The sequence below is a fragment of the Ensifer sp. 1H6 genome (assembly GCF_001976035.1).
Taxonomy (GTDB): Bacteria; Pseudomonadota; Alphaproteobacteria; order Rhizobiales; family Rhizobiaceae; genus Ensifer; species Ensifer canadensis.
Map to the genome: position 1 here is coordinate 1 of NZ_MOAI01000010.1, position 56,260 is coordinate 56,260.

Consider the following 56,260-nt stretch of genomic DNA (forward strand, 5'->3'; position numbering starts at 1 on the left):
GCAGCAGAACGCGGCAATGGTGGAAGAGCAGACGGCGGCAAGCCATGGCCTGGCTTCGGAAGCCGCTTCGCTCAATGCGCTTCTGGCCCAGTTCAACCTCGGCAATACCCAGAGCGCCTATGCGCCGACACCAACGTCGCGTCGGCGGGCGGCATAGGTCGGGTGCATCGGTCTGAACGATGAGAAAGGGCCCGGACATCCGGGCCTTTTTCTATTTCTCGAGCGTTGCGACTGCCTCGACATGGGCCGACCAGAGGAACTGGTCGATCGGCGTGACCGACGTGATGCGGTAGCCGGCAGCAACGAGGATCGCGAGATCGCGGGCAAGCGTTGTCGGATTGCAGGAGACGGCGACGATCTTCTTGACGCCGGAGCGGGCGATTTCCTGACACTGCACGTCCGCGCCCGCGCGTGGCGGGTCGAAGACGATGGCATCGTAAACCTTCAGTTCCTGCGCCATGAGCGGGCGGCGGAAGAGATCGCGCTTCTCGATCGTCACCGGCTTCAGCCCTTGCGTGTTGCGGGCGGAGAAGTCGAGCGCCTTCAGCGCCTTGTCCTCGCCTTCGACCGCGTGCACGCGGGCCTTGCGGGCGATGCGCAGGGCGAATGTGCCGCTGCCGGCAAAGAGGTCCGCAACCCGCTTTGCCTTGCCGATATGATCGAGCACCAGTGCTGCCATCGCCTCTTCAGCGGCAAGCGTTGCCTGGGTGAAGCCGCCGGGCGGCGGCGAGACGGAGACGCCGCCGAATTCGATCACCGGCTTCGTCGGCTCGACGATGATCTCACCATTGAGGCTGACGCGGGCAATGCCGCGTTCTCCGAGAACCGTCTCGACGGTGCGCCGGCGCTCGCGATCGCCAAATCCCTTGATGCCGTCGACCGAAAGGTCGAGACCGGAAAGCGTTTCGAGAACGGTGATGCGGAACGGTTCGGCGTTGACGGCCATGGCCGCGCCGATCTTGCCGATGGTGGCGAGCCGCGAGACGATGCCCGGGCTCGTGACGGGACATTCCGAAATCGCCACGATGTGGTGGCTTTCCGCCTGGTTGAAGCCGAGGAGCAGGTCTTTTTCGGTCTTGCGCGCCGTGAACACGGCGCGGCGGCGCTCGCCGGGTTGGGCTGTTATCAGCGGCGCGACATCAGGCTTCAATCCCTTCGACTTCAAGGCGTTGATCACCAGGTCGCGCTTGAAGGTCTGGTAGAGGCCGTCGGCCGCGTGCTGCAACGTGCAGCCGCCGCAGGTGCCGTTCTGACCGTCCGGGCCGAAGTGGCGACAGTGCGGTTCGACCCGGTCAGGCGATGCTTCGCGCAGCGAGATCAGCGTGCCCTGAGACTTGTTGACCGCAAGGGCCGCGCTCTCGCCCGGCAGCGTGAAGGGCGCATAGACCGGACCAGCCTCGGTTTCGGCAATGCCGTCGCCCTGCGCGCCGAGACGGGCGATGGTCAGGGTCTGCGTGCTCATGGCTTTTTCCCGGCCAGCAGGAACTCGACGTTGCCGTCGCCGCCTGATATCGGCGAGGGGATCAGCCCGAGGCTCTGCCAGCCCATGTCTTCGACCAGCCAGCGCTCGAGTTCGGCGGCAACCGCCGGCGCGCTGTCGGGATCCTTCAGCAGTCCGGCCTTGCTGATCGCATCGCGACCGGCCTCGAATTGCGGCTTGACCAGCAGGATGCAGTGCGCACCGCGAAGCGCCATCTCGAGTGCCGGCGGCAAGGCGAGCTTCAGCGAAATGAAGGAGACGTCGGAAACGATGAAGGTCACTTCACGGTTGTCGATGTCGTCCTCGGTCATCGCCCGGGCGTTGAGGCCCTCGATGCTGGTGACGCGCGGATCGCCCGAGATCCGCGGATGGATCTGGCCATGACCGACATCGATGGCAACCACGTGATCGGCACCGCGCTTCAACAGCACCTCGGTGAAACCGCCGGTGGAGGCGCCGATATCGACGCAGCTTTCACCGGTCGGATCGAGCGCGAAATGATCGAGCGCTGCGGCAAGCTTCAGCGCTGCGCGCGAAACATAGTCCTGCGCCGGGTCATCGATGGTGATGGTCACGCTCTCGGCAAAGGCCAACGACGGCTTGGTGACCGTGCGGCCGTCGACCTTGACGGTGCCGCGCTGGATCGCGTCGCGGGCACGGGCACGGCTAGCCACCAGTCCTGTGTTGAGCAGCAGCTGGTCCAGGCGGACTCTGTTCTTGTGTTCTTCATTCTGGCGTTCTTCTGACATGTGTTTCTCATGGAGGGTTGGCGGCCTATTGGCAAGCCCCCTCGCTGCACGGCTGCTCGGCAGAGCGGGTAAGACGTGGTGATAAAACCCCCAAGGAGACAGGGAAGTAATCACATCACGCGAAATAAGCGAAAGTGCTGACGACCTGTCGCGGCGCACGGAGCAGCAGGCCGCATCGCTGGAACAGACCGCGGCGGCCCTCGACGAGATCACCGCCAACGTCACGAGCTCGACGCGGCGGGCCGAAAAGGCGCGCATCGTGGCCGGAGAGGCGAATTCAAGCGCTGCCAAATCCGGCGTCGTGGTGGCGAGTGCCGTGGAAGCGATGCGCCGGATCGAAAGCTCCTCCGGCCAGATCTCCAACATCATCGGCGTTATCGACGAGATCGCCTTTCAAACCAACCTCCTGGCGCTCAATGCCGGTGTCGAAGCGGCGCGGGCGGGCGAGGCCGGCAAAGGCTTTGCGGTCGTTGCCCAGGAGGTGCGCGAGCTGGCCCAGCGCTCGGCAAAGGCCGCCAAGGAGATCAAGGAGCTTATCCGCAATTCCAGCGTCGAGGTCGAAGGCGGGGTCAAGCTGGTGCGCGATACCGGCGAGGCGCTGAAGGCGATTGGCGGCCATGTGGCCACCATCAACCAGCACATGGACGCGATCGCCATCTCGGCGCGCGAACAGTCGGTGGGGCTCAGCGAAGTCAACACCGCCGTCAACCAGATGGACCAGGTGACGCAGAAGAACGCGGCGATGGTCGAAGAGGCCAATGCCGCCAGCGCCCAGCTCGCCAGCGAGGCCGGCCGTCTGCGCGAGCTCATCGCCCGCTTCACGCTGCCGGGCCGCACGAACAGCATGACCGCCCCAAGCGATCTGCGCACCATGGCACCACTATGGCGGCGCCATCTGCACCGATACGCTCGGCGAGTGCCGCCCGCCCCGTGTCTTACGGCAATGCGGCGGTGGCGCAGGACGATTGGCAGGAATTCTGATCGTCGCCACGACACACAAGAAAGCAAAAGCCCCGGTTCATCGCCGGGGCTTTGGTGTTTCGGACTGCCTTCGATCGCGTAGCCTTAGCCGGCAGCGCCGATGCCGATATCCTGCTTCTGGCCGAGTGCCTTGAACACCGTAGAAACGATGCCGGCGCGGTCGAGGCCGGCCAAGGCATACATCGCTTCGGGCTTTGCCTGCTCCATCCAGATGTCAGGCATCACCATCGGGCGCACCTTCAGGCCACCGTCGAGCAGGCCGTCTTCTGCGAGGAACTGCAGCACGTGGCTGGCAAAACCGCCGACTGCGCCTTCCTCGATGGTCACAAGCACTTCGTGATGGCGGGCAAGCTGGCGGATGAGGTCGTGGTCGAGTGGCTTGGCAAAGCGCGCGTCGGCAACCGTCGTCGAAAGACCCGCCGCGTCGAGATCTTCGGCGGCCAACAAACAGTCGGCAAGGCGCGTGCCGAAGGAAAGCAGCGCCACCTTGGAGCCTTGCTTGACCACGCGGCCCTTGCCGATTTCAAGGATCTGGCCGCGCTCCGGCATTTCGACGCCCACGCCTTCGCCGCGCGGATAGCGGAACGAGATCGGGCCGGCATCATAGGCGACAGCGGTCCGCACCATGTGCTTCAGCTCTGCCTCGTCGGCGGCTGCCATGACGACGAAGCCGGGCAGGGTCGCGAGATAGGTCGTGTCGAAGGAGCCGGCATGGGTAGGCCCGTCGGCGCCGACGAAACCGGCGCGGTCGATCGGAAAACGCACAGGCAGGCCCTGGATCGCCACGTCGTGGACCACCTGGTCGTAGCCGCGCTGCAGGAAGGTGGAATAAAGTGCGGCAAACGGCTTGTAGCCTTCAGATGCCAGACCGGCCGCAAAGGTCACCGCGTGCTGTTCGGCGATTCCGACGTCGAAGCAGCGCTTGGGGTGGGCGAGGGCGAACTTGTCGAGCCCGGTGCCGGATGGCATGGCGGCGGTGACCGCAACGATCTTGTCGTCGAAACCGGCTTCCTGCGTCAGGGCTTCGGCGAAGACCGAGGTGTAGGCGGGCGCGTTCGGCTTTGCCTTGGCCTGCGCGCCGGTGATGACGTCGAACTTGTTGACGCCGTGATACTTGTCGGCAGCGGCTTCGGCGGGCGGATAGCCCTTGCCCTTCTGCGTCACCACATGGATCAGCACCGGCCCCTTGGCGTTGTCGCGAACGTTGCGCAGTACCGGCAGCAGGTGCTCGAACGAGTGACCGTCGATCGGGCCGATATGATAGAAGCCCATTTCCTCGAACAGCGTGCCGCCGGTGACGTAGCCGCGGGCATGCTCGACCGCGCGGGTGATCGCCCGGTCGACCGTCTTGCCGAGATAGGCCGTCAGTTTCTTGCCGACTTCGCGGATGCCCATGTAGGTGCGGCCGGAAGCGAGGCGCGCCAGATAGGCGCTCATCGCGCCGGTCGGTGGCGCGATCGACATGTCGTTGTCGTTGAGGATGACGATCAGGCGGGCATCGAGCGCGCCCGCATTGTTGAGCGCTTCATAGGCCATGCCGGCCGAAAGCGCACCGTCGCCGATGATGGCGATGACATTGCGGTTCTTGCCGTCGAGGTCGGCGGCGACAGCCATGCCGAGGCCGGCGGAAATCGACGTCGAGGAGTGCGCGGCACCGAAGGGGTCGTATTCGCTTTCGGCGCGACGGGTGAAGCCGGACAGGCCGCCTTCCTGGCGCAAGGTGCGGATGCGATCGCGACGGCCGGTCAGAATCTTGTGCGGGTAGCACTGATGGCCGACGTCGAAGATCAGCCGGTCATGCGGCGTGTTGAATATCTTGTGGATGGCGATCGTCAGCTCGACGACGCCGAGGCCCGCGCCGAGATGGCCACCGGTACGCGAGACCGCATCGATCATCTCTGCACGAACTTCGCCGGCAAGCTGCGGCAGATCCTTGTCGTCGATCTTCTTCAGATCGTCGGGAAAGGTCACCTTGTCGAGCAAGGGGGTTGCCGGCATCGGGTTCGTTGGCAGTTGTGTCACGCTGCATGCCTCATGCGCACCGCACGGATCGGGTGCGCGATAGTTGGTGGTACCGTTAAAGCGGCTCTTTAGACGCAATTGTTGCTGAATGCAAAATTAGGCTTTCCTGCGTCGTTGTCCTAGACACTACCGTATGATTCCCTGAATCGAAATCGATTTAAGGAAGCATGCGGCAACTGGAAGCGGCAAGCGGTCGCGGTTGTTCGATGCCCTCAACCGGTGGGAAGGGGCACGAATTCCTCCTCGTCGCCGGGCACGATGTCGAAGCGGCCGGTGCGCCATTCTTCCTTGGCCTTCTCGATGCGGTCCTTTGACGATGACACGAAATTCCACCAGATGTGGCGGGCCGAGCCGAGTGCTGCGCCGCCGAACAGCATGACATGACAGCCGAGCGGACCGGCGGTGACGGTGATTTCGTCGCCAGGCCGGAAGACCAGCAGCTGATTGTCGGCGAAGTGGTCGCCGGCGATGATCGCTTCGCCTGAGAGGATATAGATCGCACGCTCTTCCCAATTGGCGGCAAACGGCGCGCTTTTGCCGGGCGCGATGTTGAGGTCGACATAGATCGTGTCGGTAAAGACCGAGACCGGCGACTTCTGCCCTTCGAAGCTGCCGATCACCACCCGGGCATCTATGCCGCCGTCATTGAGCTGCGGCAGCATGTGCCGTTCGGTATGGTCGAAGATCGGGTCGATCTCTTCCTTGTGGTCGGGGAGCGCCAGCCAGGTCTGCAACCCGGAAACCGAGCGTTCATGCCCGCGCTGGTTTTCCGGTGAACGCTCGGAGTGAACGATGCCGCGGCCGGCGGTCATCAGGTTCACGTCGCCGGGGCGGATGACCATTTCGGTGCCGAGGCTGTCGCGATGCTTGATTTCGCCGTCGAACAGATAGGTCACGGTCGAAAGGCCGATATGCGGATGCGGCCGAACGTCGATCGCCTCGCCGGCACGCAACAGCGCCGGTCCCATCCGGTCGAAGAAGATGAACGGCCCGACAAGCCGCCGCTTCGCTGTCGGTAGTGCGCGGCGAACCTGCAATCCGCCGATGTCGCTGGTGCGCGGGATGATCAGGTGTTCGATGGCGTCGCAGGCGGGCTTGTCGCCGGCGAGCGGGTCGGGGCCTGGAAAGAAGGACATGGTGCACGCTCCCGTTGTTCGTATGGTCTGAGCCTAGCGCCTAACGCACGTTGCGGGTAGGCGCTAGGCGAAGACGCAGCGTTTCCGGACGTTGACCAATCCCCCGTCGTTTACTCCGCGTCGAGCGGTTCCACGCCCTGCGGCTTGCCGGCACGGTCGAGCCTGATTTTTTCGATCCGGTCTTCGGCAGCCTTCAACAGCGCCTCGCAGTGCTTCTTCAGCGCTTCGCCGCGCTCATAGATCTCGATCGACTTGTCGAGCGCGACGTCGCCGCGTTCCAGTGCCGAGACGATGCGCTCCAGCTCTTCGACGGCTTGCTCGAAGGAGAGGGCCGAAACGTCCGGTTGCGTGGTGGTGGTCATGGTTACCCTCTCATCAATCTCAAAATATGCATGCCGGCCGACTCGGCCAGTCCCTGCAGGTCATAGCCGCCCTCGAGCAGGCTGACCATGCGGTTGCCGGCGCTGCGGTCGGCGATCTCGTGCAGGCGGCCCGTCGCCCAGTCGAAGTCCTCGGCGACAAGGTTGATCTGCGCCAGCGGATCGCGGTAGTGGGCATCGAAGCCGGCCGAGATCAGGATGAAATCCGGCCGGAAGTTCGTCAGCGCCGACAGCACACGAGAGCGGAACGCCTCGCGAAAATGCTCGCTGCCGGCATTGGGCGAGAGCGGCGCGTTGACGATGTTGCCTTTCACGCCGGTTTCGTCCTTGGCCCCGGTGCCGGGATAAAGCGGCATCTGATGAGTGGAGCAGAAAAGCACCGACGGATCGTCCCAGAAGATGTCCTGAGTGCCGTTGCCGTGGTGCACGTCCCAGTCGACGATCGCCACGCGCTCTGCCCCATGCGCCACCTGTGCGTGGCGGGCGGCAATCGCGACGGTGTTGAAGAAGCAGAAGCCCATGGCCTTGTTCTTCTCGGCGTGGTGGCCGGGCGGACGCGCCGCGACGAAAGCGTTGTCGGCCTTGCCCGTGAAAACTGCATCGACCGCCTCAACCGCACCGCCGATGCCGGTCAATGCCGCCTCGAGGCTGAACGGGCTGGCATAGGTGTCAGCTTCCAGATTGGCGATGCCCTCTTCGGGGATGGCGCGCTTGACGGTGCGCAGATGCTCCTCCGGATGGGCGAGCAGCACCAGGTCTTCGCTCGCCTTCGTCGCCTTTATGCGCTTGAGGTCGGCGAAATTCGGGTGCTCGAGCGCAAGGTTCAGCGCTTTCAGCCGGTCCGGCCTTTCAGGGTGACCTTCCGGAACCTCGTGTTCCAGGAAGATCGGATTTTCATAGAGCAGCGTGGTCATGCGCCGAAACTAGTGCTCCAACCTGCCAACGTCCATGGCGCGCCCAAGCGAAAGCACTGATTTTCAACAGCGCGTATCAAGCAGCAGCTTGCCGTCGCGGCGAGGATCCGCCTGATGCGCCAAGGCCTCATCCAGGCAACTGAGCGGGTAGGTTTGCGCAATCCGGCTTGAGAAAAGCCCGGTGCGCAGACCGGCAAAACTCTGCGCAAAAGCCGCTTCGATCGCTGGCCGACCGGCGGCGTGCACCCAGGTTCTCAGCCACAGAAAGGAGAAGCGTACATCCGGCCGAGCCTGGATTGCCGGTATCGGCACGGGCACACCGCTAAGCGCGCCATACTGGATGAATGCGGCGCCGAGCTGGAGCGTCTGGCCGATGAGCTCGCCGGCAAACGGGCCGCCGACCGCGTCGACAATGGCGTCGAAGGCAAGGCCCGAAGGGATATGCCCTTTATCGGCGATGACGATTTTGCCGGGTGTGTCGGACGCAAGCCGCTCGGCGCTGCGTTGGCTGCGCACGATCCCTATCGGTTTTGCGCCTTCGCCCGACATGAGCTTCAGCAGCATGCCGCCGATGGCCGAACCCGCTGCGGTCACGCCGATTCTCTGGCCGTTCACCGATCCGAAATGGGACTTGAGCGCTTCGATGAGCCGGATCGTCGTCAGCGGGTTGACGTAGCTGGTGGCCGCCTGGCGGTCGTCGATATCGTCAGGCACGGCAAAGCACCATTCGGCCGGCCGTACCAGATATTGCTGCCAAAGGCCGCTTGCGCCGATCGGGATCACGCGATCGCCGGGCTTCAAGGTCGTAACGCCAGCGCCGATGCGGCTGACGGTGCCGACGCCCTCGAAGCCGGGCACGAAGGGCAGGGTCGTCCGGGCACTATAGGCGCCGGTGACGGGAATGAGGTCGGAGGGATTGATGGCCGACAGGGAGAGCGCGATCTCGACCCCGCCGTGCCCCGGCGGGATTCGCTCGGCATCGACGAGCGCAATCACTTGTCGCGGATCGCCGAACTGGCTAACGAGGGTGGAGCGCATTCTAAGAGGACCTCGCATGGACGGCAGGGAGCGGGAAAACGTCACGGAAATCCGCATTCCGTTTCGCGATATAGACATGCATGGCCACATGCACAATGCCGCCTACTATGCCCATGCCGAAGCGGCACTTTCCCAACTCTGGCGGCACCGGCCGTCGGTCGTCCATGAGCCTGCCTATCTCGTTCGCCGCTCGGCCTGTGTCTTCCATCGCGGCCTGCGCTATGACGAGCCGGCGCGCTTCATCGTTACTGTCGCCAAGATCGGCGGAAGCTCGGTGAGCTTTGCCGTGCGCGTCGAGGCGGCCGGCCAGCTTGCGGCAGAACTCGAGATTGTCTGGGTTGCCGTCGATCGCGAACGGCACACGCCGCTGCCGGTGCCGGCCGCAACGCGCGAATGGCTCGGCAGCTACATTCTCTGAACCATCACGAACCTATTCGGTAGGCCGCAGGCTGCGGAACAGCGCGACGCCGCCCATGCCGCCGCCGATGCCCATCATCGCCAGTGCCTGCGTTTCGCGCGGGACTGCCAGCATCTGCGTGAACAGCCGCACCACGAGGATCGCGCCGGATGCGCCATAGGGATGGCCGAGGGCGATGGCACCGCCGTCGAGATTGACCCGTTCCGGCGAAATATCGAGTTGATCTAGGCTGCCGAGCACCTGCGAGGCGAAGGCCTCGTTGAATTCGATGAAATCAATCGCATCGACATCAAGCGCCGGATTGCGCGCTTTCAGTTTTTCCATCGCCGGCACCGGGCCGAGCCCGAGCAGATCGGGATGCACACCGGCGGTCGTCGCATCGATGAATTCGAGCGCAAAGGAAAGCCCCAGGCGTCGCGCTTCGGCAAGGCTGGTCACCAGAACCATCGCTGCGCCGTCGTTGATCGGGCAGGCATTTCCGGCGGTCACCGTGCCGTCCTGGACGAAGACGGGTTTCAGCCGCTGCAGGGTTTCGAGCGATGCATTGGCGCGCGGGCATTCGTCGGCCTCGACGATCCCCGCAGTCGTTTCGATCGGTACGATCTCGCGCGTAAACCGGCCCGCGCCCTGGGCGGCGACGGCGCGTCGCTGGCTTTCGAGCGCAAACGCATCCTGTCTTTCGCGGGAAATGCTGCAGGCTGTGGCGACGTTTTCGGCGGCAACGCCCATGTCAGGGTCACCGATCTCGTCCGGTGCCATGCGCGAACGCTTGATCGGTTGAGGCTCTTCGCCAGGGGTCGTCGGCGGCCTCAGGCGAATATGGGCGCGACTGGCGCTTTCGGTGCCGCCGGCAAGGTAGAAGCGACCGGCGCCCGACTGGATGAGACGGGCGGCAAGGGTGATGGCCTCGAGCCCGGCGCCGCACTGCCGGTCAATGGTCAGGCCGGGTGTCGATACCGGAAGTCCGGCCTCAAGTGCCGCCAGCCGTCCAAGGTTGCCGGCGCAGTTGGCGGCATTGCCGAGGATGACGTCATCGAGCGCCTCCGCCGCCAGGCCGACATCGGCGAGGATGCGGGTGATCAACGGCGCAGCGAGCCGTGCCGGCTCGACCTCCGCGAGCACGCCGCGCACGCGCCCAACAGGCGTACGCAGGGCCGCCACGATCACCGGTGTGCGCGATGGGTCAGACGAAGGGCTCAAGGGCGTCATGTCCGTCCACAATCCATTGCTTGAGAGTCCCGGCGGCCACCTTACCAGATTGCGTCATCGGTAAGGTATGGCAAAGCCAGATCCGTCGTGGATGTTTATAGCGCGGCAGATGGCTGTCGAGATGACGGTCGAGCGCCGCTCGGTCGATTGTTGCACCATTCGGCTCGATGACGGCGACGAGTTCGCTGCCGAGATCGGGATGGTCCAGTCCGAGAACGAACGCCGCATGCACATCGGCATGCCCGACAAGCGTCGCCTCGACCTCCTGCGGATAGATGTTGTTGCCGCCGGAAAGCACCATGCCGCCGGAGCGCCCGACGAGATGCAGCGTGCCGTCGGCACTAAGGAATCCGAGGTCGCCGACGGTTGCGAGCCTGCCGACACGCCTGAGGCCCGCACCATCTCCGGTGCCGATATAGCCGCTCGAAATCAGGTCGCTGTTGACGAAGATCGTGCCGGCTTCGCCTGACGGTAGCGGCTTTTCGCTCTCGTCGAGCACGATTAGGCCGACACCGGGAAAGGCGCGTCCGACGGCGGTCGCCGATGCTGTGTCGCCGGGACCGGCAACGCTGATGAAGCCGAGTTCGGATGCTCCGTAATACTCGACGATGTCAGCTTGCGAAAACGGTGTCGCAGCGGCTGCGCGATCGGCGGGTGTCAGCTTGGCGCCGGCAACGGTGATCTTCTGCACCGACGCCAATGCCGCATGGGAAGGCGATGCGCAGAGCCGCCTCAGCATCGTCGGTACCAGCACGAGCCGTCTGACATCCTGCGAGGCGATGGTCTCGGACGCACGCGCCGCATCGAAATGCGCCATGCCGACGAATTCGGCGCCGGCAACAAGCGTTTCGGCGAACGCATAGAGCGTCAGCCCATGGGCGAGCGGGCCGGGGGCGAAGGTGCGCGTGTCGCTGTTAATGCCAAAAAAATCCTGGCCCATCTTCAGGCTGCGCCGCCAGGACCCGCGATCGCGCACGATCGCTTTCGGCATGCCCGTGGTACCGGAAGTGAAGACGACGAGAAACGGCTCGTCATCGGCGCCGATGGCGATCGGCGTCATGTCTTCGTCTGAACCGGCGGCGAAAAGCAGGCTTTGACCGGAAGCGGTCGCATCGAGCCGCAGCCCCTCGCCGTCGGCGCGAACCGTGATGTCGGGGCGCAATTGCTCACGCATTGCCGCCCGCGTTGTCTCCGGCAGATGTGGGTCGATCAAAACAACGCAATGCCCGCCTGATGTTGCGGCGACGAATGCGGCAGCGAAAAGGGGATGGTTGCCGATCTCCAGTGCGATCAGCTTTGTGGTGGCGGGCAGGACGTTTTTATTCCCGGTGTCTGCCGTCAATCTCCCGAACGCGGAAACGAGCTGCCGGCGCAAAGCGCAAGCTCCCGGAATGTGAAAACCCGGCCTTCCATGCGGAAGGCCGGGACTTGCGGGATTTGTTCCGCGTGGCGCGCAATGGCGGCGGCAAACGGCATCGGTTCAGGCGCGAACCGGCAGCAGCGGATAGCCGGCGAAGACGGCGCGTGCGGCAAGCGTCGCGATGGCGGCCTTCAGCAGGTCGCCGGGAAGGAATGCGAGCGAACCGGTGGCAACCGCGAGCAGCGGCGTGCCGGTGACGGCCGATACCCAGGGCATGCCGATCGCATAGAGCACGACGATGCCGCCGATTACCGAGGCGAGGAAGAAGCCGACGAACTGGTGCAGTTCAGCCTGGCCTTCCCGGACGAAGCGCTGCGCGATCAGGCCGGTGACGAAGGTGGCAACGACCCAGCCGAGAATGAAGCCGCCAGACGGGCCGGCAAAGACGGCGAGACCGCCACGACCGCCTGATAGCACCGGCAGACCAATGGCGACGAGCAGAATGAAGAGCAGGAAGGCGAAAGCGCCGCGCTTGGCGCCGAGAATGCAGCCGGCGAGCATCACGCCCATGGACTGCGCGGTGATCGGCACGGGAATGAAGCCGAGCGTGATCGGCGGAATGAGGCCGAGCACGACGACGATCGCGGCAAAGAGGGCGATAAGGACGAGATCTCTGGTGTTCATGCTGTTCCGGTTCCTTGCTTATTAGGATGCGCGAATTTATTGACGGCGAAAACCACGCGCGTCAATCGCCGCGGCGATCGTATCCGCATCTTTGAGCGTCAGGATGATCAGTGGTCCGATGATCGTCAACGGTCGCACCGGCAGCCCACGCGCCCGGTGTGCTTCGCGAATGGCCTGATAGCGCGTGAAAATGTCTGGCACAAAGCGCAGGACGAGCCCAAGCGCCAGGCTGACATCGGCAGCGCGCACCCAGCCCAGGCGTTCGAAGGGCGTCAGCAGCACCGTGATCTCGTCCATGAAGCCGCCGATCGTCGTCGTTGCGGTCACGGCAGCGGCGAAAAGCACCAGGGCCATCAGGCGCAGGGTCAAGACGGCGACTTCGTTCAAGGGGAGAAGGAAGAGGTTCACGGCCGCGAGAAAGAAGATCGTGAAGAAGACGAAGCCGACGCGTTTCAGCGCTTCGCGCCAGGAAAGGCCGACCGAGAGATAGAGCCCGCCGGAAATCACAAAGGCGATCAGCTGCACGACGAGCGAGCTGGTGAGGAAAAGCAGGATGCTGAGCGCCACCAGTGCCAAAAGCTTCGCACGCACCGGCAGCCGGTGCAGCCAGCTGTTGCCCTCGATGTGCAGGCTCGTCAGCATCCGGCGATCTCGTGGTAGTGGCGGATCGTTTCCTGCGGCGCGCCATCGGCGGCAAGCCGTCCTTCGTGGAAGAGCAGCAGGCGCTCGACATTTTCGACCAGCGGCAGGTCGTGGGTGATGACCAGCGTGTCTTCGTCAAGTGTCGCGATCGTGTCGGCGACGCGCCGCCGGTTGCGTAGGTCGAGCTGGTTGGTCGGCTCGTCGAGGATCAGGATTTTGGGATCGGTGACGACGACGCTGGCCATGGCGATCAGCTGGGTCTCGCCGCCGGAGAGTTCGTGAACCCGGCGCCGCGCCAGGTGCTCGACGCCGAAGCGCGACAGCACCGCTTGCGTCCGCTTGTCGATTTCCTCGCCTTTGAGGCCGCGGTTCTTCAGGCCGAAGCCGATGTCATCGGCAACGACGGGCATGATCAGCTGGTGCTGCGGATTCTGGAAGATGAAGCCGGCTTCGGAAAGCACGGCGCGCTCGTCCTTGACCGTATCGAGGCCATTGACGGTGACGCTGCCGGCAGAAGGTTTGACTAGACCGTTGATCAGCCGCGCGAAGGTTGTCTTACCGGAGCCATTGAGGCCGATAATGCCGACACGCCTTTCGGTGATCGTCAGCGTCAGCGGCTGCAGCGCCACCCGTTCGCCGAAGCGGACCGAGCAATCGGTAAAGCGGATGTCCATCCCGTCCCTCGCGGTTTGCGGTTGCTCTATAGGCCAAGTCGGCGGACAAGGGCAATGCGCTTTGCGCCAAGGTTCCGTTTGAAATATGGGAATAAAAGCCTACTCTTTCTCCCATGACGATTCGGCTCTCCAATAGCGATGCCCGGCGCATCTTCCTCGCAAAGCAGGGCCTTTCCGGCGCGCCGCACCGCGCGCTCGGCAAGGATGGCCTACTGAAGCTGATCCATGACATCGGCTTCGTTCAGGTTGACAGCATCGCGACGGTGGAACGCGCCCATCATCAGATCCTGTTCTCGCGCAACCAGACCTATCGCCGCGAACATTTGACATCGCTGCTTGAAGACGACCGCGAACTGTTCGAGCACTGGACCCATGACGCTTCGATCATCCCCAGCAGCTTCTACCGCTACTGGAAGCACCGCTTCAAATGGGAAGGCGAGACCATCGTCGACCGTTGGAGCAAGTGGCGCGGCGAGGGATTTGAAAAAGGCTGCGACGAAACCTACGAGCGCATCGCCAAGGGCGGTCCCGTGCTTGCCCGCGACCTCAAGGAGGCCGAACACGAGTCCGGCGGCTGGTGGAACTGGCATCCGTCGAAGACTGCGCTTGAGGTGCTGTGGCGCACCGGCAAGCTGGCGATCGCCAGGCGCGAGAATTTCCAGAAGGTCTACGACCTGACAGAGCGGGTGATCCCGCCGCACCACCAGGATGGCGAGGTGGAGCATCACGAGTTCATAGACTGGGCCTGCCGCAGCGCCCTTGAACGCTTGGGCTTTGCCACCCACGGCGAAATCGCCGCGTTCTGGGATCTGGTCTCTCCGGACGAAGCGAAGGCCTGGGTGGCGGAACATCGCGACGAACTGATCGACGTGTCGATCGAGCCGATCGACGGCGGCAAGCCACGGTCGTCCTATGCGCTTGCGGGTTTTCCTGACGAGCTTGGCGATATTCCCGACCCGCCGGGCCGCGTGCGCGTGCTGAGCCCGTTCGCTCCGTTGCTGCGCGACCGCAATCGCACCGAGCGGCTGTTCGGCTTCTTCTATCGCATCGAGATCTTCGTGCCTGAGCCGAAGCGGGAATACGGCTACTATGTCTTCCCGCTGATCGAAGGCGATCGCCTGATCGGCCGCATCGACATGAAGGCCGACCGCAAGCGCGGCAGTCTCGATGTGCGCCGGCTCTGGCTGGAGCGTGGCGTCAAGCCGTCCTCTGGGCGCATGGAGCGCATAGATGCAGAACTCGAACGCGTCGCCCGCTTCGCCGGGGTCGAGCGCATCGAACGCCTCGATGGCTGGAACGCTTCGCTCTCCTGATCGATATTTTTCTTGGCTTGAACCGCTCGCCTTCCTAAATGGAGGCCATCGAACTTATGACGCGGGAGCGCACGACTATGAACACCGATCTGATGAGCCTCTTCGATGCCGACGAGGCAGCGATCCGCAAGGTTCTGTCGGAGACGCTTGCCGGCGCCGACGATGGTGAGCTGTTTCTCGAACATGCCCAGGCCGAAGTGCTCTCCTTCGACAACGGCCGGCTGAAGGGCGGCAGCTTCAACACCGACCAGGGTTTTGGTCTGCGTGCGGTCGCCGGCGAATCGGTCGGCTATGCCCATGCCGGTGAGCTGTCGCTGGCAGCACTTCGCCGTGCCGCCGATGCAGTCGGCCAGGTGACGCGCGGTTATGCCGGCTCCTATGCCGCAGCGCCGCAACGCACCAACACGAAGCTCTATGGCGACGAAAACCCGATCGGCGAGCCGAGCTTTGAGGCGAAGGTCGCGCTTCTGCAGGAAATCGACGCCTATCTGCGTGCACGCGATCCCAAGGTCAGGCAGGTGACGGCCTCGATCGCCGCAAGCTGGCAGCTGGTCGATATCCTGCGCGCCGATGGCCACCGGGTTCAGGACATCAGGCCGATGACGCGCATCAACATCTCCGTGGTTGCCGGCGATGGCGACCGTCAGGAAAGCGGCTCCTACGGCATCGGCGGACGCCGCGGCTTCGGCGACTTCATCACCGAGGAGAACTGGAAGAAGGGTGCCGACGAGGCACTACGCCAGGCGCTCGTCAATCTCGACGCGATCGATGCGCCGGCCGGTACCCTGGACGTGGTGTTGGCCTCGGGTTGGCCGGGTGTGATGCTGCACGAAGCCGTCGGCCACGGCCTTGAAGGCGACTTCAACCGCAAGAAGACCTCCGCTTTTGCCGGCCTGCTCGGCGAGCAGGTTGCTGCCAAGGGTGTGACAGTCGTCGATGACGGTACGATCGAGGCCCGGCGTGGCTCGATCTCGATCGATGATGAGGGCACGCCATCGGGCTACAACGTGTTGATCGAGGACGGCAAGCTCGTTGGCTACATGCAGGACCGGCAGAACGCCCGGCTGATGGGCATGCAGCCGACCGGCAACGGCCGGCGCCAGGGTTATGCCCATGTGCCGATGCCGCGCATGACCAACACCTACATGCTGTCCGGCGACCGGACGCCCGAGGAAATCATCGCCTCGGTGAAGAAGGGCATCTATGCCGTCTCCTTCGGTGGTGGCCAGGTGGACATCACCTCCGGCAAGTTCGTCTTCGGCTGCACCGAGGCCTACATGATCGAGAACGGCAAGATCGGCGCGCCGGTCAAGGGCGCGATGCTGATCGGCAATGGCCCCGACGCGATGAAGCGCGTGACGATGGTTGGCAACGACACCAAGCTCGACACCGGCATCGGCAACTGCGGCAAGGCCGGGCAATGGTTGCCGGTCGGCGTCGGCCAGCCGCATCTGCGCATGGACCAGATCACCGTCGGCGGCACGCAGGCCTAAGGCCGATGGCTCCCTTAGCCTCGCGAGGGCAGCAGCACGCAGTCGTAGGAGCGCTTCTTCAGCGCGCTGCAGGCGGAAGCGGCAGCATCACGGCTGCTGAAGCCGACGAAGCGGGCGCGATAGATGGTGCCGGCGCCTTCGCCCACCGCTTCCGTATAGGGAGACGCCTCCGCCAGCATGTCGCCTCCGGCTGCTTGCGCCTGTGCCAGAAGCGCGCGGGCCGCTTCAGCCGAAGGTGCCGCCGAGATCTGGATCTGCCAGCGGCCGGCGGCTGGAACGACAGCGGCGTTTTCCTCTTCGACCATGGCCGTCGGCCGTTCGGCCGGCACGACCGTCGTGGATGACGCGGCGATCAATGCCGCAACGCTGTCGCCCTTGGCACGATGGGCTGCCGTGAAGGGCAGCGGCACGTCCGACATCGTGGCGGCAGATGCGACCTCGACCTCAGCTGCAGCAGCACTCCGCGTCTTGGCAGCGGCCACCAACTGGCGGCCATTGGAGGCTTTGCCGACATGGCGGTTGAGCAATGCCGCCATCTTGTCGTCGCGGCTGCGCGCCGTGCGCCCGCCCATCACCACGCCGATGACGCGGCGGTTGCCGTCCCTGACGGCACTGACGAGATTGAAGCCGGAGGCATTGGTGTAGCCGGTCTTGATGCCGTCCATGCCGTCATAGCGGTACATCAGGTTGTTATGGCCGCGAATCTTGCGACCGCGAAACGTGAAGCTCGGCGTGGCAAACAGCCGGTATTCCCTGGGGTAATCGCGTATCAGCGCCACCGCGAGCGTCGACATATCGCGTGCGGTGGTCACCTGCCTGCTTGCGGGCAGGCCGGATGCGTTGATGAAGACGGTGCGGCTCATGCCCAGTTGGCGCGCCTTGGCCGTCATTTTCCTGGCGAAGTTCTGCTCCGAACCGCCGAGCCTTTCGCTCATCGCGGCGGCTGCGTCGTTCGCCGAGCGGACGATCATGGCATAGACTGCTTCGCGCACGGTGATCGTGCTACCCGGCTTCAGGCCCAGTTTCATCGGCGGCTGGGCCGCCGCCGCCCTCGATACCTTGATCTTGCTGTCCCAGTTCATGTCGCCGCGCCGGAGCGCCTCGAAGGTGAGGTACAGCGTCATCATCTTGGTGAGCGATGCCGGGTGGTTCAGCGTGTCCGCATTCTCCGACGACAGGACTTTGCCCGTGCGCGCATCGAGCACCAACGAAGCGCTGCCGGCAAACGCCGTCGCAGACCCCAGAGCGAGAGCGCACATCGCCAAAAGGAGGCGGCGGATAGCTTTCATGTCAGTCCCCATCGAAATGCGCCGTCGGACAGGCGCGCTGTGCCTTTTTGTGACAAGGCCGTGTCTTTGCTGCAACTTTGAGGCAGAATGCGATTTCTTCCTGCGACTTTCGTCGGGGTGGTAAACCAGAAATTAACGCCGACGTCCTTCAGCAAGGTTTAACGCTCCCGCCATTAACCTCCATGGTGGTGCACCAGGTCTGGCGCGCCAGGGACACTGTAACGCTTGAAACCCTCCAGACGATCTTCTCCGTAAATCGACCGAGGCGCAAGGAGTTCTGCAGTGATCGATACAGGCTGATTTGAATGGACTGATATGGCGGGTGGGATCACGGCAAGCATCAGGACGAGGGCGCGGCGCGCGGCAATCGCCGGTGGGCTTGAGTTGGCGCACGGTCTAAGCCGCGCTGGCCTGATGCCTGATGCCCGTCGGCGCGGCGCTATTTTCACCCTGCATCACGTCCGCCCGCGGGTTGCCCGGGCCTTTGATCCGAACGCCCATCTCGAAATCACCCCGGAGTTTCTCGATAGGGCCATCACCCGGCTGAAGCGGGACGGCTATCGCTTCATTGCGCTCGACGATTTGCCGACGGCGCTTGCCGACGAGGGTGCAGCGCCCTTCGCCTGCTTCACCCTCGACGACGGGTATCGCAACAATCTCGACCATGCCCAGCCGGTCTTTACGCGGCACGGCGTGCCGTTCACCGTTTTCGTGACCGGCGGGTTCGTCGACCGCACCCATACGCTCTGGTGGGAAACGCTGGCCGATCTGCTCTCGGCAACCACGCAGTTCCGGTTTGATTTCGGTAGCGGCGTGGAGGTACTCAAGGCTGAAAGTAGCGCCGACAAGCACGCGATATTTGGCCGTATGGCCGCCTACATCCACAGTCGCGAGGAAATTGTTTCGGTTGCCGAGCTCGACGCGGCGGCGCTGGAACATGGGATCGATGCGTTGGCTATCACCAAAACGCTGACGCTCGACGAAGCCGGTCTCCGTCTCCTGATTGAAAACCCGCTCGCCAGCCTCGGGGCGCACACCATAAGCCACCGCGCCGTCGCGCGGCTCGGTGATGAACAGGCAAGCCAGGAGATCGAGGCATCCGCCGCCCGCGTCGAAGCCATTGTCGGCCAAAGGCCGCGCAGCTTTGCCTATCCCTATGGGGATCGCCCGGCTGTCTCGCCGCGCGATCAAAGGCTTGCAGCCGATCTCGGCTTTACGGTTGCGGTCACCACCATGCCGGGCACGGTCGCGGCGGCGACGCCGCTAGACGCCTTGCCGCGCATTTCACTTAACGGCCATTTCCAGCGTGCCCGTTACGTTTCGGCGCTCGCCTCGGGCATTCCATTTCGGCTCGGTCGAAGCTAGAATCTTTCCGCTTTAGACGAAACGGAAGCGCTCAAGCTTCTCACTTTTGCGCATTTCCGGGCGGAAAACCGCTGCACACTTTTCCTGGAAATGCTCCAGCCGCCGCCTACCGCGTCCATCATGGGTACATCCGCACCTTTTCCCAGCCACCTTCCGGTGTCTCGCGACGGAACTCCAGGCGGTCGTGCAGTCGGAATGGCCGGTCGTGCCAGAACTCGATCGAGGTCGGGCGGATGCGAAAGCCGGACCAGTATTCCGGACGGGGGATTTCGCCAAGCGCATGGCGGGCCGTGTATTCGGCAACCGCTTTTTCCAACGCGAAGCGGCTTTCGAGCGGACGGGACTGTTTCGAAGCCCAGGCGCCGATGCGGCTGCCGCGCGGTCGCGACTTGAAATATTCGTCCGCCTCGGCCTCCGAGACGATTTCGACAGGCCCGCGCAGCCGTACCTGGCGCCGGAGCGATTTCCAGTGGAAACACATGGCGGCCTTGCGGGCGCCGAGAATTTCGCGGCCCTTCTGGCTTTCGAAATTGGTGTAGAAGACGAAGCCGCGCTCGTCGAAATCCTTGAGCAGAACCATGCGCACATTCGGCAACCCGTCGGGGTCGACGGTCGCCAGCGCCACGGCATTCGGGTCGTTGATCTCGCTGCCTTCCGCGTCTTTCAGCCATGTGCCGAAAAGGGAAAAGGGCTCATTTGCTTCCGTGAAGTCACCGCTTGTTAACTCATTCACCGCCATATTGCCTTCTAACGCCGTGATGTCTGGCGCGGAAACGCTTCGGGATGAGCCCGAGCGGTGTTTCCGCATCGAAAATGTCAGAGCCTGCTTGTTGACTTCCTCGGGAAACGTGCGGCTCTTGCGAGTCTGACAGGATTGCCGTGCAAGACATAGCAAAGTGGATCGATGGCAAGAAGGGGTATTCCTTCTCGGTGATGCGTGGCGCGGCAATTTGCCTGCCCGTGCTCATTATGTCCGGTTGCATGGGAGCCGGCCTCGACATGTTCGGCAGTGGTGTCGATCGCACCGTTTCAACCGGTACCGTTCCCGTTGCCAAAACCTCCGACGGCCTTTCCGATGCGGTCCTGATTCGCAACGCCGTGACCTCAGCCGAACTCGGGCAGGGGTCGCTCAACCCTATTCCCTGGGCAAACGCCACGTCCGGCAGCGCCGGCGTCATCAGCAGCATTCAGGAAGACAACGCCAGCGGCATGCTTTGCCGTCGTTTCACCACGACCCGCCATTCCTATGAGGGCATTGCCAAGTTCGACGGCAGCACCTGCAAGCTCAGCGATGGCGAGTGGTATCTCACCAGCTTCGGTCCGCGCTCCTGAAATCCTGCGTTAACCACGTTTCGGCAAACCGCGGCAGGAACGGTTCGATCGTCGTTTTGACCTGCTCCGTCGTCGCCCCGGCTAACCGATATTTAGCAAGTTCTGCCCATCCTCGCCGCTGAACGGGACGTGCCACAGCACTTGATCCCCGGTTTGAGGCATAAGGCGGGCATCCGGGAGAGGCCGCCGATCAGAGAAGATGGTAGCAAGCCATGCGTGATCCCTATGCAATTCTCGGCGTCCGGCGCACCGCCGGTCAGGACGAAATCAAGGCGGCGTGGCGCTCGGTCGCCAAGGCCATCCATCCCGACCACAATCAGGACGACCCGACTGCCGCCGAGCGCTTTGCCGAAGCAGGCAAGGCCTACGAGCTGCTGCGCGACCCGAAGCTGAGAAGCCGCTACGACTATGCCCGGCGCGAAGCCGAGCTGCGCCGCATGGAGGCGATGAAGGCGAAGATGCGCGGCCCCGAGCCGGAGGAGCAGCCGGTCGATGCGGAAACCGCCGAAGAGGCGGTCTCGCGGATCTTCGGCACAGAGAGCCGTACCAGCGCCGCCAGGCCCGCGCCGAAGCCGGCAGCGGCCAAAGCACCCGAAAGGCCAGCCGCTGCCCCCGAGCCGAAACCCGAGCCTGTCACTGAGCCGAAGCAGGAGGCGGTCGCCAAGACGGAGCCGCCGCTGATGCAGCGTGCCGCAGCACCCGCCGCCGAGCTGGTGGCCGCCATCGTCAGACGCATTCGCGGCCGGGCGGCCAAACCCGCCGACAAGGTTCCAGATCTCGCTGTCGATCTGACCGTCACCATCCAGGACTTGATCGATCGTCAACGCCTGTCCTTGGAATTGCCCGACGGTGAAACCTTCAAGGTCCAGATACCGCCGGGTGCCGTCGACGGACAGACGATCCGCCTGGCGGAGCAGGGCTATCGCGTCACCCGCATGACACGCGGCGACGTCGTCGTCACCCTGCGCGTCGACCAGAGCGGCGATTTCCGAACCAGTGGACTCGATCTGTTCACGACACTGTCCGTCGATCTGCAGAGCGCCGTGCTGGGCTGCGAGCATGTCATCGCTACGCCGATCGGTGAGGCGACCGTTGTCGTTCCGGCCTGGTCCGGGTCGGACAAGGTCATTCGCGTCGACGGCTTCGGGCTGCCGGGTGCCTATGGCGCGCGCGGCGATCTGCTGGTCGAGTTGCGGCTCATTTTGCGCGACACGCCTGATGACAAGGTCACCGACCTCATGAAATCGCTGCGCGACGGCTTTTATTTGTGACGGTTTGCTGACACACTGAACCAATATTACGGGGACTAACAGTTCCTGATCCCGGCCGCGCTTGAACCACCGGAGCGGCTATGCCATAGGCAATTCTCGACAATTTGCCGCACGCGCGCTGACAGCGCAGATCTGGCGTTTTTGAATTTTGTGAAGTCTGGCGTCGGCCATCGTCGATGCCGGCAGATAGTATTGGGGACAATGCATGGCTCAGGCATCGGGTTTGATGAAGGGCAAGCGTGGCGTCATCATGGGCGTCGCGAACAACCGTTCGATTGCATGGGGGATCGCGAAGTCCATCCATGGCCAGGGCGGCGAAGTTGCTCTGACCTATCAGGGTGATGCACTGAAGAAGCGCGTCGAGCCGCTCTTGGCGGAAATCGACGGTTTCATGGCCGGCCACTGCGATGTCAGCGACGAAGCCACCATCGACGAGGTTTTCTCGACGCTTGAAAAGCACTGGGGCAAGATCGACTTCGTCGTTCACGCGATCGGTTTCTCCGACAAGGACGAACTGACCGGGCGCTACGTCGACACGTCGCCGGAAAACTTCGCCAAGACGATGCAGATCTCGGTCTATTCCTTCACCTCGGTCGCCCGGCGCGCTGAAAAGCTGATGACGGACGGCGGCTCGATGCTGACGCTGACGTACTACGGCGCCGAAAAGGTCATGCCGAACTACAACGTCATGGGTGTCGCCAAGGCCGCGCTCGAAGCGAGCGTCAAATACCTGGCGGTCGACCTTGGCCCGAAGAACATCCGCGTCAATGCGATCTCTGCCGGCCCGATCAAGACACTGGCCGCCTCCGGTATCGGCGACTTCCGCTACATCCTGAAGTGGAACGAGTACAACGCACCGCTGCGTCGCACCGTCACCATCGAGGAAGTCGGCGATGTCGGCCTCTACATGCTGTCCGACCTGTCGCGCTCGGTCACGGGTGAGGTTCACCACGCCGACAGCGGCTACCATGTCGTCGGCATGAAGGCGGTAGACGCTCCGGATATCTCCGTCATCAAGGATTGATCGGCGCCGCCGACCGGCCCGAACAGCCTCCTGCCCGGAGCGAAATGTTGTGCTGATCTATGTGATCCGTCACGGACAAACGGACTGGAATGCGGAAAGCCGCCTCCAGGGGCAGAAGGACATCCCTCTCAACGATACCGGCCGCCAGCAGGCGACCGGAAACGGGCTTGCGCTTGGTGCCATCCTCGGCGCCGACGCCGCGCAGTTCGACTTCGTCGCGAGCCCCCTCGGTCGCACCCGCGAAACGATGGAGCGCCTTCGCCGGGCCATGGGTCTTGATCCCACCGCTTACCGCACCGACGACCGGCTGAAGGAAGTCTCCTTCGGCGATTGGGAAGGTTTTACGCTACCGGAGCTGAAACGGTCCGTGCCGGAGCGCATCGCCGAGCGACGCAAAGTGAAATGGGATTTCATCCCGCCCGGCAATGATGCCGAAAGCTACGAGATCCTGTCCTGGCGGATTGCCGCATGGCTCAAGGACGTGAGCAAGCCGACGGTCTGCGTCAGCCATGGCGGCGTCATCCGTGCGCTGTTCAAGCTTTTTGGTGAGATGGACGAAGATGAGGCGGCTTCTGCTGCCATCCCGCAGGATCGTCTGTTGCGGATTGCCGGAAATTCCATCGGCTGGATCTGAGGCTTCCGTCCTGAACGGACCGGTAGAAATGCTCTACCTTTTTGTTTCCACGCATTTCCTGACGGAAAACCGCTTCGCACCTTTCCTGGAAAGCTCTGACGAAGCCGGGTCAGCACACCCGCCCCTCAAGGGGCGGGACTTGGGTTCTTAAATAGTCTTACTGAACGATTTCCAGATCGTTGATCACGCGCTTGCCGTCGACCTCAGTGTAGAACACGAGAACTTTGACGCCGGCGGTGAGACCTTCAAAATTGAATTCTTCAGGCGCCTGATAGCTTTTGCCGTCGTCGAGCTGAAGGCTGAGGCGATCGGTATCGACCCCGGTAATAACGGCCTCTACATCGGCACTTTCGGCAACGGCCGACAAAGGCGCAAGCAAGCCGGCGGTAGCCATGAGCGCGGCAATGACAAAACGCATCTTTCTTGCCCTTTTCAATGTATCTGCGATTATTCTTGTCATCACCCTTTGATCCCCGATTGTGGCAAAAATTGCCTTGCACCGTAGCTTTTGACAGGCTTTCCCTCCATTTCGGGGATGCCCGGCCGGTTGATGGAGACTGAACGCCAAACGTGCAGTTTTCAAGCATTCCGCCGGCTGAGCCGGCGGTGCATCAGCACTGTATCCCCATGAATTGTAGGGTTTTCCAAAGAAATGTGACGAAAGCCAATCTTAAGACTCGATCGCTACCTTCGGTTGGGGATCGAGGGGAATAGAGTGAAGATTGTTGACGTTCTGCGCCAACGCATTCGGGCGGCAGCCAGATTTGCGAAACCGTCGCTGATACCGGCCGCCATCGCGGGCATCGTCGTCTTTAGCGGCGGCCATGTCTATGAGCGCCAAAACCGCGAAAACGCCCGCAGTGATCTCAGGATCGACGTCGAGAATGAACTGAACCTCATTGCCAATCGCCTCCAGTCGGAGGTCAATACCAATATTGCGGCCCTCAACGGTTTCGCCAACAGCATTGGTGTCCATCCCGAGATGACCGCCGATGATTTCACCATCATGTCGACCAAATTGCTGCTGCAGAATCCGCAAATGGTGCGTGCGTCGGCGGCCCCGGGCGGCGTTGTTCGCATCGCCTTTCCGCGCGAAAGCCAGCAATGGTTCGTCGGCACCGACTTCAACAAATTCGGGGCGACTCGCCGCGCCGTTGAGCGCGCATCGTCCACGGTAAAACCGGTCATGATCGGGCCGATCCGTTTGCCGAGCGGGCGCAACGGCTTTGAACTCTTCCTGCCGGTCTTCGCCAAGATCCAGGGGCGCATGGAGCGATGGGGCTACGTTGAAGCAATCCTCGATGAAAGGGCTCTCTACCGATCCGCCCGCCTGCTTGAGGAAGGTGTCGAAACGCCGGAATTCACCGGCGACCACCGTCATGTCGACGTGCATCTCGCAATCCGCGACGTGTCGGAACCGGAGCGTATCCAGGATGCCTTCTTCGGTGACGACAGTGTGTTTCGAATGGCACCGGCCAAACGCCAGCTCACTCTGCCTGGTGGTGTCTGGGAGTTGGCGGCGACACCGATCGGCGGCTGGGAAAAGTTGCCCCAAAACAGCAGGGACCTGCGCTTGGCGATCGCGGCGGCGGTCGCCGTCGTTGTCATTCCTATTCTGCTGGCCGGCGGGCTGGTCAACGAGCGCCAGCGCAACATCGCCAAGCTCCGGGCGCGCGAAGGCGAGGTGATGACGCTTTCGCATCGTCTCAACCTGGCGCTCGAAGCTTCCAAGATCGGCATATGGGAGATCGACCAGGCCACGCAGGAGCGCTCCTGGGACGATCGCATGTTCCATCTGCATGGGCTTACGGTCCATGATGACGAGCCGACCTACGATGAATGGCGCTCGACCGTGCACCCGGATGATGTCGGTATCGCCGCCAACGCGCTCTTCCGCAGCCTTGATGAGGGCCTGGAGTACCGCTCGCAGTATCGGGTCGTGCTGGCCGACGACAGCATACGCCATATCCGCAATGTCGGCTCCGGCCATCAGGGGGTTGATGGCCGGTCCAAGATCACCGGCATCAGCTGGGATGTCACCGATGACGTGCTCAAGAATGAAAGGCTTGGGGCTGCCAAGGCCCAGGTTGACCAGCAGAACCTGGAGCTCGAGCAGGCCCTCATGGGGCTTTACGAGCGCGAGCAGGATCTGGAAAAGCTGTCGCGTCGGCTCGATCTGGCGCTCGACAGCTATCGCTGCGGCATGTGGGAAGCGGATCTCGACAGCAACGTCACCTATTGGGACGAGCGCATGCACCAGCTCTACGGGTTGGTCTACACCGACGGCGCAACGAACGAAGCGACATGGCTCAACGCGCTGCATCCCGACGATCGCGGATCCGCGCTATCGGCGGTCAACACGGCGATCGGCGCGCGCGAAACCTATGTACACCAGGCCCGCGTGGTGCTGACGGAGGGCGCTGTCCGCCACATTCGTTCGGTCGGCAAATTGCATGTCTCGCCGGAGGGGCGCAGGAAACTGGTCGGCATCGCGCTTGATGTGACCGACGACGTGGTGATGACCGAGCAATTGCGCGCCGCCAAGGCGATGGCCGACGCCAAGAATGCCGAGCTCGAACAGGCACGCATCCGCATCGAGCACAATTCGCTGCACGATCCGCTGACGGGCCTGGGCAATCGCCGGATGCTGGACAAGGCGCTTGAGCGTCTGACCGGCCAGAACACCGATGCGCTCCAGAGCATTGCCATCCTTCACATCGACCTCGACCGTTTCAAGCAGATCAACGACACGCTCGGCCATGCGGCCGGCGATGCGATGCTGGTTCATGCGTCGGAGATCCTGCGTTCCAACATGGCGCCGGGTGACATGGTGGCGCGCATCGGGGGCGACGAATTCGTCGTCGTCGTCACCGGCGCGCCGGGCGCTGCCGAACTTGCGGCGCTCTGCGATCGGATCATCGCGGAAATGCGCCAGCCCGTCGATTACAACGGATTTCCCTGTCGCTTCGGCGTCAGCATCGGCGTCGCCGTGGCCCGCCAGGCGCATGCCGACGCACGCAAGCTGCTGGTCAATGCCGACATGGCGCTCTACCGGGCGAAGGAAAACGGCCGCAACCGCTATCAGTTCTTTACCCAGATGCTCCAGGCTGAAGTCGTCACCGCCAAGCGCGTCGCCGATGAAATCCTCGAAGGCATCGAGCGCGACGAGTTCGTGCCCTGGTACCAGCCGCAGTTCGACGCCTCGACATTGGCACTCTCCGGTGTGGAAGCGCTCATCCGCTGGCGCCATCCGCGCCAGGGCATTCTGACGCCGGACAAGTTCCTGGCGATCGCCGATGAACTGAACGTCACCGCGGCGCTTGACCGCCTCGTCCTGGAGAAATCGCTGGCCGACCAGATGCGATGGGCGGCTGCCGGTCTGCGGGTGCCGAAGATCTCCGTCAATGTCTCGGCCAAGCGCCTGCAGGACGAGCGGCTACTCGCCTCGCTCGAAGGCTTGAGCATCGTGCCGGGGCAGATTTCCTTCGAGCTGGTGGAGTCGATCTTCCTCGATGAAAGCGACGACATCGTCACCGCCAATATCGAGGGTATCAAGAAGCTCGGTATCGACATCGAGATCGACGATTTCGGCACGGGCCATACGTCTATCGTCAGCCTGCTCAAGATCAAGCCGAAGCGGTTGAAGATCGACCGGCAGCTCGTGGTCCCGGTTCTCGGCGCCCGCACCGAACAGGCGTTGATCCGGTCGATCATCGATATCGCTCGCTCGCTCGGCATCGAGACGGTGGCAGAAGGGGTCGAGACCATGGCACATGCCGAGATGCTCGGCATTCTCGGCTGCGATCTGCTGCAGGGCTATGCCTTCTCGAAGCCGCTGAGCGCAGAGAACTTCTTGGCATTTGCGACAGATCGGGGGTTGAGACTCGCTTCCTGAGGCGCTTGCAAATTCCCGATATATGTCCCGCAAAAATATGCCGCGGTTTCGCGCGACACGCCCAGGAACAAGAGAACTGAAGCGCAACGGGTTGATCTGAAAGATCGCGACGTGCCTAAGCGGTGGTCGGAAAGACTTCCCCCTGTCCCGGCTTTGCACTAAGAGAGGGGCGCCCGTACATGAAACATGTACGTCCGTTGCTTCTCAGAGTTCGGTTGCCTTATGTCGCACAATACCTTCGGTCACCTCTTCCGCGTCACCACCTGGGGCGAAAGCCACGGCCCGGCGCTTGGCTGTGTGGTGGACGGCTGCCCCCCCGGCATTCGTTTCACGCTCGGCGAACTTCAGGCCTGGCTCGACAAGCGCAAACCCGGCCAGTCACGCTTCGTCACGCAGCGCCGTGAGGACGATCTCGTCAAGGTTCTCTCCGGTGTGATGCTGGATGAGGACGGTGAGACGATGATTTCCACCGGCACACCGATCTCGATGCTGATCGAAAACACCGACCAGCGTTCGAAGGATTATTCGGAGATCTCCAAGCGTTATCGCCCGGGGCATGCCGACTACACCTACGACGTCAAATACGGTATTCGCGATTACCGCGGTGGCGGCCGTTCGTCGGCGCGCGAAACGGCGGCGCGCGTTGCTGCCGGCGGCATCGCCCGCAAGGTGGTGCCGGGGCTGGTCGTGCGCGCTGCACTCGTCCAGATCGGCAAGCACAAGATCGACCGCGCCAACTGGGATTGGGCCGAGGTCAACAACAATCCGTTCTTTGCACCGGACCCGGCGATCGTGCCCGTCTGGGAGGCATATCTGGATGGCATCCGCAAGTCCGGCTCGTCCATCGGCGCCGTCGTCGAAGTGGTGGCCGAGGGCGTGCCGGCCGGCATCGGTGCGCCGATCTACGCCAAGCTCGACCAGGACATCGCTGCAAACCTGATGTCGATCAACGCCGTCAAGGGTGTCGAGATCGGCAACGGCTTTGGCGCCGCCGAAATTACCGGCGAGGAAAATGCCGACGAGATGCGCATCGGCGAAGACGGCAAGCCGGTCTTCCTGTCCAACAATGCCGGCGGCATCCTTGGCGGCATTTCGACCGGCCAGCCGGTCATCGCCCGCTTTGCGATCAAGCCGACTTCTTCTATCCTCACCGAGCGTCGTTCGATCGACAGTGACGGTAACGAGGTGGATGTGCGCACCAAGGGACGTCATGACCCCTGTGTCGGCATCCGCGCCGTGCCGATCGGCGAGGCAATGGTTGCCTGCACGATTGCGGATCACTACCTGCGTGACCGCGGCCAGACCGGCCGGCTTACTGCATAACTCCTTAAATCGGGATCGATTTAAGGGCAAAATTATGCAGCAACTCAAAGTGTTACGGCGACCCTTGCGCTCCTAGACAGGCGCGCCGCTGTAAGTAATTCGGGAAGAACAAGATGTCCTATGACCAGAAGCGTGTCGTTGATGCCATCCGTGCCTTCGAAGCCGGCGAGATTGTCGTCGTCACCGACGATGGCGGCCGTGAGAACGAAGGCGACCTGATCGTCGCCGCGGTCCATTGCACGCCGGAGAAAATGGCCTTCATCGTGCGCCACACCTCGGGCATCGTCTGCACGCCGATGCCGCGCGAAGAGGCAAAGCGCCTCAATCTCAATGCCATGGTGGCAGAGAACGACTCGGCGCACACCACCGCCTTTACCGTCTCGGTCGACTTCAAACACGGCACGACAACCGGCATCTCCGCTGACGATCGCACGCTGACGGTGCGCAACCTTGCCAACCCCAATGTCGGCCCGACCGATTTTGTGCGGCCGGGCCACATCTTCCCGCTGGTTGCCCGCGAAGGCGGCGTTCTGATGCGCTCGGGCCACACGGAGGCGGCCGTCGATCTCTGCAAGCTCGCAAGCCTGCCGCCGATCGGCGTCATCTGCGAACTGGTCAATGACGACGGTACCGTCACGCGCGGCCCGCAGGTCAGCGCGTTTGCCGAAAAGCACGGTTTGAAGCAGGTTTCCGTCGCCGACCTGATCGCCTACCGTCAGCGCAAGGAAACGCTGATCGAGCAGGGCGGTTCGTTCGACATCGAGACACCCTACGGCATGGCCAAGGGACATTCCTACTCGCTCCCCTGGGATCCGATGCAACACCTCGCCGTCGTCTTCGGCGACATCCGCGACGGCGTCGACATTCCGGTTCGCCTGCACCTTGAAAATGTCGGTGCCGACGTTTTCGGCAAGGACTGCCAGATCGACCGGATCATGAAGCGCATGGCCGAAGAGGGCAGGGGCGTCATCGTCTATCTGCGCGAAGGCTCGGTCGGCGTCGGCGTGTCGCAGACCGCCCGCAAGGGCAAGCATGAACGCGAAGCCCATGACGAGGCGCAGGCTCGTGAAAGCGAGTGGCTGGAGATCGGCCTCGGCGCACAGATTCTGAAGGATCTCGGCATCAGCTCCATCCGGCTCATCGCCTCACGCGAGCGCCACTATGTCGGCCTCGAAGGCTTCGGCATCAAGATCGCCGCGACAGACATCATCTGACGCTGAGCGATTGCACGTCTGCACACCTCGCAAGCCCGGACGAACATCCGGGCTTTTGCTTTTTTTGCGCGGTTCTTGGTGTTCGAAACGAAAAAGCCGCGCACGAGGCGCGGCTTTGAAAATCGGTCTGTGGCGAGTGCCATCACGGCAGGGCGTCGTAGCCTTCGCCGAAGCCTTTGAGGTCGACCGGAATGCCAATGCCTTCTTCCGGCGACTGGAAGACGATGAAGGTTGCCGTCGCGCCGGAACGGAAGGTCTTCAACAGTTCGTCTTCGAGCACGACCTCGGCATAGCAGCCGTCGGAGAAGCAGCGCACGAAATAGGCGCGGCCGATATCCTTGCCGTCGACGTTGAGGCCAAGGCCGTTCGGCAACAGCACGCCGAGCGGCGCCAGAACGCGCAGGATCTTCGCCTTGCGGTCGGCGGTCTTCAGCACGACGACCGAGAGGCCGACTTCCGGCCGGTCCTCGGCGATGACGTTCTGCATCAGGGCGCATTGGTCGGTTGACGCACCTGCCGGCTGATCGCAGACGATCGACCATGCGCCATGGTTGGACTTGACCGTTCCGGGCGCGCCAGCGGGTTGTTGGGCAGCACTCGCCGTAGGAAGGGCGAGGACGGCAAATCCGAGAGCGGCAAGAGCCGACAGTCGGGAGAAAAGGGGCAGGCCCATGTAAACCTCAAAACGTCGAATCATCAGGGCTATTCTTGAAGCGCGCGGGAGAAAATGAAAAGCCCTGTGGGGTACATTCCAGCGCCATATGGCGGAAATTGGGCTCGCGGAGCGCCATTGTCGCGCTGATGTGGCGTGATAGCGCCGTCAGTGGCGCAGACCGGGACATATAAGTCGATTCGCTGGGGGTTCCGAGGGGTGCCTGTGAGAAAAGTCGCATTTGTGCAAAAATGCCGCATGGGGTTGATTGCACAGATGTTGCGGCGTTGGGCAAACTGTGGTTTGAAGCGCTGCAGTATCGCAGGGATTCTGCGTTCCGGTTTGATCCTGATCAAGCGCATTGGGGAGACATATTGTGAAAAATAAGGCTTATGCAGTTATGGCAGCGCTTGCCTGTCTGCTTTTTGCTTCGAGCGCCTTCGCTGACAAGCCTGTCGATTGGCAGACGAACTTTCAGACGGCTGCGACGGGCATTATGGAAGAGATCACGTGGTTTGAGCACTATACCCTGTGGTTCATCATTCCGATCACTCTTTTTGTCCTCCTGCTGCTGATTGTCGTGGTGGTCAAATTCCGTGAGAGCGTCAACCCGGTTCCCTCCAAGACCAGCCACAACACCGCTATCGAAGTTGTCTGGACCGTTGGTCCGGTCATCATCCTGCTATTCCTGGCGATCCCGTCCTTCCAGCTTCTGACCGCGCAGCTGACGCCGCCGCAGAATCCGGACCTGACGGTCAAGGCGACGGGCAACCAGTGGTACTGGTCCTATGAATATGAAGTCGGCGAAAGCCCGCTCTCCTTCGACAGTCTGCTGATGAAGGAAGAAGATCGTGCGGGTCTCGGCAAGGAAGACAAGGCCGAATACCCGCGTCTGCTCGCCGTCGACAACGAAGTCGTCGTTCCGGTCGGCAAGACCGTTCGTGTGCTCGTCACGGCTGCCGACGTCATCCACGCTTTCGCAATGCCTGCCTTCGGCGTTAAGATCGATGCCGTTCCCGGCCGCCTGAACGAAACCTGGTTCAAGGCTGACCGCGAAGGCCTCTATTACGGCCAGTGTTCCGAGCTCTGCGGCAAGGACCACGCCTATATGCCGATCGCCATCCGCGTTGTTTCGCAGGAAAAATACGACGCCTGGCTCGCTGCCGCCGCAACCAATATCGGCGATGCGAACAAGGCGCTCATGGCGTCCATCGACGGCGCGGCCAAGGCCGTTGACGTCGCTGCCAACGCCGCACAGTAATCGGAAGGGGAGCTCGACCCATGGCTGGAACAGCCGCTCATCACGACCAACGCCATGATCACTCCGATCATGGTCACGCAGACCACGCGCACAAGCCGTTGACCTTCTTTCAGCGCTGGTTTCTGTCAACCAACCACAAGGACATCGGCACGCTCTACCTGATCTTCGCGATCATCGCGGGCATCATCGGCGGCACGCTGTCGGTGTTCATGCGCGCCGAGCTGCAGGAACCGGGCATCCAGATCTTCCACGGTCTGGCGCAGATGGTTTACGGCTTCGAGGGCGATGCTGCCATCGACGGCGGCAAGCACATGTTCAACGTGTTCACGACCGCGCACGCGCTCATCATGATCTTCTTCATGGTCATGCCGGCGCTGATCGGGGGCTTCGCCAACTGGATGGTTCCGATCATGATCGGCGCGCCGGACATGGCGTTCCCGCGCATGAACAACATCTCCTTCTGGCTGATCATTCCGGCCTTTCTGCTGGTTCTGCTTTCGATGTTCGTCGAAGGTCCGGCAGGCGCCTATGGTGCGGGGGGCGGATGGACGATCTATCCACCATTCTCGACATCAGGCATGCCCGGGCCGGCGATGGATCTTGTGATCCTTGGCCTGCACATCGCCGGTGCCTCGTCGATCCTCGGCGCGATCAACTTCATCACCACGATCCTGAACATGCGCGCTCCGGGCATGACGCTGCACAAGATGCCGCTGTTTGCCTGGTCGGTTCTGATCACCGCCTTCCTGCTTCTGCTCTCGCTGCCGGTTCTGGCAGGTGGCATCACCATGCTGCTGACCGACCGCAACTTCGGCACGGCCTTCTTCGCGCCTGAAGGCGGCGGCGACCCGATCCTGTTCCAGCACCTGTTCTGGTTCTTCGGTCACCCGGAAGTGTACATCCTGATCCTGCCGGGCTTCGGCATCGTCAGCCACATCGTTTCCACCTTCTCGCGTAAGCCGATCTTCGGCTACCTCGGCATGGCCTACGCCATGGTCGCGATCGGCGCCGTCGGCTTCATCGTGTGGGCGCACCACATGTACACCGTCGGCATGTCGCTCGACACGCAGCGTTACTTCGTCTTCGCGACGATGGTTATCGCTGTTCCGACCGGCGTGAAGATCTTCTCGTGGATCGCGACGATGTGGGGTGGTTCGATCCGCTTCACGACCCCGATGGTCTGGGCGATCGGCTTCATCTTCCTGTTCACCGTCGGTGGTGTCACGGGCGTTCAGCTCGCCAACGCCGGTCTCGACCGTTCGCTGCACGACACCTACTACGTGGTTGCTCACTTCCACTACGTTCTGTCGCTCGGCGCCGTGTTCGCGATCTTCGCTGCCTGGTACTACTGGTTCCCGAAGATGACCGGCTACATGTACTCCGAGTTCCTCGGCAAGCTGCACTTCTGGGTCATGTTCATCGGTGTGAACTTGATCTTCTTCCCGCAGCACTTCCTGGGTCTCGCCGGCATGCCGCGCCGCTACATCGACTATCCGGATGCCTATGCCGGCTGGAACATGGTGTCGTCCTACGGCTCGTACATCGCAGCCGTCGGCGTGCTGATCTTCCTCTTCTGTGTCGCTGAAGCCTTCGCAAAGAAGCGCGTCGCTGGCGACAATCCGTGGGGCGAGGGTGCGAACACGCTGGAATGGCAGCTGTCTTCGCCGCCGCCGTTCCACCAGTGGGAACAACTCCCGCGCATCAAGTGATGGGAAAGAAACAGAAGCCGCCGATCCCGGCGGCTTCACCTCGCCGGAGAACCGGCAAAAGACGGCCCGTATGGGCAAAAGACGATCAAGGACGAGACATGACGGTCATCGACAATCACGAAGCAGTTGGCAGGGGTGGTGCACCGCGCCTGTCCGAGGCCTCTGCACGCGATTATTTCGAGCTTCTGAAACCCCGCGTCATGTCGCTCGTTGTGTTCACTGCGCTTGCAGGCCTCGTGCTTGCACCCGGACATATCAATCCCTTCATTGGTTTCATCGCCATCCTGTGCATCGCTGTTGGCGCCGGCGCCTCAGGCGCGCTCAATATGTGGTATGACGCCGACATCGACGCGGTCATGACCCGCACGGCCAAGCGCCCGATCCCTGCAGGCAAGATCCTGCCCGAGGAAGCCCTCGCCTTCGGCCTGACGCTCTCCGCCTTTTCCGTGATCATCCTCGGGCTCGCCGTCAATTGGCTCGCAGCCGGGTTGCTCGCCTTCACCATCTTCTTCTACGCCGTCATCTATACGATGTGGCTCAAGCGCTCGACGCCGCAGAACATCGTCATCGGCGGTGCTGCCGGTGCCTTCCCGCCGATGATCGGCTGGGCGTGCGTGACCGGCGGCGTATCGGTGGAAAGCATCGTCCTGTTCCTCATCACCTTCCTGTGGACGCCAGCGCATTTCTGGGCGCTGGCGCTGTTCAAGATGGGCGACTACGGCGCCGTCGGCGTGCCGATGCTGCCCAACGTCTGCGGCCAGGCAACCACCAAGAAGCAGATCGTCATCTATGCAGTCCTGACGGCCCTGATCGGCATCTGTCCCACCTTGCTCGGTTTTGCGAGCATCGGGTATGGCGCGGTTGCAGCGGCACTAGGCCTGGGCTTCGTTTGGTATTCGATCGGCGTGCTGCGCATGCCTGAGGCGGATGAGCGCATGCTGCCCGCCAAGAAGCTTTTCGCCTTCTCGATCATGTATCTGTTCGTGATCTTCTCCGCCCTGATGGCGGATCACCTGATCGTCAATATCTGGCTGAATGCCGGGAGTGTTGCCTGATGGAAACCGTCAAGCTGAACGAAGCCCAGAAGAAGTCCCGCCGCGGCCGCAACATTGCGCTCGGTATCGTGCTGGCTGGCCTGGTCGTCCTCTTTTACGTCGTCACGCTGATCAAGTTCGGCAACGGCATGGTCAACTGAGGGAAGCGCGATATGACGACCTCTCAGGACCCTCAGCAGAAGCAGCGCTCCAACGGCGCTATCGTCGGTACTTGCATTGCCTTCGTCGTCGGCATGACCGGCATGGCCTATGCGGCCGTGCCGCTCTATGACATGTTCTGCCGCGTCACCGGCTATAACGGCACGACGCAGCGCGTCGAGCAGGCATCGGATGTCATTCTCGACGAAAAGGTCAAGGTGACCTTCGACGCCAATACCTCCGGCGGCCTGCCGTGGGAGTTCAGGCCGGTTCAACGCGACATCGATGTGCGGATCGGCGAGACGGTACAGGTGATGTACCGCGCCAAGAACCTTTCGTCGAAGCCGACGACCGGGCAGGCGACGTTCAACGTCACGCCGATGCAGGCCGGTGCCTATTTCAACAAGGTTCAATGCTTCTGCTTTACCGAGACAACACTGCAGCCGGGAGAGGAGATGGAGATGCCGGTGGTATTCTTCGTCGATCCGGACATGGTCAAGGCGGTAGAGACCAAGGACATCAAGACACTGACACTTTCCTACACCTTCTACCCACGCGAGCCGTCGAAGCCGGTCGCACAGGTGAAGACGGGCGAAACTGAGAACAAACTTTGACTGGAGGCCCGTTTCGGCTATGCCGAAAGGGCGACAAGAGAAAGACCTATCGGGGATTACTGACATGGCCGATGCACATCAGAAGAATCACGACTACCACATCATCGACCCGAGCCCCTGGCCGTTGCTTGCCTCGATCGGCGCATTCGTCATGGCGTTCGGCGGTGTCGGCTACATGCGCTATCTCTCGGGCGGCTCCTTCAAGCTGTTCGGCGCTGACCTTGCCAATCCGTGGGTCTTCTTCATCGGCCTCACAGTCGTTCTCTACACCATGTACGGCTGGTGGTCGGACACGGTGAAGGAAGCGCACGAGGGTCACCACACCCGCGTCGTCTCGCTGCACCTGCGCTACGGCATGATCATGTTCATCGCTTCGGAAGTGATGTTCTTCGTCGCCTGGTTCTGGGCCTACTTCGACGCCAGCCTGTTCCCGGGCGAAGCCATTCAGGCAACCCGCGCCGCCTTCACCGGTGGTGTCTGGCCGCCGAAGGGCATCGAGGTTCTCGACCCCTGGCATCTGCCGCTCTACAACACCGTCATCCTGCTGCTTTCCGGCACGACGGTCACCTGGGCGCACCACGCACTGCTCCACAACGACCGCAAGGGCCTCGTCTACGGCCTGTCGCTGACGGTCGTGCTCGGCGTGCTGTTTTCCTACGTCCAGGCCTACGAATACGCTCACGCTCCGTTCGCCTTCAAGGACTCGATCTACGGCGCGACCTTCTTCATGGCGACCGGCTTCCACGGCTTCCACGTTCTCGTTGGTACGATCTTCCTGCTCGTCTGCCTGCTGCGCGCGCTGCGTGGCGACTTCACGCCGAAGCAGCACTTCGGCTTCGAAGCGGCGGCCTGGTACTGGCACTTCGTTGACGTCGTCTGGCTGTTCCTCTTCTTCTCCATCTACATCTGGGGTGGTTGGGGCGCGCCGGTCGCTCACATGTAAGAAGATTTGAGCGCAAGCTCTTCTCGATAAGGCGGCTGCGACCATGCAGCCGCCTTATTTTTTGTTTGCATTACGGCGGAATCGATGGGGCGAGCCGACATGAATATTCGCGTGGCTGCGGTGACGACGGCCTGGCTTCTGGCAGGATGCTTTTCAGCCTCTGCCGGCGATCCGGCCGACCGCGTGGTGGTGCACAAGGAGAAGCGCATCCTGCAGCTCTACCGGGGTGGAGAGATGCTGCGCCAGTATTCGGTCGCTCTTGGCGGCAATCCCATCGGTCACAAGGAACGCGAAGGTGACCGGCGAACGCCGGAAGGCCTCTATGTCCTCGATTGGCGCAACGACAAGAGCGGCTATCACCTGTCGATGCACGTCTCCTATCCGAGACCCGAGGATATCAAGGCAGCGGCAGCTAAGGGCGTCGACCCCGGTGGCATGATCATGATCCACGGCCAGCGCAATTATTTCGGCTGGCTGGCGTTTATGACGCAGATGTTCGATTGGACGGACGGCTGCATTGCGGTTACGAATGCCGAAATGGATGAAATCTGGGACCTGGTTCCCAACAACACCCCGATCGAGATCAATCCGTGAGTGACGACAAAGCCCTCTATCCGCCGGTCGACCCGGTCATGGCAGGTATCAAAGGCCATTGCCCGCGATGCGGCCAGGGAAAGCTGTTCGATGGGTTCCTGACGGTAAAGCCCGCCTGCGCCAGCTGCGATCTCGACTATCGTTTCGCCGATTCCGGCGATGGTCCTGTCGTCTTCGTCATCCTGATTGTCGGCTTCATCGTCGTCGGTGCGGCACTGTGGATGGAGGTAAACCTCAATCCACCGCTCTGGCTGCATTTCCTGCTCTGGATACCGCTGGCGATCGTGCTCAGCCTCGGCCTGACGCGCATGCTGAAGGGCATCCTTATCAACCTGCAGTATCGCAACAACGCGCGGCCCGGCGAGATCGACCGTGGCTGAGATCGAGACCAGGAAGAAGGGCAGCCTTGTTGCGCGCCTCGGCGCATTCGCCGTGCTCGCTATCGTCTTCGCCATCCTCATTTCGCTCGGCACCTGGCAGATGCAGCGGCTGCACTGGAAAGAGGGCCTGCTTCAAGCGATCGCTGAACGGCGGTCGGCGCCGCCGGTGACGCTTGCCGAGGTCGAAAAGATTTCAGCCGAAGGCGGCGATATCGATTATCGCACCGTCAATGTTTCCGGCACCTTCGACCACAGCAAGGAGCGGCACTTCTTCGCGACCTACAACGGTCGCACCGGCTACTATGTCTTTACGCCGCTGAATATCGAGGACGGCCGTGCCTTGTTCGTCAACCGCGGTTTCGTTCCCTTCGAACTGAAGGATTCGTCGACCCGTCTCGCGGGCGAGCTTCCGGCGTCCGTGGCCATCCATGGCCTCGCAAGGCCGAAGCTCGCCGAAAAGCCGTCGTCGCTGGTCCCGGACAATGACCTCGCCAAGAATATCTTTTACTGGAAGGACCTCGACACGATGGCATCTTCGGTCGGGCTTCCCGCCGAGAAGGTCGTACCGTTCTTCGTCGACGCCGATGCTACGCCCAATCCGGGTGGGCTTCCGATCGGCGGCGTTACCCAGTTCGACCTGCCGAACAGCCATCTGCAATACGCGCTGACCTGGTACGGTCTTGCCGGAGCCCTGGTCGTCGTCAGCGGCGTTTTTCTGATGCGGCGCAAGCCATAGGCGGGCCTCTACAGCGCCGCGCGTCTTATTATCGCAAAGGTCGCTGTAGCACTTTGATTTGCTGCATGTTTTTATCCTTAAATCGAATAGGACTTAAGGAAACAGGCTGTAGCGCCGTGCTATCCCTGACCGACGCAGTTGGGGGACATGTGGAATGGGTTTGATATCGACGATCCTGATCGCGCTGACGGCGCTGTTGCATCTCGGTTTTCTCGTGCTGGAGATGTTTCTGTGGACGAGGCCTGAGGGACGTTCGGTGTTCCGCATGACGGTGGAGCAGGCGGAAGCGACCCGGGTGCTCGCCGCCAACCAGGGGCTTTACAACGGCTTTCTCGCGGCTGGTCTTTTCTGGTCTCTTCTGCAGCCGGAGGCGTCATTTGCCTTCGAGTTGAAGGTGTTCTTCCTTGTGTGCGTGATCGTTGCCGCTATATATGGCGCGTGGTCCGTCAAGCCGCGCATCCTGTTGATCCAGGGCGGCCCGGCGATTGCAGCCCTTGTTTTCGTTCTACTGGCATCCTGATCCATGGCATCATCCGCGGCAAAATCCCCGATCACCATTCGCCTTTGCGGGCCGCGCGGTTTCTGCGCCGGCGTCGACCGGGCGATCCAGATCGTCGTCCTGGCGCTGAAGGAATTCGGCGCGCCGGTCTATGTTCGCCACGAGATCGTGCATAATCGTTATGTGGTCGAAGGGCTGGAAGCCAAGGGTGCCATTTTCGTCGAGGAACTCGACGAGATCCCGCCGGAGCATCGCAAGCAGCCGGTGGTGTTTTCCGCCCATGGCGTGCCGAAATCGGTGCCTGCGGATGCCGATACACGCAATCTCTTCTATCTCGACGCCACATGTCCGCTGGTCTCTAAGGTGCACAAGCAGGCGATGCGCCACAACCGGCTGGGCCGCCACGTGGTGCTGATCGGCCATGCCGGTCACCCCGAAGTCATCGGCACCATGGGGCAACTGCCGGAAGGCGCGGTATCGCTCGTCGAGACGATCGAGGATGCGGACGTCTATATGCCGCCGGATCCGGAAAATCTCGGTTTTGTTACCCAGACCACACTCTCCGTCGACGACACTGCCGGGGTCATCAAGCGGCTGCATGAGCGCTTCCCCAATCTGACTGCGCCGGCTGCGGACTCGATCTGCTATGCCACCACCAACCGCCAGGAAGCGGTCAAGCAGGCGGCACCCGGCTGCGATCTGTTCCTGGTTGTCGGTGCGCCGAACTCGTCGAACTCCAAGCGCCTGGTCGAAGTGGCGCTGAAAGCCGGCGCGAAAAAGTCCGTTCTCGTGCAGCGGGCAGCGGAAATCGACTGGGATTCGATCGGCGAAATCTCGACCGTCGGCCTGTCTGCCGGCGCATCGGCGCCTGAGGTCATCGTCAACGAGATCATCGAGGCGTTCCGCGAGCGCTACGACGCCGTCGTTGAACTTGCCGACACCGTCGAGGAAAATGAGAACTTCCTCGTCAACCGCGAGATCCGGCACGTGCCGCTGACCGCCGCCGACATGGCCTTCGTCAACGGCGAATAACCCGCATATCTTGCCCGCATTTGAAAGTGAACGACCGTGGCAGTTTACACCGATATCACGGAAGACGACCTGAGCGCCTTTCTCGAGGCCTATGACGTCGGCCAGCTGACGTCCTACAAGGGCATCGCCGAGGGGGTCGAAAACTCCAACTTCCTGCTGCACACGACAAAGGGCGCCTATATCCTCACGCTCTACGAGAAGCGGGTGAACGCAGGTGACCTGCCGTTCTTCCTGGGGCTGATGCATCATCTGGCCGATCGCGGGCTTTCCTGTCCGCTGCCCCTGCCGCGCTCCGACGGCGAACTGCTGGGCGAATTGTCCGGCCGTCCGGCCGCCATGATTTCGTTCCTCGAAGGCATGTGGCTTCGCAAGCCGGAGGCCAAGCATTGCCGCGAGGTCGGCAGGGCGTTGGCTGAGATGCATGTCGCTAGCCAGGGCTTCGACCTGAGGCGCACCAATGCGCTTTCGGTCGGCGGTTGGCGGCCGCTATGGGTCAATTCCGAGGCGCGCGCGACGAGGTGCAGACCGGCCTTAAGGACGAGATTTCCGCCGAGCTTGCGCATCTCGAGAGCCATTGGCCGAAATCGCTGCCGGATGGTGTCATCCATGCCGATCTGTTCCCCGACAATGTCTTCTTCCTCGGCGACCAGCTTTCCGGCCTGATCGACTTCTATTTCGCCTGCAACGATTATCTCGCCTACGATGTGGCGGTCTGCCTCAACTCGTGGTGCTTCGAAAAGAACGGCTCCTACAATATCACCAAGGGCATGGCGCTGCTTTCGGGTTATGAGAGCGTGCGCAAGCTGACGGCGGATGAGGTCGAAGCCCTGCCGCTGCTCTGCCGCGGTTCGGCACTGCGCTTCTTCCTGACGCGCCTCTACGACTGGCTGATGACGCCGGCCGGCGCCTTGGTGGTGAAGAAGGATCCGCTCGAATATTTGACGAAGATCCGGTTCCACCGGGCGATCGTTTCCAGCGCCGAATACGGCCTCCGGATCGAAGAGACCTCTGCATGAAACACGTTGATATTTTTACGGACGGCGCCTGCTCGGGCAACCCCGGGCCGGGCGGCTGGGGCGCGGTGCTGCGCTACGGCGAGGTGGAAAAGGATATGTGCGGGGGCGAGGCGGAAACGACCAACAACCGCATGGAGCTTCTGGCGGCGATCTCGGCGCTGGATGCGCTGAAGAACGCCTGCGAGGTCGACCTGCATACCGACAGCAAATATGTGATGGACGGCATCTCCAAGTGGATCCACGGCTGGAAGAAAAACGGCTGGAAGACCGCGGACAAGAAGCCGGTGAAGAACGGCGAACTCTGGCAGGCGCTGGACGAGGCCAACCGCCGCCATAAAGTCACCTGGCACTGGGTTAAGGGCCATGCCGGCCATCCGGAAAACGAGCGCGCCGACGAACTCGCCCGCAAGGGCATGGAGCCCTACAAGAAGGGGCGCCGTCCGGATCCTCTCGCAAAATGAAAAACGGGCCGCATGGCCCGTTTTTCATTCGCAGTGACGTCTAAGCCTAGAGCTGCTCCAGCATCGCGGCGGCGCCCGATACGGTCGCCTGGCCCGGGCTTTCCTCAAGATTGAGCGTCTTCACCACGCCGTCTTCGACAAGCATCGAATAACGCTTGGAGCGGACGCCGAGCGTGCCGGCGGACAGATCGATATCCATGCCGAGTGCCTTGGTGAACGCGGCATTCCAGTCCGAGAGAAAGTGGATCTTGCCCATGCCGCCCGACGATGTCGCCCAGGCACCCATGACATGCAGGTCGTTGACGGCAACCACGGCGATATCATCGATACCGCGCGACAGGATCGCGTCACGGTTTTCGAGATAGCCGGGCAGATGGTTGAGCGAGCAGGTGGGGGTAAAGGCGCCCGGCACAGCAAAGAGCACGACGCGCTTGCCCTTGAAAAGCTGTTCGGTCGTCACTTCCACCGGACCATCGGCGGTCTTTTCCTTGAAGGTAGCAGCGGGCAGCTTGTCTCCGACGGCAATGGTCACGGCATTCTCCTTGCGTTGCGCGCATGGCCAGACCGGCGTTCCGGCAGGGCGTTGTCGCGGCTTGAGTTGTGCGTCCGGGTGTCTCCGGCGATTGTTTTTGGACCCAACCGCCTGAAACCGGCAAGACTATAGAGGCGCATCAATCAAAGGCAAGGGTCGTTTCCATGCTGCGCCCGCCGGCGCGCACGGTGAGGATGACCGGCTTTCCCTTCAGCGTCTTATCCTTGCCGGAGAGCCGAACGGGGATCTCGGCCTTTAGCTCCGCACCTTCCGCCTGAGTGATTGCCGGCTTGCCGAAGGAGACGCCTGAGGCGCCGGCAAGAAACAGTTCGCGGTGCTCCTTGCCGGTGTCCGGCGGTAGCTTCAACGAGAGGCGCACCGCTGCCTTGTGCTCGTCATAAACGGCGGTTGTCACCTTGAAATCCTCGGAGGGCGGTTCCGGCAGGGCGGCGACTGCACCGTCGATGCGGGCGGCATCGAGCGGGTTGTCGAAGTCGTCATGCTTGAGCGTCAGATTCAGTTCGCCCTGCACCGGGATGCAGATGTCCTCGCAGATCCCGAGGAACACCGAGGCGCGGATCTTCACGTCTCCCTTGCCGTGCAGGCGCTTCAGCGTCAAGGGGAAGGCGACTGACTTGTCGTAGCCGACATAGCGCACCACCCCGTCGTCGAAGGTCTTGGGCACGGGAAAGCCGATCTTTTCAAGAACGACTCCTTCGGCCGGATCAAGCGTGATCTGCGGGGGAATGCCGCTAGCGCCGGGCTCGCGCCAATAGGTCTTCCAGCCGGGGTTCAGCTTGACCTCGAGCGTCGCCGGGATCGTGCCATCCTTTTGCAATGGCGCGGCAACAATGCGGATCATGCCGCCGGTTGATGTCATCCATTCGCTGGTCGCCGCCTGGGCGCTGGCAGGCAGAAAAAATGCGAGGAGAAGGCTTGCCGTGCCGATGCGCTGGACCATGTTCTGATATGTGGGACGTTTGATCATGGCCAAAGCAATATCGCTTTTGCCGGCAACGCTCCAGACGCCCCTTTGGGCGCGGAGATCATAAATGTTTGATCAAGCAGAACAGGGTAAACGCGGTACGTGCATTATTTGGCGGTCGCGACGTTGAAGCGCTTTTCATTTCGCGACGAATTGGTAGGCTGTCCGCATTATGGCGATACCCATGGCACAGAAGAAACGGGAACGCGGTTTCCTTGACGGTCAGTTCCTGATCGCCATGCCTGGGATGTTTGACACGAATTTTGCCCGCACCGTCATCTTCATCTGCGCCCATTCGGACGACGGCGCCATGGGCTTCATCCTCAACCGGCCGCAGCAGCTGACCTTCCCCGATGTGCTGATGCACCTCGAAATCCTCGACGAGGACGAGGCAATCCGTCTGCCGGCGATGACCCGCGATTTCCAGATTCAGGCGGGCGGCCCGGTCGAGACCGGGCGTGGTTTCGTGCTGCACTCTGACGATTATTTAAGCGATTCCAGCATTCCGGTCAGCGACGATATCTGCCTGACCGCCACGCTCGACATCGTCCGTGCGATCTCGCGCGGGGAGGGGCCGCACCGGGCGACGATGATGCTGGGTTATGCCGGCTGGGGTCCCGGCCAGCTTGAGGCGGAGATCACCCAGAACGGCTGGCTGACCTGCCCGGCGCGCGAAGAGCTGATCTTCGACAAGGCGCTCGGCGACAAATACGATCGCGCTCTGGCATTGATGGGCGTCAGCCCGGCGATGCTGTCGATCGAGGCCGGCCACGCCTGATACCCGGCGCGGATCCGGCCATGAACTGTAATCCAGATTGCCTCAATCAGATTCGTCCATGAGACATCCGAGGCTGCGTGTATCCGCAGCCTTGCAGTGGCGCACCCTTGTGGAGCTTAAGCCCGTTTCATCAGCGGAAATCGCTCTTTCAACAGCCGCAGGATCGACTCCGAACCGATCGGCGGGCCGAACAGGAAGCTCTGGCCGTAGTCGCAGCCCATCTGTGAAAGCTGGATAGCGTCTTCCTCGGACTCGATACCTTCGGCCACAACCTGCATGTCGAGTTCGCGTGCCATGGTGATCACCGAGCGCAGCAGAATGCCGCGCTTATCGCTCGGGTCTCGCACCAGCGCCTTGTCGATCTTGATCGTATCGAAGGGGAAGCGGGTGAGATAGGAGAGCGACGAGTGGCCCGTGCCGAAGTCGTCGAGCGCCAGCTTCAAGCCGGCTTCCTTCAGCTTCTCAAGCACCAACCGCGCCTGCTCCGGATTCTCCATGACAAGAGATTCGGTCAGCTCCATCTTCACCTTGGCCGGGTCGCAACGGTTCTTGTTCAGCACGGCACGAACGTCGTCATAGAGCTCGTTGTTGAGCAGCTGCGCGCTGGAGAGATTGATCGACACGAAGATCGGCAGATCGCCGGTCTGGATCTGCCATTCCGTGAGGTCGCTGGTCGCCTTGTCGAATGCGAACATGCCGAGCTGGTTGATCAGGTCGGAATTCTCGGCGATCGGGATGAACTCGGTCGGCGAGACATTGCCGCGCTTGGGGTGATCCCAGCGCATCAGCGCCTCGAAACCGGCAATCTCGGCGTCGCTGAGCCGCACGATCGGTTGGTAGACCAGCGACAGTTCCTTGCGCTCGATCGCTCGCTTGAGATCGGCTTCGAGCTGCATGCGATCCGAGCCGGAGGTTCTAAAGGCTGGACGGAAAGGCTCGACGCGGTTGCCGCCTTCCTTCTTGGCGCGGAACATCGCAAGCTCCGCGTCGTCGATCAGGCCGGCAGCGCTCTGCTCCTGGTCGAGCCAGGAGACGAGGCCGATGGACGCGGTGAGGTTGATTTCGCGGTTGCCATAGTTGAGCGGCACCATGATCGCCTTGCTGACCGCGTCGGCGAAATCGGCGACCTTGGCCGGGTCGCGCTCCGACATCAGGATCAGCCCGAACTGGTCGCCGCCGAGGCGCGCGAGCGTGTCTTGCGGGCGCAGCAGCCGGCGCAGCCGGCGCGTCAGTGCGATCAGGATGTTGTCACCGGCGGCAATGCCGAGCAGGTCGTTGACCTGCTTGTAGCGATCGATATCAATCGCCAGAACGGTCGGGCGTGCGGTCGTGGTGTCGGCCATCAGCAGGATGGCCTGCAGGCGGTCGAGGAAGACCTGACGATTGGGAAGGCCGGTCAGATTGTCATGCAGCGCGTTGTGCAGCAGACGTTCGACCGAGTTGCGCTGCTCGGTGATGTCGATGATCGTGCCGACGCAGCGGATGATCTCGCCATTGGCGCCAAGCACCGGGCGGGCGCGGATCGACAGCCAGTGATAATGGCCATCCTCTGCACGTACACGGAATTCGTGGTTGAGCTTGCCGCGGCGGTGTTCGAGCAGGACGTCGAGCGTGGCACGGAAGCGATCGCGGTCATCGGGGTGCAGGCGCGGCAACCAGTTGCGCAAGGGGCCGTGCATCGAGCCCATGGAGAGACCGAGCTGCAGGGAGATATCGGGAATGGTGACGACGCGGTCACGCGCCACATCCCAGTCCCAGACCGTATCGCCGGAACCCGTCAGCGCCAGCGACTGGCGCTCAAGATCGGAGAACAGGCCCTGCTGGTAGGCGCCGCCGGCAAAGGCGTGCTGCATGACGGTGAAGCCGATCAAGAGCACGATCAGGACGAGGCCGCCGCCAAGTGCTGGCTGGACGATGTCGTTTGCCAGCTGGCCGGTGACGGTCAGCCACGCGCCGAACAGCCAGACCAGAATGAGCAGCCAGGCGGGGACCAGCAGGATGGCGCGGTCGTAACGGTTGAAGCCGAGATAGGCGATCAGCACGATCCCGACCGTTGCCGTCAGTGCGAATGAGAGGCGGGCGATACCCGATGCGATTGCCGGATCATAGACCGCAACGCCGAAGAGCAGGCCAAGGCCGAGGATCCAGGCGAGTGTCGCATAACCCAGATGCTGGTGCCAGCGATTGAGGTTGAGATAGGTGAAGAGAAAGATCACCAGGCCTGCCGCGAGGAACACCTCGGTTCCCGCTCGCCATATTCGCTCGTCGCCGGCCGTGACGCTGATGAGCTTGGACAAGAAGCCGAAATCGACGCAGATATAGGCAAGCACCGCCCAGGCGAGTGCTGCCGTTGCCGGCAGCATCGAGGTTCCCTTGACCACGAACAGGATCGTCAGGAACACCGCGAGCAGGCCGGCGATGCCGAGAACGATGCCGCGATAGAGCGTGAAGGCGTTGACCGTGTCCTTGTAGGCGTCCGGTTGCCAGAGGTAGATCTGCGGCAGCTCAGGCGTCGCCAGCTCTGCGACGAAGGTGATGACCGCGCCTGGGTTGAGCGTGATCTGGAAGACGTCCGAATCGTCGCTCGGCAGCCGTTCGAGCGCAAAGCCCTCGCTCGGCGTGATCGACAGCATGCGTTGCGACCCGAGGTCGGGCCAGAAGAGCTTGGAATTCACCAGGCGAAAATGCGGCGCGACGATCACGCGGTCGAGCTGTTCGCCCGAAACGTTGGCGAGCGCGAAAACCGCCCAGTCGCCCTGGTGGTTCTCGGTGCTGGAACGCACTTCGATGCGCCGGACGATACCGTCAGCGCCTGGCGCCGTCGAAACCTGGAAGGCTTCGCTGCGGCCGCTATAGATCTCGGTCGTCGCGGTCAGGTCGAGTGCGGTGTCTTCGCGTGAAATCTTGACCGGCTCAAGAGCATGGGCAATGCCGCTAAAGGCGCAGAACAGCGTCGTGAGAGCGATCAGAAACGCTGCCAGCTTCGAGGCTGACCATGCGAAGGGCGAGCGGGTTAGAGGCATCAAAGGGGCAATTTCCTGTTCGGTACGGCATCATCGGACAGGAGAGAGAAAAGCACATGGTCACGCCATTGCCCGTTAATCCTCAAGTACTGTCTTAAGTAGCCTTCACGCTCAAAACCGGCCTTTTCAAGGAGCCGGATGCTTCTTGAGTTCTCCGGAATACAGGCTGCTTCAATACGGTGCAACTCAAGGCTCGAAAAGATGTAGGGAATCGCAAGCTTGAGGGCGGCAAACATGTGGCCGTGGCCGGCATGACGCTCGCCCATCCAGTAGCCGATCATGCAGTTTTGCCCGGCACCGCGACGGATGTGGCCGATGGTGATCCCGCCGAGCAGGGTCTCCGCGGGCTTGTGGAAAAGAAAAAGCGGTACGGCCTGGCCGGATGCGAATTCCTGCTCATTGCGGATGACGCGGCCGCGAAAGGCGCTTTCCGTCATTTCGTCGGCGCGCCAGGTCGGTTCCCACGGTTCCAGAAAGCCGCGGCTCTCGCTTCGAAGGTGGTACCATTGGCGATAATCGGCGTAACGGGGGAGGCGGAGCAGGTAATCCTGGTTGGCGATCTCGATCGTCTCGGGCTGTCGCGACAGGAACCGAAAAACCGATCGTGTCATATGTGCCTCCGAGGCCTTCCAGTTGAACGCGCGGAAGATCCTTAACCGCCCGGCGCACGGCGCCCTTTGCGCTGTCGCAAATCCGAGCGTTGCACAACTTTGCGCACAAATCGAATCCGATTTTACGAAAAGTCGCAAACACTTCGCCGGCCGGGCGCCATGGCAGTCCCGGCGAGATCCGGTGGTCCGGATCAGCTTGCGACGGCGTGCGCGACGGTGGTTTTTCCTGTCAGTGACGACAGGATGTCGTTCATCGGCGCCAGCTGTTCGAGTGGTCCGATCGCCGACAGCGTCGGGGCGGTGTCGAAGAACAGGCGACCTGCCAGATCGGTCAGACGCTCGATGGTAATGCCAGACAGGCGCTCCATCAGTTCGTCGTTCGGGATCGGGCGGCCATAAAGCATCATCTGGCGGGCGATCTGGCCAGCGCGTGCGGCCGGGCTTTCCTGGCCCATCAGCAGCTGGGCGCGGATCTGGGCGCGGGCGCGCTCGATTTCCTGCTGTTCGATGTTCATCGACGACTTGCGCAGTTCGTCGACAATCACGGGCATCAGCTCCGGCAGGTTCTCGCCGCCGGTTGCCGCATGCACGCCGAAGATGCCGGTATCGGAGAAGCCCCAATGGAAGGCATAGACCGAGTAACAGAGGCCACGATGCTCGCGCACTTCTTGGAATAGGCGCGAAGACATGCCGCCACCGAGGATGTTGGCGAGGATCTGCGAACAGTAGAAGTCGCGGGCGTGATAGGCCTTGCCTTCGAACCCGAGCAGGATCTGCGCGTCCATCAGGTCGCGGGTCTCGCGGCTTTCGCCGCCAGTATAGATCGCGGTTTCGAGAACCGGCGTTGCCAGCGGCGTGCGCGGCAGCGTCGAGAAGCGCTCCTCGACCTGGCGCACGAAAGCCTCGTGCTCGACGGCGCCGGCCGCGACGACGAACATCCGGTCGGTGGTGTAGTTGCGGCCGAGATATTGGCGGATCTGGTTGGCGGAGAACGACATCACCGTCTCCGGCGTGCCGAGGATCGGGCGTCCGACCGTCTGGTTGCGATAGGCAGTTTCGGCGAAACGATCGAAGACGACATCGTCGGGCGTGTCGTCGGCAGCGCCGATCTCCTGCAGGATCACCTGTTTTTCACGGCGCAGCTCTTCCTCGTCGAAGCTCGATTCGGTGAGGATGTCGGCAAGGATGTCGACGGCCAGCGGCACGTGATCCTTGAGGACGCGTGCGTAATAGGATGTCGTTTCGGTCGAGGTCGCGGCGTTGACTTCGCCGCCGACATTCTCGATTTCCTCGGCGATCTGGCGGGCGGTGCGCCGGCCGGTGCCTTTGAAAGCCATGTGCTCAAGCAGATGAGCGATGCCGTGTTCGCCCACGGTTTCGTTGCGTGAGCCCGATTTGATCCACACGCCGAGCGCCACGCTTTCAAGGTGCGGCATCTGCTCGGTTACCACCGTCAACCCGGAAGGGAGCCGGGTGCACTCAACTTTCATCATACGTTTCTTCTCGTTCTTACCCCTGGAGACGGGTGCGCTCGCCGATAAAGGTCTCGACGCTCTTCAAATCCGCATCCAGGATATCGAAACGCTCCTCCCTGTTCATCAGGTCAGCAAGCCACGTCGGAAGCGCCGGGTCAATACCACTTGCCGATTTTACGGCGTCGGGGAATTTCGCGGGATGGGCGGTTGCAAGCGTCACCATTGGGGCCGACGCCTTCTCGTGCTTGGCCGCCACGAAGACGCCGATGGCGCTGTGCGGGTCGAGCAGGTAGCCGGTTTTCTCCAAGGTCTTGGCAATGGTCCTGGCGACGTCCTTTTCGGAGGCGCGCCCGGCCTGGAACTCCTTGCGGATCGCCTTCAGCGCCTTTTCGCGGATGGCAAAGGAGCCTGATTGCTTGAGGCTGTCCATCGCGGATCGGACTTCGGCCGGATCGCGATCGTTGGCTTCGAACAGAAGCCGTTCGAAATTGGACGAGATCTGGATGTCCATCGACGGAGACGTGGTCGCCTTGACCCCGCGCATTTCGTAGCGGCCGGTCTTCAGCGTGCGGGCGAGAATGTCGTTTTCATTGGTGGCGACAACAAGCTTGTCGATCGGCAGGCCCATGCGCTTGGCGACGTAGCCGGCGAAGATATCGCCGAAATTGCCTGTTGGCACAGTGAAGGAAATCTTGCGGTCCGGGCCGCCGAGCGCGATCGCCGTCGTGAAGTAATAGACGATCTGGGCCATGATCCGCGCCCAGTTGATCGAGTTGACGCCCGAAAGCTTGACGCGATCGCGGAAGGCCGCGTCGTTGAACATGCCTTTGACCAGGTTCTGGCAATCGTCGAAATTGCCTTTCACGGCGATGGCGTGGACGTTGCCGGCCTTCGATGTCGTCATCTGGCGCTGCTGAACGGCAGAGACCTTGCCATGCGGGAAGAGGATAAAGATGTCAGTACGTTCGCGACCGGCAAAGGCGTCGATGGCAGCACCTCCGGTATCGCCCGAAGTCGCGCCGACGATGGTCGCCCGTTCACCGCGCTCGGCGAGCACATAGTCCATCAGGCGGGCCAGCAGCTGCATCGCCACGTCCTTGAACGCAAGCGTCGAGCCGTGGAACAGCTCAATGACGAAGGCATTGGGGCCGGTCTGGACGAGAGGCGCGATGGCGGGATGACGGAAGGTCGCGTAAGCCTCGTCGATCATCTCGCGAAACTTCGCTGAGGGGATCTCACCGTGGATGAAGGGCTCGAGCACGGCAAAGGCGATATCCTGATAGGACTTGCCGCGCAGCGCCCGGATTTCTTTCTTCGACAGCGTCGGCCATTCCCTGGGAAGGTAGAGACCGCCGTCGCGCGCAAGGCCCGCAAGCAGCGCATCGCAGAAGCCGAGAGGGGCGGCCTCGCCGCGCGTCGAGATATACTTCACCATCCTAGTCCTTCGTCTTGCCTTCGGATCGCGGCGACCCTATGCGAACCGGCCGCAGCGCGTCTGTCTTATTGCGTCAGTCCTTGACAAAGTCCCCACGCATTCTTGTCACCAATGCAATTTCCGGCCCGAGCGTCGTTTCGGAAAATTCCGATCGAGATGGCTGACCCGATCGATTTTTCAATTCGCCGCTGCTATAGACGATGCCCGAAGGCCATGAAAGGCCTTCCGGCCGAGATTTCGGTCAAGGAGTTTCAACCGGTTCAGTAGAGGTTGTTCAACGTGTTTGGCAAAGTATCCCGGCCTGTCCTCGCAATATCCTTTCTCGCGATCCTCGCCGGCTGTAACAAGACGCAATCCGGCGGAGCGATCGATGCGGGCGGCAGTGCCGCAGCAGCTACGCCGGCCGTTGTCCAGGCTGCATGCCCGCAGGTGGTTTTGAGAGAAGGCACCTCGTCGTTCCGCACCTACGCCAAGGGCGGCAAGGACGATCCGACCAAGGTCATCTATCAGGCGTCGCTCGCCGATACGACGCGGCAATGCGTGCAGAGCGAAACCGCGCTCACGGTGACCGTCGTGGTTCAGGGTCGGGTCGTCAGCGGTCCCGCAGGCGGTCCCGGCAAGATCACAATGCCGATCCGCGTCGCAGCGGTCGACGAAGACAAGACGCTCTATTCCGAGCTGACGCAGCATGTCGTTGAGATCCCGGCAAACGGCTCGACGCAGTTCGTCTTCACCAAGACGGACGTCGCGCTCCCGGCCGGCGCAGGCTCCAACGCCAAGGTCTTCGTCGGCTTCGACGAAGGTCCGCCGGCAAAGCGCAAGAAGTAAGCGGCTCTGCCGCATGTTTCCTTAAATCCTATTCGATTTAAGGATAAAAACATGCAGCAATTCAAAGTGCTACGCAACTTTTGCGCGTCTAATTAAGATGCGCGGCGCTGTAGCAGCTGCCTGAAACGAAAAACGCCGGGGCAAGCCCCGGCGTTTTCATTTGGTGACTGTACCGGATTACTCGGCAGCGACGCTCTTGCCGCCTTCCCACTTGTAGAGCGAGAAAGCCTGCGAGGTGAGGTCGCCAGCTTCGCCGTAGGTGAGCTTGCCGAGCACGGTGTCGATCGCTTCGCCGGACTTGATCGCGGTCGCAACGGCGGTCGCATCCTCGGCGGAGCCGGCCTTTTCGATGCCGGCCTTCAGGACCTGCACTGCCGCATAGGCGTTAAGGGTGAAGGCTTCGGCCGGAATGTTCTTCGCCTTCAGTGCCTCGACGGCCGGAGCCGACGCCGGGTTGCGGGTCGCGTCGCTTGCGTTGGTGTAGATCGTGCCGGTCGCAGCGTCGCCGCCGATCGCCCAGAACTCGGTGTTCGACAGGCCGTCGCCGCCGAAGATCTGCGCTGTCACACCCTGGTCGCGCATCTGGCGTGCGAGCAGGCCGCCTTCCGGATGATAGCCGCCGAAGTAGACGACATCGACCTTTTCCGCCTTCAGACGGGTGACGATGGCGCTGAAGTCCTTGTCGCCCGGGTTGAGGCCTTCGTAGACGACTTCGGTGATACCGCCTGCGTTGATCCCCTTCTTGAAGCCGTCGGCGAGGCCCTTGCCGTAGGGAGCCTTGTCGTGCAGGACGGCGACGCGCTTGTCCTTAAGGTTCTTGACCACATAGGCAGCGGCAACCTCAGCCTGCTGGTCGTCGCGACCGCAGGTGCGCAGCACGTTCCACAGACCGCGGGTGGTCAGATCGGGCGTGGTCGCCGTCGGCGTTATCATCAGGATGCCGTTTTCGGCGAGAACGTCGGACGCCGCCATCGAGGTGCCTGAAAGCACCGGACCGACGACGAAGTGGATGCCTTCACCAGCAGCCTGGTTTGCTACCGATACGGCCTGCTTCGGGTCGCCGGCATCGTCCATCATCTTCAGCACGATCTTTTCGCCGTTGATGCCGCCGGCTTTGTTGATCTCCTCCGCGGCAGCTTCCGCGCCGTTCTTGACCTGCTCGCCATAGGCCGCGACCGGGCCGGTGAGCGGCGTGATGACGCCAACGGTGATATCGGCAAAGGCGAACGGCCCGAAGGCAACGCTGGCCGCCAGGGTCAGGCCCGTCAACATTGAAAGACGCATGATGTTTCCTCCTAGAAATACCCCTGAGGGGCTTGGCTGATATGGCCCTCGTGCGCGGTGCGAAAACCGGGGAGATCTTCGGAGGGACAGCCATGGCACATCAATGTGACATCCTGTCCCTCGGCGCCTAATCGGACGCCCGCCGTGATGGCCGAGAGCTTTTTCCCGCCCCGGTGAACATCCGGAGCGAAAGGGTCTGTAGCGGCTAGCGCCCGGCTTTGCCGGATCAGGCCGTCATCGACTCCGACCACTCGGATAGAGCGGCGATCACGCCCGGCAGCGCCGACATGCGGGAAATCACCGTTTCGGCGCCGGCATCGGTCAGCTGGTCGGCATGCGAGGGATGGGTGTGCGAGCCGCCGGTAAAGCCGACGACGCGCATGCCCGCTGCGCGCGCTCCATGGATGCCGTGAACGGAGTCCTCGATGACCAGGATGCGGGAAGGGGCGACGCCCATCTGCTTGGCGCCGTGCAGGAAGATGTCCGGCTTCGGCTTGACGCGGTCCGCTCCAAGGTCGCGGGCGGAATAGATATGGCGGCCGAAATGATCCTTGATCCCGACCTTGCCGAGCATCATCGCGAGCCGCGCCGAGGTCGAGTTGGAGCAGATGCAGTGCGGCAGCGTCAGCTGCGCCAGCATCGGCTTGACGCCTTCGATGATCTTGAGATCGCGCGCGAGGCGTTCGTCGAGGATCGTGTCGACCTTGCTGATGAGCGAGGCCGAAAGCGGGATGCTCGCTTCCTTTTCGATCTGCAGCAGCGTGTTCTGCCAGGTCATGCCGGCAAAGCGCTCTGCCATCTCCTCGGTGCTGATCGGATAGCCTGCTTCGGTCAAAAGGGCCGCCTCGACTTCCGAGGCGATGATTTCCGAATCGACGAGAACGCCGTCGCAATCGAAGATGATGAGGTCGATACCGTTCATTTAGGTCAGTTTCCCTGGGAGAAGGAGGCGCCACAGGCAGGGGGAGATCGCTTTCGCGGCGCGTGCTTTTGTACGCCGAAGGTTTATACGATGGCGGCCGAAATCTCAACCTTTGGAAATCGTCGAAAGGCCGCAGTCGCTTGCTCGACAGGTCCTGCCGGCACCTCTATCTGTAGCCGATGAACAAGCAACGGGACGATACGATCGCAAGCCGCATCAGCCGGGTACTGGCCGAGAGGATCATCTCGGGTGTGCTGACGCCGGGCGAGCGCCTGCGCCAGGATCACATCGCCGAGGAATTCGGCGCCAGCCACGTGCCGGTGCGCGAAGCGTTCCGGCTTTTGGAGGCGCAGGGGCTTGCCGTCAGCGAGCCACGTCGCGGCGTTCGTGTTGCGGCGTTCGACCTCAAGGAAGTCCGCGAGGTCGCCGAAATGCGGGCGGTTCTCGAGGTGCTGGCGCTGCGCCATGCGATCCCACATCTGACCGCTGCCATCCTCGATCGTGCCGAGGCGGCAACGGTCGCCGCGGACACGTCGCGCGACGTCCGTTCCTGGGAGGCTGCCAACCGCGCTTTCCATCGGCTGATCCTGGAGCCCTGCGGCATGCCGCGACTGCTCGCCTCGATCGACGACCTGCATGCCGCCAGCGCCCGCTTTCTGTTTTCGGCCTGGAGGAGCAGCTGGGAAGCGCGCACCGACCATGACCACCGCGCGATCCTTGCCGCCTTGCGGGAAGGGCGGGGCGACGAGGCAGCCAAAATCCTCGCGCGCCATGTCGGCTGGATTGGCAAGACGCCGGTCAAGACAGCTGCCGGCGAGACGCGAGAGGCGTTTTCCATCGTCGGATAGGTCTTTGAGCGCAACCGTTACGCTTGGGTCGCCGCCATGGGCGCAAAATTATAGATAATTTATTTGCCTTGTTTTTCAGTCTGTTGATGGAATCGACGTGCGATTTTGCGCGCCGTTGTCGGTCTCGGATTGACTGGTACGTCAGTGGGCTAGTGCGGCCATCTTATAGATAGAATAAAAAATTATCTATAATCGTGAATGCAACCCACGGAGACCCAGATGTCCAATCTCGCTTCCGCCCACGCGCCCCTCTTCGATCCGCTCCGCCTCGACGGTAAAGCCTGGCCGGTCAAGGCGCTGTTCGTGCTTCTCGGCACCGGCTTTCTCGCGCTCTCCTCGCAGATCAGCGTGCCGATGGTCCCGGTGCCGGTGACCATGCAGACCTTTGCCATCACGATGATCGGCGTCATCTATGGTTGGCGGCTTGGCGTTGCCACCGTCCTTACCTGGCTGACTGAGGCCATGCTCGGGCTTCCGGTTCTTGCCAATGGCGCCGGCGGTCTTGCCCATTTCGCAGGGCCGACGGCCGGTTATCTCGCCGCCTTTCCTTTGGTCGCTGGTATCGCCGGCTGGCTGGCACAGCGCGGCTGGACCGGCGATCGCGTTGTCCTGAGCTTCTCCGCCCATTTCGCCGCCAACATGCTGTGCCTTGCAGTTGGCGCCGCCTGGCTTGCGACGTTGATCGGTTTCGAACAGGCAATCGCACTCGGTGCTGCGCCCTTCGTGCTCGGCGCGGTGCTGAAGTCGGCACTTGCGGCGGCCGTGCTGAAAGCCGTCCAGCGCTATGTGCAGAAGCCGACGGACCTGCTTTGACGGTCCGGCTGCGCGGGCACCATCTGCTGTGCCTGCTGACCTTCGTGGGCGAGGGCTACACGCCCACGTTCACGCGCAACTATGTCAGGATCGCCGAACGCCTGTCGTCAGGTGAAAGCGTCACGGTTGTCGACGGCCCGGACGATATTTGCGTGCCGATGTTGTGTGACGCCGGTGCCCATTGCCGGGAAGACAGCATTGCACGGCGAGACAGTCTTGCACTCGCGGCCATCGCGAACATCCTCGACAGATCAGTCGCCGACGGAAAGGCCGCGGCGGTCTGTGTCGAATGCGAATGGGCCGGCCTCTGTAGCCGCGTTGCCGATAGCGGTTTTAGGGATGTTCTGGTGCGAGCAGGCACGGACCCGTGTTCACTGCGGGAAGAGGTCTGAAAAGGCCCTTTCGCCGCTATCGGTGAAGCGGATGGCGCGGCTGTTGTTCTCGCGTTTTGCCCAGCCCTTGTCGATGAACAGCGTCAGCAGCGCCTCGCCCAGCGAGCCTGCCAGATGCGAGCGTCTCTCGCTCCAGTCGAGGCAAGTTCGGCAGATTGGCCGGCGGGATTTCTTCAGCGATGCGTAGCTTATGCCGAGCGCCTCGATGCGGATCTGGCCCGTATCGGTCAAGGCGAGATCGTCGCCGGCGACCTCGATCTGTTTCGCCGCGATCAGGCTGTCGAGCATGCGCACGCCGTAGTCACCGGCTAGGTGGTTGTAGCAGACACGGGCCTTGCGCAGGGCCGGATCCCTGGGCCCGGGGCGATGCCGGTTCATGCCGCGGCTGGCGGCAAATCCCATGAGGTTCTCTAGCATCAGCCCGACCTCGTCTTCGGCCAGCTGGTAGTAGCGGTGACGGCCCTGTTTACGCTGGGTCAGCAGGCCCCCGGCCTCGAGCTTGGAAAGATGGGAACTCGCCGTCTGCAGCGTGATGCCGGCATGGGCCGCAAGCTCTGTCGGCGTCAGTGCGCGCCCGGCCATCAGCGCGGTCAGCATGTTGGCGCGGGCAGGGTCGCCGATCAGCGAGCCGATGAGTGCGATGTCTGGACCTTCCTTCATACTTCGATGGTAATCGAAGCATCAAAGGCCGGCAAGCGGGCATAGTGGGTTCATCGAAAGACAAACACGAGGAACTCAAGATGATCACCTGCTTCATCCGCTACGAAATCGACCCCTTCAAGAAGGAGGAATTCGCCGCCTATTCCCGCAACTGGGGTGAGGCGATCCCGCGCTGCGGCGCCGACCTGATCGGCTATTTCGGGCCGCACGAAGGTTCGGCGACAACCGCCTATGGCGTCTACAATATCGACAGCCTTGCTGCCTATGAGGCCTATCGCGCCCGGCTTGCCGCCGACCCTCTGGGCAGCGAGAACTACGCATTCGCGCGCAAAGAGCGTTTTATTCTGAAGGAGGATCGCATCTTCCTGAAAAACGTTTCGTCACCGGCTGGAAGGGACTGAGCTCATGATCACCGTTATCTTTGAAGTACTGCCGGCCGAGGGTCGTCGCGATACCTATCTCGGCATCGCCGCCGACCTGCGCCCGCTGCTGGACGGCATCGACGGGTTCATCTCGATCGAGCGCTTTCAAAGCCTTGCCGATCCGAACAAGGTCCTGTCGCTTTCGTTCTGGCGCGATGAGGCCGCCGTTAAGGAATGGCGCAACGGCGCCGAGCACCGCGCCGCCCAGGAGGCCGGCCGTCACGGCGTCTTTGCCGACTACCGTCTGCGCATCGCGTCAGTCGTTCGCGACTATGGCATGAACGAGCGGCATCAGGCGCCGGTCGACAGCCGCGCCTTCCAC

55 protein-coding genes and 2 pseudogenes (1 of these 57 cut by a window edge) are annotated in these 56,260 nt (G+C 62.3%); 32 read left to right on the plus strand and 25 right to left on the minus strand.

Features of this window, described 5'->3' with window-relative positions; translation table 11 throughout:
- Positions 1-211: 211 nt before the first annotated feature.
- Both BKP54_RS13470 and BKP54_RS13475 read right to left on the minus strand, forming a co-directional pair.
- On the minus strand, positions 212-1,462 hold the full coding sequence (locus BKP54_RS13470; protein WP_025426144.1) for a class I SAM-dependent RNA methyltransferase: 1,251 nt from the start codon (positions 1,460-1,462) through the stop codon (positions 212-214).
- Positions 1,459-2,229, minus strand: a complete 771-nt coding sequence (locus BKP54_RS13475; RefSeq protein WP_025426145.1) for a TlyA family RNA methyltransferase — start codon at positions 2,227-2,229, stop codon at positions 1,459-1,461. Before BKP54_RS13475 ends, BKP54_RS13470 begins: the two co-directional genes overlap by 4 nt.
- Before the next feature lie 115 nt (positions 2,230-2,344).
- Between BKP54_RS13475 and BKP54_RS13480 the strand changes: the two are divergent.
- A pseudogene (locus BKP54_RS13480) lies at positions 2,345-3,210 on the plus strand (methyl-accepting chemotaxis protein); the annotation flags it as partial.
- An 84-nt stretch (positions 3,211-3,294) separates the two neighbouring features.
- Here BKP54_RS13480 and dxs read toward each other — a convergent pair.
- From dxs to BKP54_RS13505, 5 genes are all read right to left on the minus strand, one after another.
- Positions 3,295-5,208, minus strand: a complete 1,914-nt coding sequence (dxs, locus tag BKP54_RS13485; protein ID WP_038575941.1) for a 1-deoxy-D-xylulose-5-phosphate synthase — start codon at positions 5,206-5,208, stop codon at positions 3,295-3,297.
- A gap of 236 nt (positions 5,209-5,444) precedes the next feature.
- On the minus strand, positions 5,445-6,368 hold the full coding sequence (locus tag BKP54_RS13490; RefSeq protein WP_025426148.1) for a pirin family protein: 924 nt from the start codon (positions 6,366-6,368) through the stop codon (positions 5,445-5,447).
- Between the two features lie 110 nt (positions 6,369-6,478).
- Positions 6,479-6,730 carry an exodeoxyribonuclease VII small subunit gene (locus BKP54_RS13495; RefSeq protein ID WP_025426149.1) on the minus strand — a complete coding sequence of 84 codons (252 nt, stop codon included), beginning with the start codon at positions 6,728-6,730 and terminating at the stop codon, positions 6,479-6,481.
- A 2-nt stretch (positions 6,731-6,732) separates the two neighbouring features.
- Complete coding sequence (locus tag BKP54_RS13500; protein ID WP_025426150.1) at positions 6,733-7,662, minus strand: histone deacetylase family protein; 930 nt, start codon at positions 7,660-7,662, stop codon at positions 6,733-6,735.
- Positions 7,663-7,725: 63 nt separating this feature from the next.
- Positions 7,726-8,700 carry a zinc-dependent alcohol dehydrogenase family protein gene (locus BKP54_RS13505; protein ID WP_025426151.1) on the minus strand — a complete coding sequence of 325 codons (975 nt, stop codon included), beginning with the start codon at positions 8,698-8,700 and terminating at the stop codon, positions 7,726-7,728.
- A 16-nt stretch (positions 8,701-8,716) separates the two neighbouring features.
- Here BKP54_RS13505 and BKP54_RS13510 point away from each other — a divergent pair, with 16 nt between their 5' ends.
- Positions 8,717-9,118 (plus strand): thioesterase family protein, encoded by a 402-nt coding sequence (locus tag BKP54_RS13510; RefSeq protein WP_025426152.1) that lies wholly within the window; start codon positions 8,717-8,719, stop codon positions 9,116-9,118.
- Positions 9,119-9,130: 12 nt separating this feature from the next.
- On the opposite strand, the gene BKP54_RS13515 is transcribed toward BKP54_RS13510, so the two are convergent.
- The 5 genes from BKP54_RS13515 to BKP54_RS13535 all read right to left on the minus strand — a co-directional run bounded on the left by BKP54_RS13515 (position 9,131) and on the right by BKP54_RS13535 (position 13,687).
- Positions 9,131-10,318: a thiolase family protein gene (locus BKP54_RS13515; protein WP_025426153.1), complete on the minus strand. Its 1,188-nt coding sequence runs from the start codon at positions 10,316-10,318 to the stop codon at positions 9,131-9,133.
- Positions 10,302-11,702 carry an AMP-binding protein gene (locus tag BKP54_RS13520; protein ID WP_348626738.1) on the minus strand — a complete coding sequence of 467 codons (1,401 nt, stop codon included), beginning with the start codon at positions 11,700-11,702 and terminating at the stop codon, positions 10,302-10,304. Before BKP54_RS13520 ends, BKP54_RS13515 begins: the two co-directional genes overlap by 17 nt.
- Before the next feature lie 105 nt (positions 11,703-11,807).
- Positions 11,808-12,371, minus strand: coding sequence for a biotin transporter BioY (locus BKP54_RS13525; RefSeq protein WP_025426155.1), 564 nt, complete (start codon positions 12,369-12,371; stop codon positions 11,808-11,810).
- A 36-nt stretch (positions 12,372-12,407) separates the two neighbouring features.
- Positions 12,408-13,013: an energy-coupling factor transporter transmembrane protein EcfT gene (locus BKP54_RS13530; RefSeq protein ID WP_025426156.1), complete on the minus strand. Its 606-nt coding sequence runs from the start codon at positions 13,011-13,013 to the stop codon at positions 12,408-12,410.
- On the minus strand, positions 13,007-13,687 hold the full coding sequence (locus BKP54_RS13535) for an ABC transporter ATP-binding protein (RefSeq protein ID WP_025426157.1): 681 nt from the start codon (positions 13,685-13,687) through the stop codon (positions 13,007-13,009). Before BKP54_RS13535 ends, BKP54_RS13530 begins: the two co-directional genes overlap by 7 nt.
- 113 nt (positions 13,688-13,800) lie before the next feature.
- Here BKP54_RS13535 and BKP54_RS13540 point away from each other — a divergent pair, with 113 nt between their 5' ends.
- Together BKP54_RS13540 and tldD are read left to right on the plus strand one after the other, a co-directional pair.
- Positions 13,801-15,000: a winged helix-turn-helix domain-containing protein gene (locus tag BKP54_RS13540; protein WP_084814539.1), complete on the plus strand. Its 1,200-nt coding sequence runs from the start codon at positions 13,801-13,803 to the stop codon at positions 14,998-15,000.
- A 77-nt stretch (positions 15,001-15,077) separates the two neighbouring features.
- Positions 15,078-16,493 carry a metalloprotease TldD gene (gene tldD, locus BKP54_RS13545; protein WP_057211534.1) on the plus strand — a complete coding sequence of 472 codons (1,416 nt, stop codon included), beginning with the start codon at positions 15,078-15,080 and terminating at the stop codon, positions 16,491-16,493.
- Between the two features lie 14 nt (positions 16,494-16,507).
- On the opposite strand, the gene BKP54_RS13550 is transcribed toward tldD, so the two are convergent.
- On the minus strand, positions 16,508-17,773 hold the full coding sequence (locus tag BKP54_RS13550) for a D-alanyl-D-alanine carboxypeptidase family protein (protein WP_025426160.1): 1,266 nt from the start codon (positions 17,771-17,773) through the stop codon (positions 16,508-16,510).
- 324 nt (positions 17,774-18,097) lie between these two features.
- Between BKP54_RS13550 and BKP54_RS13555 the strand changes: the two genes are divergently transcribed.
- Positions 18,098-19,147, plus strand: a complete 1,050-nt coding sequence (locus BKP54_RS13555) for a polysaccharide deacetylase family protein (RefSeq protein WP_025426161.1) — start codon at positions 18,098-18,100, stop codon at positions 19,145-19,147.
- A gap of 118 nt (positions 19,148-19,265) precedes the next feature.
- Here the strand turns inward: BKP54_RS13555 and pdxH are convergent, their stop codons facing one another.
- Positions 19,266-19,886, minus strand: a complete 621-nt coding sequence (gene pdxH / locus BKP54_RS13560) for a pyridoxamine 5'-phosphate oxidase (RefSeq protein ID WP_025426162.1) — start codon at positions 19,884-19,886, stop codon at positions 19,266-19,268.
- 140 nt (positions 19,887-20,026) lie between these two features.
- On the opposite strand from pdxH, the gene BKP54_RS13565 reads away from it, so the two are divergent.
- The 4 genes from BKP54_RS13565 (at position 20,027) to BKP54_RS13580 (ending at position 23,408) form a co-directional block, all read left to right on the plus strand.
- On the plus strand, positions 20,027-20,479 hold the full coding sequence (locus tag BKP54_RS13565) for an RT0821/Lpp0805 family surface protein (RefSeq protein ID WP_025426163.1): 453 nt from the start codon (positions 20,027-20,029) through the stop codon (positions 20,477-20,479).
- 212 nt (positions 20,480-20,691) lie between these two features.
- Entirely contained in the window at positions 20,692-21,750 is a 1,059-nt protein-coding gene (locus BKP54_RS13570) for a DnaJ C-terminal domain-containing protein (RefSeq protein ID WP_025426164.1), read from the plus strand.
- A gap of 205 nt (positions 21,751-21,955) precedes the next feature.
- Positions 21,956-22,774 carry an enoyl-ACP reductase FabI gene (fabI, locus tag BKP54_RS13575; protein WP_025426165.1) on the plus strand — a complete coding sequence of 273 codons (819 nt, stop codon included), beginning with the start codon at positions 21,956-21,958 and terminating at the stop codon, positions 22,772-22,774.
- A gap of 49 nt (positions 22,775-22,823) precedes the next feature.
- Positions 22,824-23,408, plus strand: a complete 585-nt coding sequence (locus tag BKP54_RS13580; protein ID WP_025426166.1) for a histidine phosphatase family protein — start codon at positions 22,824-22,826, stop codon at positions 23,406-23,408.
- A 157-nt stretch (positions 23,409-23,565) separates the two neighbouring features.
- Here BKP54_RS13580 and BKP54_RS13585 read toward each other — a convergent pair whose 3' ends face one another.
- Entirely contained in the window at positions 23,566-23,826 is a 261-nt protein-coding gene (locus tag BKP54_RS13585) for a DUF1344 domain-containing protein (protein ID WP_025426167.1), read from the minus strand.
- A gap of 297 nt (positions 23,827-24,123) precedes the next feature.
- On the opposite strand from BKP54_RS13585, the gene BKP54_RS13590 reads away from it, so the two are divergent.
- From BKP54_RS13590 to ribB, 3 genes are all read left to right on the plus strand, one after another.
- Entirely contained in the window at positions 24,124-27,303 is a 3,180-nt protein-coding gene (locus tag BKP54_RS13590; RefSeq protein ID WP_057221513.1) for an EAL domain-containing protein, read from the plus strand.
- Positions 27,304-27,525: 222 nt separating this feature from the next.
- Positions 27,526-28,626: a chorismate synthase gene (gene aroC / locus BKP54_RS13595; protein ID WP_025426168.1), complete on the plus strand. Its 1,101-nt coding sequence runs from the start codon at positions 27,526-27,528 to the stop codon at positions 28,624-28,626.
- Positions 28,627-28,739: 113 nt separating this feature from the next.
- On the plus strand, positions 28,740-29,840 hold the full coding sequence (ribB, locus tag BKP54_RS13600; RefSeq protein WP_025426169.1) for a 3,4-dihydroxy-2-butanone-4-phosphate synthase: 1,101 nt from the start codon (positions 28,740-28,742) through the stop codon (positions 29,838-29,840).
- A gap of 142 nt (positions 29,841-29,982) precedes the next feature.
- Here the strand turns inward: ribB and BKP54_RS13605 are convergent, their stop codons facing one another.
- Positions 29,983-30,513: an invasion associated locus B family protein gene (locus tag BKP54_RS13605; RefSeq protein WP_025426170.1), complete on the minus strand. Its 531-nt coding sequence runs from the start codon at positions 30,511-30,513 to the stop codon at positions 29,983-29,985.
- 355 nt (positions 30,514-30,868) lie between these two features.
- Here BKP54_RS13605 and coxB point away from each other — a divergent pair, with 355 nt between their 5' ends.
- The 13 genes and pseudogenes from coxB to rnhA all read left to right on the plus strand — a co-directional run bounded on the left by coxB (position 30,869) and on the right by rnhA (position 40,930).
- A complete protein-coding gene (coxB, locus tag BKP54_RS13610; protein WP_025426171.1) occupies positions 30,869-31,753 on the plus strand; it encodes a cytochrome c oxidase subunit II in 885 nt (294 codons plus the stop codon).
- A 20-nt stretch (positions 31,754-31,773) separates the two neighbouring features.
- Positions 31,774-33,462 (plus strand): cytochrome c oxidase subunit I, encoded by a 1,689-nt coding sequence (gene ctaD / locus BKP54_RS13615; RefSeq protein ID WP_025426172.1) that lies wholly within the window; start codon positions 31,774-31,776, stop codon positions 33,460-33,462.
- A 98-nt stretch (positions 33,463-33,560) separates the two neighbouring features.
- Positions 33,561-34,517, plus strand: coding sequence for a heme o synthase (locus tag BKP54_RS13620; protein ID WP_025426173.1), 957 nt, complete (start codon positions 33,561-33,563; stop codon positions 34,515-34,517).
- Positions 34,517-34,657, plus strand: coding sequence for a hypothetical protein (locus tag BKP54_RS35065; RefSeq protein ID WP_025426174.1), 141 nt, complete (start codon positions 34,517-34,519; stop codon positions 34,655-34,657). The genes BKP54_RS13620 and BKP54_RS35065 overlap by 1 nt, the downstream gene beginning before the upstream one ends.
- A gap of 12 nt (positions 34,658-34,669) precedes the next feature.
- The gene (locus BKP54_RS13625) at positions 34,670-35,269 is read left to right on the plus strand and encodes a cytochrome c oxidase assembly protein (protein WP_025426175.1); all 600 of its coding nucleotides are present in this window, start codon (positions 34,670-34,672) and stop codon (positions 35,267-35,269) included.
- Positions 35,270-35,333: 64 nt separating this feature from the next.
- Complete coding sequence (locus BKP54_RS13630; protein WP_025426176.1) at positions 35,334-36,212, plus strand: cytochrome c oxidase subunit 3; 879 nt, start codon at positions 35,334-35,336, stop codon at positions 36,210-36,212.
- 99 nt (positions 36,213-36,311) lie between these two features.
- Complete coding sequence (locus tag BKP54_RS13635) at positions 36,312-36,806, plus strand: L,D-transpeptidase family protein (protein WP_057211512.1); 495 nt, start codon at positions 36,312-36,314, stop codon at positions 36,804-36,806.
- The gene (locus tag BKP54_RS13640; protein ID WP_025426178.1) at positions 36,803-37,186 is read left to right on the plus strand and encodes a DUF983 domain-containing protein; all 384 of its coding nucleotides are present in this window, start codon (positions 36,803-36,805) and stop codon (positions 37,184-37,186) included. The genes BKP54_RS13635 and BKP54_RS13640 overlap by 4 nt, the downstream gene beginning before the upstream one ends.
- 52 nt (positions 37,187-37,238) lie before the next feature.
- Complete coding sequence (locus tag BKP54_RS13645) at positions 37,239-37,922, plus strand: SURF1 family protein (RefSeq protein WP_239637574.1); 684 nt, start codon at positions 37,239-37,241, stop codon at positions 37,920-37,922.
- Positions 37,923-38,076: 154 nt separating this feature from the next.
- On the plus strand, positions 38,077-38,442 hold the full coding sequence (locus tag BKP54_RS13650; RefSeq protein WP_025426180.1) for a DUF1304 domain-containing protein: 366 nt from the start codon (positions 38,077-38,079) through the stop codon (positions 38,440-38,442).
- A gap of 3 nt (positions 38,443-38,445) precedes the next feature.
- Positions 38,446-39,453, plus strand: coding sequence for a 4-hydroxy-3-methylbut-2-enyl diphosphate reductase (gene ispH / locus BKP54_RS13655; RefSeq protein WP_025426181.1), 1,008 nt, complete (start codon positions 38,446-38,448; stop codon positions 39,451-39,453).
- A gap of 36 nt (positions 39,454-39,489) precedes the next feature.
- Positions 39,490-40,469, plus strand: a pseudogene (locus BKP54_RS37285) (homoserine kinase).
- Positions 40,466-40,930 carry a ribonuclease HI gene (gene rnhA, locus BKP54_RS13665; protein WP_025426183.1) on the plus strand — a complete coding sequence of 155 codons (465 nt, stop codon included), beginning with the start codon at positions 40,466-40,468 and terminating at the stop codon, positions 40,928-40,930. Before BKP54_RS37285 ends, rnhA begins: the two are co-directional and overlap by 4 nt.
- 46 nt (positions 40,931-40,976) lie before the next feature.
- Here the strand turns inward: rnhA and BKP54_RS13670 are convergent, their stop codons facing one another.
- Both BKP54_RS13670 and BKP54_RS13675 read right to left on the minus strand, forming a co-directional pair.
- Entirely contained in the window at positions 40,977-41,462 is a 486-nt protein-coding gene (locus BKP54_RS13670) for a peroxiredoxin (RefSeq protein ID WP_025426184.1), read from the minus strand.
- A gap of 139 nt (positions 41,463-41,601) precedes the next feature.
- On the minus strand, positions 41,602-42,450 hold the full coding sequence (locus BKP54_RS13675) for a protein-disulfide reductase DsbD domain-containing protein (RefSeq protein WP_025426185.1): 849 nt from the start codon (positions 42,448-42,450) through the stop codon (positions 41,602-41,604).
- 169 nt (positions 42,451-42,619) lie between these two features.
- Here BKP54_RS13675 and BKP54_RS13680 point away from each other — a divergent pair, with 169 nt between their 5' ends.
- Positions 42,620-43,225, plus strand: a complete 606-nt coding sequence (locus BKP54_RS13680) for a YqgE/AlgH family protein (RefSeq protein ID WP_025426186.1) — start codon at positions 42,620-42,622, stop codon at positions 43,223-43,225.
- A 116-nt stretch (positions 43,226-43,341) separates the two neighbouring features.
- Here BKP54_RS13680 and BKP54_RS13685 read toward each other — a convergent pair whose 3' ends face one another.
- The 4 genes from BKP54_RS13685 to thrC form a co-directional block, all read right to left on the minus strand.
- On the minus strand, positions 43,342-46,248 hold the full coding sequence (locus BKP54_RS13685; protein WP_025426187.1) for an EAL domain-containing protein: 2,907 nt from the start codon (positions 46,246-46,248) through the stop codon (positions 43,342-43,344).
- Complete coding sequence (locus BKP54_RS13690; RefSeq protein WP_025426188.1) at positions 46,248-46,859, minus strand: GNAT family protein; 612 nt, start codon at positions 46,857-46,859, stop codon at positions 46,248-46,250. Before BKP54_RS13690 ends, BKP54_RS13685 begins: the two co-directional genes overlap by 1 nt.
- Before the next feature lie 191 nt (positions 46,860-47,050).
- Complete coding sequence (locus BKP54_RS13695) at positions 47,051-48,352, minus strand: pitrilysin family protein (RefSeq protein WP_025426189.1); 1,302 nt, start codon at positions 48,350-48,352, stop codon at positions 47,051-47,053.
- Between the two features lie 16 nt (positions 48,353-48,368).
- On the minus strand, positions 48,369-49,769 hold the full coding sequence (thrC, locus tag BKP54_RS13700; protein ID WP_057211510.1) for a threonine synthase: 1,401 nt from the start codon (positions 49,767-49,769) through the stop codon (positions 48,369-48,371).
- 279 nt (positions 49,770-50,048) lie between these two features.
- Here thrC and BKP54_RS13705 point away from each other — a divergent pair, with 279 nt between their 5' ends.
- The gene (locus tag BKP54_RS13705) at positions 50,049-50,597 is read left to right on the plus strand and encodes a hypothetical protein (protein ID WP_025426191.1); all 549 of its coding nucleotides are present in this window, start codon (positions 50,049-50,051) and stop codon (positions 50,595-50,597) included.
- A gap of 177 nt (positions 50,598-50,774) precedes the next feature.
- Here the strand turns inward: BKP54_RS13705 and BKP54_RS13710 are convergent, their stop codons facing one another.
- Positions 50,775-51,881, minus strand: coding sequence for an ABC transporter substrate-binding protein (locus BKP54_RS13710; protein WP_025426192.1), 1,107 nt, complete (start codon positions 51,879-51,881; stop codon positions 50,775-50,777).
- A gap of 226 nt (positions 51,882-52,107) precedes the next feature.
- Complete coding sequence (locus tag BKP54_RS13715; protein ID WP_025426193.1) at positions 52,108-52,803, minus strand: HAD family hydrolase; 696 nt, start codon at positions 52,801-52,803, stop codon at positions 52,108-52,110.
- A gap of 179 nt (positions 52,804-52,982) precedes the next feature.
- Between BKP54_RS13715 and BKP54_RS13720 the strand changes: the two genes are divergently transcribed.
- The 3 genes from BKP54_RS13720 (at position 52,983) to BKP54_RS13730 (ending at position 54,856) form a co-directional block, all read left to right on the plus strand.
- Positions 52,983-53,651 (plus strand): GntR family transcriptional regulator, encoded by a 669-nt coding sequence (locus tag BKP54_RS13720; RefSeq protein WP_057211508.1) that lies wholly within the window; start codon positions 52,983-52,985, stop codon positions 53,649-53,651.
- A gap of 219 nt (positions 53,652-53,870) precedes the next feature.
- Positions 53,871-54,464, plus strand: a complete 594-nt coding sequence (locus tag BKP54_RS13725) for a biotin transporter BioY (protein WP_025426195.1) — start codon at positions 53,871-53,873, stop codon at positions 54,462-54,464.
- The gene (locus tag BKP54_RS13730) at positions 54,461-54,856 is read left to right on the plus strand and encodes a DUF1284 domain-containing protein (protein WP_025426196.1); all 396 of its coding nucleotides are present in this window, start codon (positions 54,461-54,463) and stop codon (positions 54,854-54,856) included. The genes BKP54_RS13725 and BKP54_RS13730 overlap by 4 nt, the downstream gene beginning before the upstream one ends.
- On the opposite strand, the gene BKP54_RS13735 is transcribed toward BKP54_RS13730, so the two are convergent.
- On the minus strand, positions 54,836-55,516 hold the full coding sequence (locus BKP54_RS13735; RefSeq protein WP_025426197.1) for a winged helix-turn-helix domain-containing protein: 681 nt from the start codon (positions 55,514-55,516) through the stop codon (positions 54,836-54,838). The two genes, BKP54_RS13730 and BKP54_RS13735, sit on opposite strands and share 21 nt — an antisense overlap.
- Before the next feature lie 80 nt (positions 55,517-55,596).
- Between BKP54_RS13735 and BKP54_RS13740 the strand changes: the two genes are divergently transcribed.
- Entirely contained in the window at positions 55,597-55,917 is a 321-nt protein-coding gene (locus BKP54_RS13740; RefSeq protein WP_025426198.1) for an NIPSNAP family protein, read from the plus strand.
- 4 nt (positions 55,918-55,921) lie between these two features.
- A protein-coding gene (locus BKP54_RS13745) for an antibiotic biosynthesis monooxygenase (protein ID WP_025426199.1) crosses the window boundary here: on the plus strand, positions 55,922-56,260 show its 5' portion. It continues 9 nt past the right edge of the window; only the first 339 of its 348 coding nucleotides appear in the window; it begins with the start codon at positions 55,922-55,924; its stop codon lies beyond the right edge, outside the window.

Bases quoted from the DNA above. Each gene is read 5' to 3' on its own strand.
- BKP54_RS13470 (WP_025426144.1), bottom strand. From the start codon at position 1,462: ATGAGCACGCAGACCCTGACCATCGCCCGTCTCGGCGCGCAGGGCGAC.
- BKP54_RS13475 (WP_025426145.1), bottom strand. From the start codon at position 2,229: ATGTCAGAAGAACGCCAGAATGAAGAACACAAGAACAGAGTCCGCCTG.
- dxs (WP_038575941.1), bottom strand. From the start codon at position 5,208: ATGCCGGCAACCCCCTTGCTCGACAAGGTGACCTTTCCCGACGATCTG.
- BKP54_RS13490 (WP_025426148.1), bottom strand. From the start codon at position 6,368: ATGTCCTTCTTTCCAGGCCCCGACCCGCTCGCCGGCGACAAGCCCGCC.
- BKP54_RS13495 (WP_025426149.1), bottom strand. From the start codon at position 6,730: ATGACCACCACCACGCAACCGGACGTTTCGGCCCTCTCCTTCGAGCAA.
- BKP54_RS13500 (WP_025426150.1), bottom strand. From the start codon at position 7,662: ATGACCACGCTGCTCTATGAAAATCCGATCTTCCTGGAACACGAGGTT.
- BKP54_RS13505 (WP_025426151.1), bottom strand. From the start codon at position 8,700: ATGCGCTCCACCCTCGTTAGCCAGTTCGGCGATCCGCGACAAGTGATT.
- BKP54_RS13510 (WP_025426152.1), top strand. From the start codon at position 8,717: ATGGACGGCAGGGAGCGGGAAAACGTCACGGAAATCCGCATTCCGTTT.
- BKP54_RS13525 (WP_025426155.1), bottom strand. From the start codon at position 12,371: ATGAACACCAGAGATCTCGTCCTTATCGCCCTCTTTGCCGCGATCGTC.
- BKP54_RS13530 (WP_025426156.1), bottom strand. From the start codon at position 13,013: ATGCTGACGAGCCTGCACATCGAGGGCAACAGCTGGCTGCACCGGCTG.
- BKP54_RS13535 (WP_025426157.1), bottom strand. From the start codon at position 13,687: ATGGACATCCGCTTTACCGATTGCTCGGTCCGCTTCGGCGAACGGGTG.
- BKP54_RS13540 (WP_084814539.1), top strand. From the start codon at position 13,801: ATGACGATTCGGCTCTCCAATAGCGATGCCCGGCGCATCTTCCTCGCA.
- tldD (WP_057211534.1), top strand. From the start codon at position 15,078: ATGAACACCGATCTGATGAGCCTCTTCGATGCCGACGAGGCAGCGATC.
- BKP54_RS13555 (WP_025426161.1), top strand. From the start codon at position 18,098: ATGGCGGGTGGGATCACGGCAAGCATCAGGACGAGGGCGCGGCGCGCG.
- pdxH (WP_025426162.1), bottom strand. From the start codon at position 19,886: ATGGCGGTGAATGAGTTAACAAGCGGTGACTTCACGGAAGCAAATGAG.
- BKP54_RS13570 (WP_025426164.1), top strand. From the start codon at position 20,692: ATGCGTGATCCCTATGCAATTCTCGGCGTCCGGCGCACCGCCGGTCAG.
- fabI (WP_025426165.1), top strand. From the start codon at position 21,956: ATGGCTCAGGCATCGGGTTTGATGAAGGGCAAGCGTGGCGTCATCATG.
- BKP54_RS13585 (WP_025426167.1), bottom strand. From the start codon at position 23,826: ATGCGTTTTGTCATTGCCGCGCTCATGGCTACCGCCGGCTTGCTTGCG.
- aroC (WP_025426168.1), top strand. From the start codon at position 27,526: ATGTCGCACAATACCTTCGGTCACCTCTTCCGCGTCACCACCTGGGGC.
- ribB (WP_025426169.1), top strand. From the start codon at position 28,740: ATGTCCTATGACCAGAAGCGTGTCGTTGATGCCATCCGTGCCTTCGAA.
- BKP54_RS13605 (WP_025426170.1), bottom strand. From the start codon at position 30,513: ATGGGCCTGCCCCTTTTCTCCCGACTGTCGGCTCTTGCCGCTCTCGGA.
- ctaD (WP_025426172.1), top strand. From the start codon at position 31,774: ATGGCTGGAACAGCCGCTCATCACGACCAACGCCATGATCACTCCGAT.
- BKP54_RS13620 (WP_025426173.1), top strand. From the start codon at position 33,561: ATGACGGTCATCGACAATCACGAAGCAGTTGGCAGGGGTGGTGCACCG.
- BKP54_RS35065 (WP_025426174.1), top strand. From the start codon at position 34,517: ATGGAAACCGTCAAGCTGAACGAAGCCCAGAAGAAGTCCCGCCGCGGC.
- BKP54_RS13625 (WP_025426175.1), top strand. From the start codon at position 34,670: ATGACGACCTCTCAGGACCCTCAGCAGAAGCAGCGCTCCAACGGCGCT.
- BKP54_RS13630 (WP_025426176.1), top strand. From the start codon at position 35,334: ATGGCCGATGCACATCAGAAGAATCACGACTACCACATCATCGACCCG.
- BKP54_RS13635 (WP_057211512.1), top strand. From the start codon at position 36,312: ATGAATATTCGCGTGGCTGCGGTGACGACGGCCTGGCTTCTGGCAGGA.
- BKP54_RS13650 (WP_025426180.1), top strand. From the start codon at position 38,077: ATGGGTTTGATATCGACGATCCTGATCGCGCTGACGGCGCTGTTGCAT.
- ispH (WP_025426181.1), top strand. From the start codon at position 38,446: ATGGCATCATCCGCGGCAAAATCCCCGATCACCATTCGCCTTTGCGGG.
- rnhA (WP_025426183.1), top strand. From the start codon at position 40,466: ATGAAACACGTTGATATTTTTACGGACGGCGCCTGCTCGGGCAACCCC.
- BKP54_RS13675 (WP_025426185.1), bottom strand. From the start codon at position 42,450: ATGATCAAACGTCCCACATATCAGAACATGGTCCAGCGCATCGGCACG.
- BKP54_RS13680 (WP_025426186.1), top strand. From the start codon at position 42,620: ATGGCGATACCCATGGCACAGAAGAAACGGGAACGCGGTTTCCTTGAC.
- BKP54_RS13685 (WP_025426187.1), bottom strand. From the start codon at position 46,248: ATGCCTCTAACCCGCTCGCCCTTCGCATGGTCAGCCTCGAAGCTGGCA.
- BKP54_RS13690 (WP_025426188.1), bottom strand. From the start codon at position 46,859: ATGACACGATCGGTTTTTCGGTTCCTGTCGCGACAGCCCGAGACGATC.
- BKP54_RS13695 (WP_025426189.1), bottom strand. From the start codon at position 48,352: ATGATGAAAGTTGAGTGCACCCGGCTCCCTTCCGGGTTGACGGTGGTA.
- thrC (WP_057211510.1), bottom strand. From the start codon at position 49,769: ATGGTGAAGTATATCTCGACGCGCGGCGAGGCCGCCCCTCTCGGCTTC.
- BKP54_RS13710 (WP_025426192.1), bottom strand. From the start codon at position 51,881: ATGCGTCTTTCAATGTTGACGGGCCTGACCCTGGCGGCCAGCGTTGCC.
- BKP54_RS13715 (WP_025426193.1), bottom strand. From the start codon at position 52,803: ATGAACGGTATCGACCTCATCATCTTCGATTGCGACGGCGTTCTCGTC.
- BKP54_RS13720 (WP_057211508.1), top strand. From the start codon at position 52,983: ATGAACAAGCAACGGGACGATACGATCGCAAGCCGCATCAGCCGGGTA.
- BKP54_RS13725 (WP_025426195.1), top strand. From the start codon at position 53,871: ATGTCCAATCTCGCTTCCGCCCACGCGCCCCTCTTCGATCCGCTCCGC.
- BKP54_RS13735 (WP_025426197.1), bottom strand. From the start codon at position 55,516: ATGAAGGAAGGTCCAGACATCGCACTCATCGGCTCGCTGATCGGCGAC.
- BKP54_RS13740 (WP_025426198.1), top strand. From the start codon at position 55,597: ATGATCACCTGCTTCATCCGCTACGAAATCGACCCCTTCAAGAAGGAG.